Genomic DNA, 57,671 nt, shown 5'->3' on the forward strand with positions numbered 1-57,671 from the left:
TTTTCTAACGTCAAACAAAAATCGAATATTATATACATATAAACGATAAACGTTCGTGTTTGTTTTTGAGCAAAAAATAAAAGCAGCAAAAAATATTTTTTTGCTACTTTTATTTTTATTTTTATTTTTCGAATGCCTCTTCAATAATTGCTTCATCTTTTTGGATGCCATTAAAAACCAAATTCAACACAATCGCTGTAACACTACTCATAACAATTCCATTACCAGTAAACATTTGGATCGTTTCAGGGAGCTGTCCAAATAAAGACGGCATAATGTTGAAACCTAATCCAAAACCAATTGAAACAGCAACAATCAATAAATTCTTATCATTAGCAAAATCGACATCTAATAACATACGAATTCCTTGCACTGCTACCATTCCAAACATCACTAACATCCCACCACCAAGTACAGGTTCAGGAATGATTTGAGCAATAGCACCAATTTTTGGAAACAAACCTAAGATAATCAAGAATGCAGCTGAAAAGTAAATTGGCTTTCTTGTCTTGATCCCAGATAATTGAACTAACCCAACATTTTGAGAAAAACCAGTATAAGGAAATGTATTGAAGATCCCACCTAAAATGACTGCTAGTCCTTCAGCACGATAACCTTTTTTCAGCTCTTCTTCGCCAACTTTTTTGCCAGTAATATCACCAAGCGCAAAATAAACACCTGTTGATTCAACCATACTTACGATTGAGATAATAATCATTAGCAAAATCGACCAGATATCAAAGGTTGGTTTTCCAAAATAAAATGGTTGTGGTACATGGAATAACGGTGCTTGCCCAATTGCATCTAAGTCGATCATTCCCATCAAGCCAGCCAATAAGCTCCCGCCAACTAAACCAATCAATACAGCAATAGAACGAATAAATCCTTTACCAAGCATTTGGACACCAACGATCAAGCCAATCGTTACAAAGGCCAACAATAAATTGGTTTTATCACCAAAATTTGCGGCAGCAGCGCTACCGCCACCCATTTTTTCAATAGCTACAGGAATCAAAGTCAAGCCAATAACTGTAATAACAGTTCCTGTTACAAGCGGTGGAAACAACTTTTTGATTTTAGAAAAGAACCCTGCAGCTAAAACCACAAAAATTCCTGATGCGATGATCGAACCATAAATTGCGCCAACGCCTTTATCCGTACCAATTAAAATCAATGGAGCCACTGCTTGAATTGCACAACCCAAAACAACGGGTAGACCAATTCCAAAGAAACGATTGACAGTCAGTTGTAGTAAAGTAGCTAATCCACACATAAAAATGTCAATTGAAATCAAGTAAGTCATTTGTTCTTGATTAAAACCAAGACCAGTTCCTATTAGTAACGGTACAGCAACTGCACCTGCATACATTGCTAATAGATGTTGTAATCCTAAGACTGCTGCTTTTCCATTTTGCGTTTCTTTTTTCAATGTTATGCGTCCTCCTCAAGAAACTCAACTTGACCATTTGATAAGGAAGCGATTCGCGCTAAGGAAACCACACGCAAGCCCATTTGTTCAAGTAATTCTCGTCCATCTTGGAAAGATTTTTCAATGACAATTCCGATTCCTTCAACTTCTGCTCCGGCTTGTTGACACAACTCAATCAATCCTTTAGCAGCTTGACCATTTGCTAAGAAATCATCAATAATCAAAACTTTATCATTTTCTGATAAAAATTTTCGTGAAATTGAAATCGTACTTGTTACTTGTTTGGTGAAAGAATAGACAGAAGCTGTCAAGAGTTCTTCGTCCATTGTTAAACTTTTTGCTTTTCTAGCAAAAATCATTGGCACACCCAACTCTTTTGCAGCATATAAAGCAGGAGCAATCCCAGAAGCTTCAATCGTTACCACCTTAGTAATTCCTTGGTCTTTAAATACTTCTGCAAAACGTTGACCCATTTGTTCCATCAAAACTGGATCTACTTGGTGGGTCACAAAGCTATCAACTTTTAACACACCTTCACCCAATACACGCCCATCATTTTTGATGCGTTCAACTAATTCTTTCACTTTTTTTGCCCCTTTTCTTTAATTTTTTGTTCAATTAATAGCTTCTTCATCCACACTTCTATCATAAAATTCTGATATAGAAAAACACCCTTCTACTTTTTAAAATAAGCAAAAAAGGGTGTGTTGTCCACTCTTTTACTTATAGTCCAATTTTTACGGTATTGGCTAGAAACTGTCATCCATATTATGACGATATATAAGTAGGTATGTAGAACTGACAAGTCAGTAATATACAATAGCTTGATAAGATGTTTGAAGCCAGAGGATTTGTTTTTTTAAACAGTTTCCTCAAGTAAATCAACCATTTTTTCTAAAAGTTTTCCATTTAAACAAAATTTGATTGATTAAAGATTGAAAATAGTCTAACACTACTTACTGAAACTGACAATGTGCTTTCAATAAAAATTTTCTAAAATCTAATCTTTTTTCATCATTTTCATGGTTTGTTCGGTTTTTTAGTCACTTTCATCTAAAAAACAAGGAAAACAAGATGAAATTTTATTTACTTCGTGTCAGATTGTAAACAAAGTGTTATCCTTTAGATTTTGTCTTTTTTATTCGTTAAAATAAGAATATAAATAATTGATCAAGATCATCCGAATTGGAATAAATGTATTTAACTACTTAATTTTCTAAAATACGGTAAGCACAAGGAATTAAGATTGTGAAAACGAACGGTTTCTACAAGAGACGTCTGAAACTCTATAGTGCAGACGCAAAAATCCTCAACGACATTTAGTTTATGAAAATATCGTTAAGGATTTAAATGAAGGATTGTTATTTCAAAAATTGCGAAAGATTACAATGTTACTAGACAGACAGTTTATCGAATAAAACAGGATATTGTAATTTAATAGTTATCTATACCATACTGAATTTTTAACTTGATTTTTATTAAAAATAATAAAAAAACTATCAATATGAATTAAGTTAAATCACATTTCTGCTCAAAAGCAGAAATGTAACCTTTAAAAATGATAGCTTCTTGTTCAACATTCTTTTTGGAAATGCCCGTAAGTCTCTTAACATCTAAAGCTAAAAGACTACTATTCGTTTCAAGAATGCCCACCGACTCATCAAAATATATCGAATTTACTATATTTTATTCTAATAATTTAATCTGTTTTTTTTTGCGAGTGATAACTGAAACAGTTGACCACCCCCATACACTGCATTCGCATCAGTAAATAAAAAAACCACCCTTTGGAATAAGGGCGGTTTCAGGCTGTAAACAAAAAAATCGGTTTCTTAAAAAAACAACCTAATCTGTCGATTATTACATTGAAAAAAGACAAACCACATTTTTGTCTAAGATTTGTCTACAGTTTGACGCGAAGAAAATTAGTTTGCTTTGCGTCAGACAAGTTCTCTTTTAATCTTGATAATTTTCTTTTTCAAGTTGACGATACTTATCCATTTTCGCACTGAATAATTCACCGTTAGTCGGTGGTGTATAAGTGATAGCATTGGCTCCAGCTTCTATTGTTTCCAAGATACTTTCCTCGGTTGGACCACCAGTTGCAATAATTGGTAGTTCTGGATACTTTTCTCGGAAATAACGAACAGTTTCTGCAGTTTCCTTACCAGCACTAATATTGATGATTGAAATGCCTGCTTCTAGCTTTTCATCAAGCTCTGTATATTTAGAAGTCACCGTGCTAACCACAGGAATATCAACGATTCGACAAACTTCTTGAACTGTTTCTAATGGTGTTGGTCCGTTTAAGACAACTCCTAAAGATCCTTGCGCTTCAGCAAACATACTCATATAAGCAGAACGAGCTCCCTGAGTTAAACCGCCTCCCACACCAGAAAATACCGGAATGTCCGCAGCTTCGATAATACTTTTTGTAATTGCTGGATGCGGTGTAAAAGGATAAACGGCGATTACTGCATTCGCATTCGTATTTCTAATAATCGCAATATCCGTTGTAAAAATAATTGATCGAATTTTTTTACCAAAAACTTTAATTCCACTTGCTTGTAAAATGACTTCTGGCACACGAACAATGTCTTTTCTTAATTCTGTCATGATTTCAGGAACAAATTCTGCCATTCTGCCACTTCCTCTCCGCGTTATCTACGATCGTATTGATCAAGGTGATAGGTTTCAATTACTTGAATAATCTTTTGTGCATATGTGGGATCTGTTGCATACCCTGCATCTTGCAGTGCTTGTGAAGCTTCTTGGTAGTTGTTTGCTGTGATCACTCTTTCGTACAAAGCTGGATTCCAGTCAACACCTTGAATAAATAGTTGAGTATGGTCATCCATGGATTCTTCCCACGAATGGTATACGCGAAAGTCACCTTGAATCGTAATCCACGCTTCATTGACATATTCTTTTGTTTCGAGACTTACTTTTTCTTGATCACCATAAGCTTTGATTCCAAACAAATTTTTATATTCACTTGCTAACGTACTTTTTCCCCAGTTTGATTCAAGAATTGCTTGTCCCAAAATAATACTTGGCAAGATACCATAAGCATTTTGTAATTCTTGTGCATGCGGAACAAGTTGTTGGATAAACTCTTGATGAGATTGTGCTTCTTGCTCTGCTGAATGATCAGCAAGTGGTGTCATCAATCCTCTTAAAGAAGCAAAAAAGGCAAATAAGATGAGAAAACTGCCAGCCAATAAAACGATGAAGCGTACTTTTTTCCGTCGACGACTTTTGAATTTTTTAATTGCCATCTATGTTCCTACTTTTCATTTAATTCGTTCAAATACTCTTCTAACGTCAACTGATTTTTCGTGATATATTCAGCACTTTCTTTCCCTACATAACGAAGGTGCCAAGGTTCATAAGTGATTTTTGTAATATCCTCACGATTTTTTGGGTATCGTACAATAAAGCCATATTTAGCACAATTTTCTGCAATCCATTTTGCTCCTGGTTGATCACCATAACTTGCTTCCAAAACGGTCGAAGGATAATTATTGTACCAGTCCTCATCCACTACATCGACAGCTAAACCTGTGTGGTGTTCACTATAGCCTGGCTCAGTAATCGTTTCTTTCGTGATTTTTGTTGCTGCTTCTTCGGTAATTCCTTGTTGTGCCATTACTTCTTGGACATGTTGTGCGAATACTTGCTCTTGTGATGTTACTGAACGAAATGCTGAAACCATAACAAGTGGATAACCAGCATCTTGAGCTGCTTGGGCAAATTCTTGATAATCAGATTCAATTCTCTTATCAATCAAATAACCATTTGATAATGCTGTCAATTGACTTGATTCATCGACTTCGGTTTCCAACTTATTTTCTGGTCCAACCAATACTAACTTCCAGTCATCTGGACTAACATCAGGTAGTTCTGCTGTCGCCTTTGTCTTTGTTTTTTGTTTACTTTTTTTTGTTGTTGATGAACTTTCAGTCGTATCGGTAATACTGGCAAGCCCTTTTTTAGGACTTTTAGCAGCTTTTTTTACTTCTGTTTGTCTTGTCGCCTCAACTTCGCCAGCATTATGGTCTGACATAAAAATGTAGCCCATCGCGCCAATCATAATAATGACTGAAGCAAAACCTAAAATTTTCTTCACTTAAAAAATCCTTTCATTCCCCTTAATACTCAGCGTTCCCTTCGTGGACGTAGGTTTCTTCCAGATTTTCATTCACCCAGTCTAAAAGTTCCACTTTCTCGCCTTCGATTTGTTGTTGAACATCCGCTGGCAATCGGAAATTCAAAATATCGTCATAGCCCCATTCATCATAGTGAATACTCACTTTCAAGTCAAGGTATCTGCTAGGATGTTGTTCATTTTTTAACGGGATCAATTCAACGTCAGCAACACCACTGTGTAACCACTTCTGGGCAATTCGTGTCTTGATTTGTTTGTACTCTGCAACAGCAATCGTTCTTTTTTCTGGAAAGATAATTGTTTGTCTTAGAATTTTTTGCGTTAACATCCATTCATAATCCGTAAAAAGATTTTTTACTTTTTGCATCGCTTCAGATGGTAAATTCTTTTCTCCATTTTTCCATGCGTCCCATTCTTTTTTATCGATTAGTAGGTACTCGTCTAAGAAAAATTGCTCTGATTCAAATTGTTCTAATAATACACTTATAATAAGGTCAATATATACTTGATGCATCCGAATCCCCTCCTCTTTTTATTTTACTTAAATTCAGAAAAAAAATCATCTTTTTCACTGCACCTTCAACTTTTTTTATCGATTAGACACTTTTTTTTAACATCAAAGCAAACTTTGCTATACTTGATAAGTAGGCTGTACCTATTTAAATTTCAAAAAAGGAGATATCTCTCATGAAAAAATATCAATGGGGAATTATCGGCTTAGGAACGATTGCGAAGGAATTCGCTGAAAATTTCAATCAAAATTCAAGCAAATTAACTGCAGTTGCTTCTCGTTCACTAACCAAAGCTCAAGCGTTTGCAACAGATTATGGGATTGAAAAAGCTTATGGAAGTTATCAAGATCTTCTGGCAGATGACGAGATTGATATCATTTATATAGCGGTGCCAAATCGTCAACACATTTCACATATTTTAGCAGCATTAGAAGCAGGAAAACATGTTTTATGCGAAAAAGCAATTACAATGAATACTGCAGAGTTAGTTGAAGCAATGAAGCTAGCAGAGGAAAAAGGGTTGATTCTTGCCGAAGCAATGACCATTTTTAACATGCCTCTTTATCAACGTCTTCGTTCGCTAGTAGATAGCAAAAAATTAGGTAAGTTAAAAATGATCCAGGCTCCTTTTGGTAGTGCAAAAGAACCAGATCCTACTAATCGTTTTTTCAATCCAGATCTAGCCGGAGGCGCTTTGCTTGATATTGGCACTTACGCGGTTTCGTTTGCACGCTTCTTTTTAACCGCTCAACCAGAAGTAATTGCTTCGACGATGATTCCGTTTGAAACAGGCGTTGATGAACAATCCGTTACGATTTTACAAAATGATCAGGACGAATTAGCAACTGTTAGCTTAACGTTCAGAGCAAAAATGCCTAAAGTCGGTATCGTTGCTTATGAAAATGGCTATATTACCATTACTGATTATCCACGTGCAGATCGTGCCGAAATCACTTATGTCGATGGTACAAAAGAATTGATCGAAAGTGGGAGTACTTCACAAGCTTTAAATTATGAAATTGCGAACATGATACAGATGATTGAAGGTGAATTACCTAACCGCTCACTTTATTTAACCAAAGATGTCATTGACATTTTGGATCAAATGCAAGTGCATTGGCAAAAAGCTTAACCTTAACAATTTATAAAAAAGGTCGAGACAAAATTGTCTCGACCTTTTTTATATGTTACTTTGTTGTTTTTGCTGGGCAAATTCTGCTTTGATTTCAATAAAACTTTTAAATGATTGCAAAAACTGAAACAATTCTGCACGGTTCTCAAACTCAGATCGTTTTTGTGGTAAAGGCATTTGCCGATATTCAGCATAGACTTCGTGGATTCTTTTCATAATGAGCGTACCATCGTTTTCTTCAGCGAATGTTTCAGCTGTGTAAATAAGTAGGCCATAAATTTGCTCACTATATGGATTAGGTGACTCAATTCGCTCTAAATTTTGAATCATATTATTTAGCACATTTAATTGTGCTCGTCTCATCGAAAAATACGTTTCATAATACCCTTCTTGTCTAACCCAATCGTTTTCATGATGATTTCGAGCCTCTAACTGACTTGTTCGAATAAATGTTAATAATTGTTGGCAATCTTCTTCGATATGCCGCTCTTTCTTTTCTTTTAATAATGAATCAGCCATTTCTTGTAACAACTGGCGAAACTCAACCTCAATCACTAATTGATTTTCTTGGAGCCGCTTTTCGGTATTAGGCATGTAAATATTTGCTATTAAAGCTAAGCCTACACCTATTACCATCAATCCTAATGCATTTAAAATCAGCGATATCGCCATGCTTTGCTCAACTAAATACTGTGTAACTAAAACAGAGTTCACTACGATTCCCTCAGTTAACTTGAATTGAACCGCTAGTGGAATAAAAAGAAGCAAAAATAAACCGAAGCCAATTGGAGAAAACCCAAGGAACGTAAAGCTAAAAAAAGCAACGACCGTCGCTAAAATAAAAGCAATAAAACGATCGACACCCGTCATTATCGTCGACCTTCTCGTATTGCCAACACTCAAAACAGCAATAATCCCAGCTGAAGGCCAATAAAGTAAAGGCAAGCTGCTTGCAATCAGCATGGCGAGTGTTGCACTAATTACCGTTTTTATTGTTCGCATACCAATTCGCATACATTTCCTCCTTTTTTCATCCAATTATACTAAACCTCTACGCTAAAAACTAGCAAACACACTAAAGATTCGTTATGATTAAAAAAAGGGATTAAAGGAGAAAAAGTTATGCAAGTCGGTCGTTTCCGCCTCGGTATGCGGACTATAAAAAGTGCACTAGCTGTTTTCATCTGTATGTTAGTTTTCCACTTCTTTCAGCGAGGTAATCCTTTGATTGCTGCGCTGTCAGCCGTTTTTTCTTTACGCCAAGATTTAACATCTACGGTTTCATTTGGTCGCTCTCGAGTCATCGGAAATTCTATTGGCGGCGTTTTAGCCATCATCTTCTTCTTCATTAAACACTACTTTCACAATGATTTTTTAGTTGAATTATTTTTACTACCTGTATTGGTTATCGTAACCATCGTGGTTTCAGATGGTATTGACAACAATTCTGGAATCATTTCGGCTATTTCTACTTTGCTAATGATTTCTTTAAGTATTCCACAAGGCGAATCCACGCTCTACGCATTACAACGAGTATTCGATACCTTTATCGGAACCTTCATCGCTCTAGGAATCAATTTTATTCTACGGCCACCAGAAGATGAGAAGAAACAGGAATTAGCTGAGGACTTAGTCGAGTTACAAAAAAAAGAGCGCACTTTACGCAAAAATTTAGCAGAAATTGAAAAACAAATCGAGAAACAAAAAAAATAAGTAATTACCCACAAAAAGACCACTGCAAAATGTTCAATCATTTTACAGTGGTCTTTTGATTAATTAACTATATTTCGTCATTATTTGTCGGTTTTGAGTCGGCTTCATACAAATTTACTTGACTTGAAGTCCCTTTTGTTGAAAGGTTTTCAATAATTTCTTTTAAGTCCAAACCCGTTGTTGCTTTCAATGTTTCTTGCGTGGATGCTAATAGATTTGTTGCATATCCTGTTACTCGATTTGCTCCACCATTTTCACCAGATCCACTTCCTGTGTCAACAACAGAAATTTTTTCAATATTTCCTAGTGGTTGTGCTGCTTCACGCATCAATTGTGGTAACATTTCGATCACCATGCTTAACACAGCAGCCTCACCGTATTCTTTAAAGGCATCAGCAATTTTTTGTTTTGCTTCGGCTTCAGCTTTTCCTTTTGCTAAGATTGCTTCAGCTTCGGCTTGCCCAGCCAAACGTGTTTGACTCGCTTGCGCCTCTGCTAAAGCTTCCACTCTAAAGCGTTCCGCCTCTGCTTCCGTTACTTCTTTTACTTTCTGTGCTTGTGCTTCTTGTTCTTTCGCATAACGATCTGCATCTGCTTTTTTCTTCACTTCAGAATCGTATTGTTTTTCTCGACGTATGATTTCTTTTTCTTCTAATTCAATTTGTTTTTGTCTTTCAACGACTTTCATTTGCATTTCTTGCTCAATAACTTGTTGTTGTGCACGGGCACTTTCTAAGTTATATGCTTGGTCTGCTTTCGCTTTAGCAACATCTTGTTCTTGTTTGTAGGTTGCTAATTTTAATTCTTTTTCTTTTACTGATTCAGCGATTTCTGTTTGTCGTTGTAATTCTGCAGCTTGTGATTCTTTTTCAGCTTGCGCTTTTTTGATTCGTGTTTCTTTCAACGCTTCGGCTTCAGCGATCTCTGCATCTCGCTTCACTTGAGCAATTCTTGGTTTCCCTAATGAATCAAGATACCCGTTCTTGTCGCGAACTTCTTTGATCGTAAACGACACAATGATCAGACCCATTTTTGCTAAATCAACAGAAGCAACTTCTTGAACACTTTGACTGAATTTATCCCGATTTTGATAAATTTCTTCCACTGTCATCGAACCCAAGATTGAACGTAAATGACCTTCAAGAACTTCTCTCGCTTCATTTTCTAGTTCATCGGTTGTTTTTCCTAAAAATTGTTCTGCTGCCGTGGCAATTTCCTCCACGGATGAACCGATTTTTATGATCGATGTCCCATCACACATAACGGGTACACCTTGTTCTGTGTAAACTTCTGGTGTAGAGACATCCAACTTACTAGAAAGTAAACTAATCCGGTTAGAACGTTGAAAAACGGGTAGAACAAATGCCCCACCACCCCGGACTATTTTGATTTTATTATTACTTTCGTCAGTATGGACATTTTTCTTGCCTAAATAACTACCACTGATAATTAACGCTTCATCTGGTTTTGCTGTTTGATACTTTGATACGAAAACGATTAAAAGCATCAATAGAATAAAGATAACAATTGCAACTGATAAAAAAGCTCCTGATATAACCATTCAACACACTCCCTTAAGATTTTAGCATTCCGTCATAAGGTATGACGTAGCATACTCTGTCTTTCACTTCGATAATCAACACTTTTGTTCCTCTTTGAGCCATTGTTTCTTGTTCTGTATAAAAACAAGCTGGCCGATTGATTGACCCTGTTACACTTTGAAGTTGGATTTCGCCCATTCCTGTGATTGGAATCGGTGTAACCACTTGTGCAACTTGTCCCTCTAATGTTTTTTCGGACGAAGATAGTGTTGCTTCTGCATTCTTCATTGGCATCAAAATATAAAAATTGAGTAAAAATACCAACACGCTTGAAATGGCAGCACTAATCACAAAGATCAAAACTGATGACCATTCAGTTAAGCTTTCACCTAAATAGCCGAATAGGCTGGTAAATGCTAACCAAGGTACTAACAGCATTGGATCTAGTGGGCCATCAAAATCAAAAATATCGCCAAAAACAACTAAAAGAACTGCGATCCCGGCACAAATAAGTAGCGTATACCAATAAATCGTTTCTAATGCAATCCCCCCAAACATAAAGCGCCTCCTTTTATCTCCTATCATACCAATTATCAATAACTGTGTACACCATATTTTATGACTGAAAAGCGGTACTTTATGACTTCAAGACAGCCCTTTACATTTTTTACTGTCACTAGTAATAAATTTTACTGTTCTAAACAATCTATTTCACCTATACTGAAAAGCGAGGTGAAAAAATGAAAAATATGAACAAACTTTTAGGTACACTACTTACCTTATTGATCGTAGGAGTTGCTAGCTGGCTGGGATTGGATTTAACTTCTGCCAATGATCCATCAGCACCTTCTTCTACTACGCAAGAACAGGTAACCCAACAGCATACACAAAACGGATTACCAACTAAAGAAGATCTAGCCCCTACTGGAAATAATTCTGGTCCAAAAGAATTCGGTCATGCGACTTTTTCAGCAGATGAGTTAAAAGACAACCAGAATGGTTGGATCACCTACCATTCTCTTGATCATCTTAATCGTCCTACAGGTGCGGACGCACTAATCAAGAAAAAAATGATCAATACTGGTACTAGTGCCAATCGAGAAATTCGTCCACCGGGTTTTGTTTCTGGTCCAAAATATGATCATTCGAGAGGACACTTGATTGCTAAACAATTTGGTGGAAGTGGTGATGAAAAAAAGAACTTAGTCACCCTTTATCAATTTCCCGTTAATGATCCGTACATGAATTATTATGAATTAGAAATTCGACAAGCACTTAACAAAGGAGAAACCGTTCGCTATCGTGTCACACCAAACTACACAAAAAATGAATTGATTCCAGAAAGTATAACACTTGAAGCCCAAGGACTAAGTCCAAATACAACGATCAACTTCAAAGTTGAAATTCCAAATCAGAAGTAGGTGATTCTATGTTTGAAATTCTGCACGATCAAACGTTAACTAAAACGATCGCATGGCTTCAAGAAGAAAAAGTCGAAACGATTGGTGAATTAGTGCTTTTCCCATCGACGGACTATCTGAAAAAAAGTCTAGCTGCAACACCATCTGCTTTAACGATAACTCCCACTGAATATCAGCAGATGCTCGACCATTACGAATTAGTTGCTCGCACAATTGATGGTGATTATCTCTTAGCAAGTGAGCAAGAAGTAATCATGATTCCACATTCTCATATCAAAGAAGATATTTCGTATTACTACAATACATTTTCTTCTCTCATAATAAAGTATGCGCATTCTAAAAATTCGATCGAAACTTTTTTCAAAAAATAAATGTTCCAAATGAAAACTACACAAAAAAAGGTGAAGCAAAACGTAAATACGCTTTGTTTCACCTTTTGATTTTTCTTAAAAGATTTTATGCGTGGTAACGTTCCACACCATCTAAATAAGTTGCTTCAAGTGACATATCAGGATTCAATACGATAAAGTCTGCATCGCGTCCTTGAGCGATTTTCCCACAAGAATCATCAATCTTACAGCTGATTGCTGGTACTAAACTAGCCATCATAACTGCTTGTTCTGGTGTTGCGATTCCCCAGTCAACAACGTTTTTGATTGCTTCTTTTAGCTGTAAAATACTACCAGCTAAGTTGCCTGATTCTAAACGAGCTGTCCCTTCTGCTACAACTACGGGGAATTCTCCTAGATTGTAATTTCCATCTGGCATTCCGCCTGCCATCATACAGTCAGTAATCAACGCAACGTGGTCGTGACCTGCTTTTTCCATCAAAATTTCAGCAGCATTTGGATGAACATGATGTCCATCACAAATTAGTTCTGAGAAGACATGTTCTAAGGATAACAATGCACCCACCATACCCGGTTCACGGTGATTCAATCCGCGCATTCCGTTGTAAGCATGAACGAAAACACTAGCTCCTGCTTCTACTGCTTTTTGAGCCTCATCAATTGTTGCGTTACTGTGGCCTAACGAAACAACAACCCCTTCATCTGTTACTTGTTTAACAAAATCTTCTACACCATGGCGTTCAGGTGCTAAAGCGATTTTTTTAATTAATCCACCTGAAGCTTCTTGCCATTCATGGAAAGTATTCAAGTCTGGATCACCAAAGTAGCTAGGGTTTTGGGCACCTTTATGTTCTTCTGTGAAGAAAGGACCTTCAAAATAAATTCCTTTGATTTTGGCTCCTGGCGCTTCTTGGTACATTTTTCCGATTGTTTCTGCTACATCTTTCAAGCGTTCTTTACTTGAAGTCAAGGTTGTTGGTAAGAAAGAAGTTACTCCACAAGATAATAATCCCTCAGACATAACTTTGATACCTTCAGCATCATTATCCATTACGTCGTGATTCATGTAACCATGAATGTGTGTATCAACTAAACCAGGTGCAATCCATTTACCACTTTGATCAATTACTTTTGCTTCTCCATCTGGCAATTCTTGTGAATATACACCAAATAGTCCATCCGTAATTTCTAGGTAACCGGCATTTTTTACACCTGACGATAAAAAGAATTTGTCAGCATAAATAAAAGTTCTCATTCTAACTCGCTCCTTTGATTTTCTACCCTTAAGGTACTCTTATTTCTATCAAAAGTCAATAATGGTCTACACCATTTATGAGTTTTTTGAAATCTTCCGGACAGCTTGCGCCAGTTCTTCATAAAAAGCTGCTTTTTGTGGTTCATTTTTCTTTTTATAAATCAAACTTTTTAGTGCAAACAAATCATTTAAAAAGTAATAACTGTTTTTTTCTTGGGTCCAACGAATGCCTCGATTAACATGCTCAAGTGCCGCATCAATTTCTCCTTGCTGAAATAAAAATGTGCCATAGTTATAAAAGATTTGTGACAGTTCACTTTTGACACGTGTCTCAATTGATTGTTGAAAAAGTTGGATACTTTTACTCAAATAATAGCGTGCTTCCGTTGGCCTTCCTGCAACTCCATAGATTTTACCAATTGCACTAATCAACTGAACTTCCGTATCAGAAACATACACACGGTCACTATGACTTGAATAAGTCAATGCTTCTTTTAGGTAGCAGACTGCTTGGGAAATATTTTTTGCTAAATAAAATTCACATACACCTAAATAGTAATAGTAACGTTGGTAATCAGCATCTGAATAAAGGTTGCTTTTGACTTCATCATTTTTCAAAAGCTGTGCTAATTTGCGATAGTCACGCCTTTGAAAGTAAAAATCTAATAAGTCTAACTGTTGTAAATTTTTACGAATATCTCCATGGGACAATGTCATCACATGATCAATGGTCACACCCAGCCGTTGACAAATTTGTGCCATTACCAGAACATTTGGCAATTCTTCATTATTTTCAATTCTGCTTAAAACACTTTGAGAACAAATACCTTGAGAAAGCATTTTTTGTGTCATGTTTCGTTCTTTTCTTATTGTCTTGATAATTGTCCCAAAGGAATCGACAAACGTTTCCATTATGTATCCTCCCAAAAATATGCGCGTTCGCATGATATCAGTATTTTACTTTACGAATGAGTAAACTTCAAGAAAAGGGCTGTTTCATCTTTTCTTGGGAAAGAAAATTACTCACCCATCTTTTGCTAACTTTTTTCACAACAAAGAAAAAGCTGCGACATTTTCAATGCCACAGACTTTTCTATACTGTTTGGCTAGCAAAACAATTTACTAAGAATTGTCATTATTTTTGTTGATAAGTCGTCAAAAATTCTCGCATTTTCCCAGCCATGACCTTCAAATCATCTAATTTTGGTAAATAAACGATTCGGAAATGGTCTGGTTGGTGCCAATTGAATCCGCCACCGTGAACAAGCAAAATATGGTGTTCATGCAAGAAATCAAGTACAAACTTTTCATCATCAAAAATATTAAAACGTTTTGTATCAATTTTTGGAAAAATATAAAATGCTGCTTTAGGCTTCACTGCTGATAAGCCCGGAATATCATTGATTGCATTGTAGACATATTCTCTTTGTTCGTAAATTCGACCACCAGGTAGCAATAATTCATCTACGCTTTGATAACCACCCAAAGCAGTTTGAACGATTTGCTGAGACAAGACATTGGAACACAAGCGCATTGAAGATAGCATATTTAAGCCTTCAATATACCCTTGAACTCGCGATTTGTCTCCACTAAGTACCATCCATCCTACGCGAAAACCTGCTACTCGATGGGATTTTGAAAGACCATTTAACGTCACAACAAATAAATCTGGCGCTAAAGTCGCAATGGGGATATGTTCTAATCCATCCATCACTAAACGATCGTAAATTTCATCTGAATAAATGATTAAATCATTTTGACGAGCAATCTCGACAATCTCTTCTAACAGCTCTTTGGGATAAAGAGCGCCAGTTGGGTTATTTGGATTGATAATCACGATTGCTTTCGTGCGGCTAGTGATTTTGGCTTTGATGTCTGCAATATCCGGATACCATTCCGCTTCTTCATCACAAATATAGTGCACTGGATTTCCTCCTGCAAGTGCAATGGATGCTGTCCATAAAGGATAATCTGGCATTGGTACTAACACTTCATCACCATTATCTAACAATCCTTGCATACACATAGAAATCAATTCACTGACACCATTACCTGTATAAATGTCATTAATCGTGACATTAGGAAATTTTTTTAATTGACAATATTGTTGAATCGCTTTTCTTGCAGAAAAAATTCCTTTTGAATCAGAATACCCCTCTGACTCACGCACATTCATAATCAAGTCACGAATTACTTCATTGGGTGCTTCAAAACCAAATGGTGCAGGATTTCCTGTGTTCAATTTCAAGATGCTGATTCCTTCTTCTTGCATGCGGTCTGCTTCTTCAAGAACTGGGCCACGTACATCATAGCTGACACCTTCTAATTTGTTGGACTTTTCAAATTCTCTCATCTTCTTCGATCCCTCATTTCAAAAAGTTAGAAACTTCTGACTATATCATCGATAGTTATTTACCAAGTTATCCAATATCATACTCTATCACGTATAAATATACCAGCAAATTTCAAGAAATCCACTTTATAAACTTTGATCTTTTTAGTCATTCTTCTTTTTATTTTGTCGATAATCATTCCACAAATTAGCGCCCCAATCCATTGCCACACCGCAAATAACTCCAAGCATTAAGCCAAATAAAAGATTTCCTTTTGCTAGCCCAATTAAAAGTCCGGCTATCATTCCTAGTCCAGAAAACTCACCATCATATTTTTCCATTTGCTTTCCACTACTTTCTATCTTGACATCTGATGCAATCATCGCTATGATTATTTTGTTATTTATTTTGCAGACGTGATGGAACGGCAGACATGCAAGATTGAGGGTCTTGTGAGCATTTGCTCGTGTGGGTTCAAATCCCATCGTCTGCATCACTGAGAGATGGATCTTTGTGGATCCGTCTTTTTTATTATATAGCAAAAGCAACAAGAAAAGGTCGCGCCAGCATATTGGTGCGTTCTTTTCTTGTTGCTTTTTTCAACTATTTTCTTTAGCTTCGTAATCCTCGACCCTTTTCGATTAAATACCAGCAGACACTATAAAGGACAGCAATAAACACAATCAAAATGAAAATTGAAAAGATGATCGGCACGTCAATCGTTCCAAGAAATCCGTAACGAAACCCTGATATCATATACACAATCGGATTGATTTTTGAAACAGCTTGCCAAACAGGTGGTAACATCGAAATTGAATAAAAGACACCACCGAGATAAGTCAAGGGTTGCAGCACAAACGTCGGCACGATTGAAACATCATCATAAGACTTAGCAAAAATACCATTAAGTAAACCTGCCAATGAAAATAAAATAGCTGTCATCAGTAACGTGAGTACGACCATGGTCCATGAATAAACATGTAGTGGAACAAAAAAGAGCGAAATAATTGTTACCAATGTCCCAACTAAGACACTACGACCCAAACCACCAATGACAAATCCCCATATAATCACATGTGTAGGCACAGGTGCTACTAATAATTCCTCAATATTTTTTTGGAACTTTTGCGAAAAGAAAGAAGAAGAAACATTCGCATAAGAACTAGTGATTGCAGACATCATGATCAGACCTGGCACAATGAATTCCATGTAAGAAAATCCACCCATCTCACCAATTCGTCCACCAATCATTTTCCCAAAAATAATAAAATATAAAGAAGTCGTGATAACTGGTGGTACCAACGTCTGAACCCAGATACGCAAATAGCGATTTGTCTCTTTGACTGCTAAACTTTTAAGCGCAGTTAAATATAAATTAAACATTTTTTTCCTCCACATGACCATTTTCTTCTGTAATTTTCAAGAACAATTCTTCTAGACGATTGGATTTATTCCGCATTGAGAGTACCTTGATACCATTTTTTGTCAATTGTTCAAAGATTCCATTCACCCCTTGATTACGCTCGACCTCAACTGCAAGTGTTTGATCATCTTCCCAAAAATGCTTGTAGCCTAACAATTCAAATGAATTGGTATGTGGTTCTAAATCAAAAATAAAAGTTTCATATTGTAATTTTGATAACAAATTTTTCATACTAGTATTTTCAATCAATTCTCCTGCTTGAATGATTCCAATATTTCGGCAAAGCATTTCTGCTTCTTCCAGATAGTGGGTCGTCAAGATAATTGTCGTTCCATGTTCATTTAATTCTCGCAAAAATGTCCACATTTCTCGTCTTAGTTCAATGTCAACTCCGGCTGTTGGCTCATCAAGAATAAGTAAACGAGGTTCATGCATCAACGCGCGCGCAATCATTAATCGTCGTTTCATTCCTCCAGAAAGCATCCGCGCACGAACATTTCGTTTTTCCCATAAGTTTGATTGTTTTAAATATTTTTCACTTCGTTTCAAGGCTTCTTGCCTCGAAACACCATAGTATCCTGCTTGATTGACAACGATTTGTTGCACTGTTTCAAACGGATTGAAATTAAACTCTTGAGGGACTAATCCTATTTGTTGTTTGGCGCGCACTAAGTCAGTATCAAGGTCATAACCAAAAACACTTACTTTTCCAGAAGTTTTATTGACTAATGAAGTAATAATACCAATCGTCGTAGACTTACCGGCACCATTTGGCCCTAGTAGGGCATAAAAATCTCCTTCTTCTACAGCTAGGTCAATACCTCTTAAGGCTTCAACACCTGTTGCATATACTTTTTTTAATTTGTTTATTTCTAACGCATAAGTCATGAATTTTCTCCCTGTAAATTGAATTTTCTTCTCTCAAAAGAAGTGCATGTGATTCAGTGATCGTTTTGTTTAGTTGGATCAAACGAGTACAATCAACGAACAAAATAATTTTAGCTTGCTATGATTACGCATCTATTTATGTGTTAGTTAGGAAAGAGGTCCTGCATTGCTTTTAATAACTCTGAAGTCTCTTCTTTTTTCAAAAAATAATAATGCCACTTACGATCCTTCTCAACTGAAACGATTCCTACAGACTCTAAAACTTTCATGTGGTGTGAAAGAGTTGGTTGTGTAAAATCAAAATGATCTAGAACTTCACATGCGCACATTGGCCCCATTGAAAGTAGTTCAATAATTTTAATTCGATTAGGTTCAGCTAATGCTTTAAACATTTTTGACATTTGCTCATGATTCATTTCCTTTTCTCCTTTGCTAACAACTACTTTAACCAAACATCGCTAAATCATATACATTGATAACCATCTATGTATTATCTCTGTTTTTTTCTTTTACGTCAATCTCATTGATTCAAAAAGAACTAAAAAAGTTACAAGAAACATCGAAATGTTTCTTGTAACTTCTTAATCAAACTTATTTTGTTTCGCGGTGCAAAGTAACTTTGCGTTCGCGTGGGCAATATTTTTGTTTTTCCAAACGATCTGGATTGTTACGTTTGTTTTTGCTTGTTAGGTAGTTACGTTCTTTACAAGAAGTACATTCTAATGTGATGTTTACGCGCATGATTTTCCCTCCCATACTACTAGAATCCTCTAAGATGACTCTCAGACTTGATAATTTTACCATGATTGTTATGAGAAATCTACCCTTTTATGTCAATTTGTTAAGTAGTTTTACTTGACGTTTTTTCATTTCAACTATTATTTATTGATTAAATCCAGTTTATTTTAGTCATTTTTTTATTTTGACAAGTAGTTTCACTTGAAAAAACTATTTCAAAAGAAACAGCCAAACCAGTTTAAAACTGATTTGACTGTTTCCAAAATAAGTTATTTTGCTAGATACATATCATAATATGCGTCTGTGATTTCTTTAGCTATTGTTAAATTCATGTGGTCCTTTTCATCTGTTAAGTTTGGTAAAACCACGCTGATTGCGATTTCCGGATTATCCGTTGGGCCATAAGCTACGATATTACTATTGACGGTAGTGATGTCAGGATGCCCTTCTGCAATCGTTTCTGCCGTACCAGTCTTTGCTGATAGATCCATTTTTGCACCAGCTAATGGTTTTGCAGTGGTGTAACCATCTGTTCCATGAACTACTTGATGGAAACCTTCGCGAAGAATTGCCATATTTTCTGGTGAAATAGTGACTTCATTTTTAACAGTTGTTTCGATTTTTTTCTTTTGTTCACCTAAGTTCCCATTCTCATCATTTCCGTAAATCCCAGAAACGATATGCGGTTGGATTCTTTTCCCACCGTTGGCAACAGTTGAAGCATATTGTGCTAATTGGATTGGTGTATACGTATCAAACTGACCAAATGCTAAATCGGTAAAGTTACCAGATGTGTACCACTCACCATCATTATCTTTGTTGAATTTTTTCATGAAGTCAACTGAACGAGAAATCCCAGCTGATTCATTTGGCAAATCAATCCCTGTCGTTGTTCCCAATCCGAATTCTTTAAATGAAGTTCGTAATTCATCGTAAGCTTTTGCTTCTTCGTCAAGACCAGGAAGCCCCATATTTGGTGTGTATTCCAATCCTAACATTTTTAAAGCTACTTTGATCATATACGTATTTGATGACAACTCTAGTGCTTTTACTGCATTTAGTGCAACTTGACCACTTCTATTAAAGACAGAACTTTTTTCAGCCGAACCTTGTAATTGAATTGGTTCGTCGATTAAGACTTGGTTTCCACTAATTACACCTGTCTTCCAGCCAGCTGCTAATGTTCCTGCTTTGACTACAGATCCTGGAGTAAACGCGTTGGTGATCGTTCCCAGTGCATTCTCAGTGATTTCTCCTGAATTTTCTTCATGGCTAAAGCCAGCCAATGCTAATACTTCCCCAGTTTGTGGATTCATTGCAACGGCATATGCACCTGGAGAATATTTGGCTTTGCCATTATCAACTAAAGCTTGGAAGTTTCGTTTTAAAATTTCATCGACTTTATTCTGAAATTCTGCATCAATCGATAATTTTAAATTAGAGCCTTTTTCGCCTGCAAAAATTTCTTTTTGACTTGAAACATTTCCTTCGTTATCTAATTTTACTTCATATTGTGTTTTTGTTCCTTGTAGCACATCTTCATATTGTTTTTCTAAATAACTTTGACCAACACGATCATTTCGTGAATAGCCTTTTGCTAAATAAGCATCGATTTCGTCGGCAGGGAGTCCTTGTTTCTCTGTTGTTACACTACCCAAGATACTTTTCATTGAATCGGCAGCTAAGTATTCACGCGTCCAATCGACACCCGTTGAAACTCCAGGCAATTCTGAAGCATTTTCGGCAACTACCGCTAATTCACGATCTGTTACACCAGAATTTTTGATATACACTGTATTTAACTCGTACGCGCTGTTCATCCGTTTAAAGATGGTTGCCATCTTCAATTGTTCTTCATCGAAATTGATTTCTTCATCGGTTACTTTCTCCACTGTTGCTGCATATTGTTTGCTATTATCTAGTTGCTTTTCAGCAGAAGAAAGACGCTTCGTTGCTTCCGCTAAATGATCAGCGTCTGCTAACCAAAAGTCTTTTTTGTCACGAGCCGTCAGGGAGTCATCAACTGGAACATCAATTAGTTCATTCAATTTTTTCGTTAATTTCAATAAGTCCGTGGACGTCATCTGTGAACCTCGAGTAAAGGTAATTGCCTGATTTGCTTGATTTTTGACTAAGGCTTTGCCAGTAGCATCATAAATCATGCCACGAGGTGAACTTTCTTGAACAGTAATTGTGGAAGAAGATTTAACTTTAGCTTCCATCGTTTCACCATCAACGATTTGTAAATAACCCAATCTAGCAATCAATGCTACGAATAACGTAAATATAATAAAGAAAAGAACATTTAAACGAAAAGGGACATGGGAACGCCGATAAGGTTTATTCCTCGGTTCTTGTGTTCCCTTTTTTAACTTGTCAAACCAAGAATTATTTTTTATTTTTTTCATAAAATCTTTCATTATTTCCTATCCTTCCCGCATACTTACATTCACGAAAAATTATAACCAAAAAAGTATGAATAACAAAGAAAAAATCATCAGTTGATGAAATTCTTTAACGAAATTCAAGATACCAGAATTCTTTTGTTTCACAACAGGCGAAACATAGTCAAGAAACCTTGACTAAAAACTCATAATTTTAAGTGTTTTTTTGAAAACAACGTTTCCTATCCTTGTGAAACATCTTCAAAAAAATCAACACTGTGGAAAACTTTCTCCACACAAATTTCCTTCTTCACAAAAAAAATCAATTTTTTTACATCACCTATTTAAAATACTGCTGAATAGCTTCACGTGTTTGAGCCACTTTTTCGCTTAAATATTCATTTTTTGCCATGTAAAAATAAAAAATGATATCAACTGTCGCAAACTGTGCCAACAGCGAGTTTGTAGCCGCACTTCGATTCGTGATTTCTTTAGGTCGAGAAGTTTGAACAGTCACATCTGCTAATTTACTTAATGGATTGTTTCCAAATTGAGTTAATACGATTACTTCGATGTTCAATGATTTGGCTAATTCCCCCAGAGCGACAACATCCGCACTTTTTCCCGAATTTGAAACGAGCCAAAGGACTTTTTTTTGTTCGTTGCTGACTAATTGAGGTAGTAACACATGGATATCTTTTTCAAAGATAATTGGTTTACCCACTCGCGACCACTTTTGTAAAATGTCTTCGACAACCAAAGAAGAAGCGCCCACGCCATAAAGAAAAACGGTTTCTGCTTCTTCTAAGCTCTGGACAACTGTTCGAATGGTCTCTTCTTCCAAAATGTCGACTGTTTCTTTGATCGCCACTTGTGCATTGTTTCCCAGTTTATTTTTGATCGAATAAAAAGATTCATTTGGTTCAATGTCACTAAAGCCTTCAACTAGTCCTGTTTGTAATTCTGTCGAAACAGTGATTTTGAAATCTGTTAGACTTTGAAAGCCAATTTTTTTCGAAAAACGGACAACTGTCGGTGCACTTGATCCAGCTGCTTCTGCTAAATCATTTGCAGTCATTGTTGGAACTTTTTCTACATGATCGATAATATAATTTGCCAGTTTCCTTTCCGCAGAGGAATATTCTTCCATCATACTTTCGATACGACTAATTACACTCATAAGTCACCATCCATTTAATTAGAGTCACTTTAGTATAACATACGAAAATTTTTTTCATTTGATTCTATCAATAAAAAATTAGTTAATTTATTCGTAAAATTCAAAATAAAAAAGCTAGGACACTTACGCATCCTAGCCTACCTTTGCAAAATATTTAGCCTTCGCGACTGTAGTTTTTCACTTCAGCAGCCATTGCATCAATAAAGATATTTAAGTCTTCGACAGAAGTTTCTTTACTTCCATAACGACGAACGTTAACAGTTGCGTCATCCATTTCTTTGTCTCCAACAACTAATTGATAAGGAATTTTTTGTGTTTGTGAAGCACGAATTTTGTAACCCATTTTTTCATTACGATCATCAACTTCCACGCGTAAGCCTTTCATTTGAAGACGTTCTTTGATTTCATACGCATAATCCCCATGTGCTTCGACAGAAACAGGGATAATTGTTGCTTGAATTGGTGCTAGCCAAGTTGGAAATGCACCTTTGTAAACTTCTGTTAGATAAGCAACAAAACGTTCCATCGTTGAAACGATTCCACGGTGAATAACTACGGGACGATGTGTATTTTCACCATCTTCACCTACATAAGTTAAATCAAAACGTTCTGGCAACAAGAAATCTAATTGAATAGTTGACAATGTTTCTTCTGTTCCCAAAGCTGTTTTTACTTGAACATCTAGTTTTGGTCCGTAGAATGCTGCTTCGCCTTCTGCTTCAAAATATTCAAGTTCTAATTCATCCATTGCAGCTTTCAACATTTCTTGTGCCTTTTCCCACATTGCATCGTCATCAAAATATTTATCTGTATTATTTGGATCGCGATAACTTAGACGGAAACGATAGTCCGTGATGTTAAAGTCCGCATAGACAGCTACCATCAATTCAAGCGTGCGTTTGAATTCATCTTTGATTTGATCTGGACGTACAAAAGTATGACCATCATTCAATGTCATTTCACGTACACGTTGTAATCCTGAAAGTGCCCCAGATTTTTCATAGCGGTGCATCATCCCTAATTCAGCAATACGAATTGGTAATTCGCGATAAGAATGGATATTGTTTTTATAAACCATCATGTGGTGAGGACAGTTCATCGGACGTAATACTAGCATTTCGCCATCGCCCATATCCATTGGTGGGAACATGTCTTCTTGATAGTGATCCCAGTGTCCAGATGTTTTATAAAGTTCTACATCACCCATAATCGGTGTGTACACATGTTGGTAACCTAAACTAATTTCTTTGTCTACGATGTAACGTTCAATCGTACGTCTGATTGTTGCACCTTTTGGTAACCAGAATGGTAACCCTGAACCAACTTCAGGTGAAACCATAAATAAACCAAGTTCTTTCCCTAATTTACGGTGATCTCTTTCTTTTGCTTCTTCACGCAAGCGAATAAATTCTTTCAATTCTTTTTTGTCAAAGAATGCAGTTCCATAGACACGTTGCATCATATGATTATCTGAATTTCCGCGCCAGTAAGCACCTGCTACTGATAATAACTTGAATACTTGGATACGTCCTGTTGACGGAATGTGTGGGCCACGGCATAAATCAATGAATTCTCCTTGTTGATAAGCAGTAATCACTTCATCATCTGGCAATTCAGTGATCAATTCTACTTTATAAGGATCACTTGCAAAAATTTCTAGTGCTTCTTGTTTGGATAGCACACGGCGTTCGATTGGTAAGTTTTCTTTAACGATTTTCATCATTTCAGCTTCAATTGCTGGTAAATCTTCCGCTGTAACCGGGTTTTCACCATTGTCAGTATCGTAGTAAAATCCTGATTCGATCGCTGGTCCCACACCAAAATGGATAGTAGGATATAAACGGCGCATTGCTTGAGCCATCAAATGAGCAGCAGAATGACGAACTAATCCAAGTGCGTCTTCGTGATCAGGGGTCACAATTTCAATTGTTGCATCTTCTTCGATTGGACGGTCTAAGTCAACTAATTGACCGTTCACTTTACCTGCTAATGCTTTTTTAGCTAAACTTTTTGAGATGCTTTCAGCAATTGCCAAGGTTGTAATTCCAGCCTCGAACTCTTTGACTGCGCCATCTGGAAAAGTAATTTTTAACATAGAAATTCCTCCTTTGAATTTTGATTGACTCGATTCGACAAAAAAAGTCCTAGTATCTAAACAGATACTAGGACGAAAATTTCGTGGTTCCACCTAATTTTGAACACAAAAATGTGTTCCTCGAGCGTGTTAACGGTTCGACCGCCTTTGTTTCAACAAAGGTTTCGAAAGTGGTCATCCTTTGGTTTTCTTCTGGAAAAGTTTCAGCCTAGCTTTTCCTCTCTAATAGAAGACTCTCAAATTCAGTTGTCTTTCTCATCAATCAATTATGTGTTTATTTAACCACTAATATTTAGAAAAAGCAAGTGTGAAATCAGACTTATTTTTTCCATTCTCCATTTACACCATAAGTACCTTTTTTCATTTCATTGATAATGACATGGATATGCTCTTTTGGTGCATCTGTATTTTTATGAACTGCTTCAGTAATATCTTTCATCATATTTTCTAGTTGTTCTGGGCTACGACCTTCGACTAATTCAACATGAACAAACGGCATCTCCTTCACCCCCCTTCACAATAGTTCATTTCTTTCTTAAGATAAAAACAAAAATAGACATCATACAGCTTATGAACCTTCTACATTTGATTTTCAATGTAAATATCAATTTTTTAACTAGCTGACGTTGTTCTTTTCGTACTTTATATTAGCACAAAAACAAGATAGATTTTAATTGTTTCGATACATTTCTACGTAACAGATAAAACTTTCTAAATATAAAAAACAAGCAAGGTATATTGAATTTCAGTTTCACTTTTCGGAATAAACATATGTTGAAAACTAAAAATACAGCCGTACTTGATGGTCATCCATTTTTACTGATCTTTTGAAAAAAGTAAAATGGACTAGCTATCATACCAAAATTGAAAGCAAAAAAATAATGAGTTGTATACAAACAAAGCAACATCAGTAAAACAAAAATGAGTTAAGATAAAGCTTTTTCTTTACCTTACTTTTAGCTTCTATCGTATTCAACTACTTTTTAGCACGTAGCGCACTTAAAATCGAAACGGTATCAACCACTTCTTGTAACATAGCTCCTAATAGCGCAGGAATTACGCCAAAGCTTGCAATCAGCATTAGTGCAATACAAATAAAAATACCAATCAAGACTGATTGACGTGCAATGCGCATCGTTTCTTTGGCAATCAGGACAGCTTCAGGAACCCGCGTCAAATCATCTTTTAAAATGACCACATCTGCACTTTCACTAGCTGCAGTTGCTCCATGTGCCCCCATTGCAATACCAACATCTGCTGCACTTAGCGCAGGTGCATCATTAACACCGTCGCCAACCATCGTCACTGGTCTTTGTTTCTCAGGAACATCCGCTAAAATTTGCCATTTGTCTTGAGGTAAACATTGCGAATGGACTGTCGTGATTCCGACTTTTTCGGCAATTGTTTGCGCCACCGTTTGGTTATCGCCGGTTAGCATCATCACCTGTTCCAAATGAAAATCTTTCAATTGATTAATGGCGTTCGTTGCCTCGGGACGAATCACATCTGCAAAGTGGATCGTACCAACAAATTCTCGATCAAAAGCAACATAAATAATGGTTTCTGCAGAAGCAATTTCTGTTACACCCAACCATTTTGCTCTGCCCACTTGGATAAAGTGATTATCAATCATTGCTTCAATTCCTTGGCCAACAATTTCTTTTAATTCTGAAGTTGGCAACAGTTTTTGATTTTTTGCGTAACTAACTAATGAACGGGCTAAAATGTGGCTTGATTCTTGTTCTGCACTAGCTGCATACACTAATAGTTCTTCTTTTGTCCATTTCCCAGTTGGTCGAACTGCTGTCACTTCCAGTTGTCCTTTGGTTATCGTGCCAGTTTTATCAAAAGCAATCGTTTTAGTCACTGCTAGCTTTTCAAGCGTAGTACCATTTTTAACAACGATCCCATTTTTACTCGAACGACTCATTCCGGCAACAAGTGCGACTGGAGCAGCCAAAATCAACGGACAAGGCGAAGCAACAACTAAGACTTCTACAAATCGATGCGGATCACCTGAGAGCCACCAAGCAATTCCGCCAATGAGATAAGCTACCAATGTAAATGGGACTGCATAGCGATCTGCCATTCGGACAAATTTTGCTGGTTTTTCTTTTGATTCTTGAACCAGATTAAGGATCAATTGATATTGGCTATCTGCTGCACGTTTTTCGACCCTCATTTCTAGCGAACGATCACCATTGATTGAACCAGACAATAACGTATCGCCAATCGTTTTAGTGATTGGTTGTGATTCACCTGTTAATGAAGATTCGTCTATTTCTGAACTTCCTTTGATCACTCGGCCATCCACAGGGACTGTTTCTCCTGGCTTAACAACTAATTTGTCGTTGATTTCAATTTGATCAACTGGGAATTCTTGCCAGTTTCCATTGATCCACTTATGTGCTATTTGAGGTGTATTGTCAAGCAGTGCTTGTAACTCTTTACTTGCCTTTTGATTGGCGTAATCCTCTAGACTATCCCCACCAGTTAACATGATTAAAATCATCAAGCTCGCCCAGTATTCTCTCACTATTAGTGTTGCTACAATCGCTGTAATTGCTAGAATATCCACACCATATTTCCCAGAGCGTAACGTTTTGATCATTTCAAGAAACATCAAAAAGGCTAGAATACCACCAGTAATTGCGATCAAAAAGAATGCTAGTTGAGACTGATGAAAAACAAACTCGCTGATCAACGCTACTCCACCAATCAATAATGTGAAAAGAAATTTTTTTAAATGTGTCATTTTTTCCAACCTTCTTTCACTTTCAAGCATAGGCGTTCTTTTCTCCTTTTTAAACTGATACGTGCTAAATGAAAACAACTATCATTCTTGTTTATCCTTCCACTTTTTTTAAGTTATTTTGACTAACCTATCGTCAAACTTTTTACTAACTTTTAAAAAATACCTTTTTTCCCATAATTGTGCTATACTTTTAGTTCGTTATTTAAGGCGGAAGGAGCAAATAAGCCATGAATGAAAGACAAATGGAACAAGCACATGTGGACGAAACCGTTCAATTGATCCAGCTTGAACAAAAATTATTAAACAGTAAGCAACACGAATTGACCCAAGAAATGAATACCTCGACAAAAGAAACAGCGAATCATCGCATCCGAGCTGGTTCTAACGAGGCATTTTACGAGTCTGCTGTTGAATACCGCCAACATGAACAAGAATTACTATTAAAATATCATACTCTCGATGCACAACAACATCGTTTGCAAACGCTAGATGTCATGCAAGGAAATCCTTATTTTGCCCGTATTGATTTTAAAGAAGAAAATGAAGCAGAAACTCTTTATTTAGGGATTGCTTCTTTACGTGATTTGACCGAAGAAACAATTGTCATCGATTGGCGTGCACCAATCGCCAATCTTTATTATGAAGGCGAAATCGGACCTGCCTACTACGAAACGGATGTCGAACGCATGACCGTTGAGTTATTACTTAAACGACAATTTAAAATCCAAGACGGCGAACTTCTCTCAATGGTAGACACTTCTGAAGTAATCAATGATGACTTCTTACTTGAAATTTTAGATGAAGCATCAAGTACTCATATGAAGAACATCGTTTCAACGATCCAAAAAGCACAAAATGCAATCATTCGTGATACTACTAGCAAGGTAATGCTGATTGAAGGAATCGCAGGAAGTGGAAAAACCTCTGCGTTACTTCAACGAATTGCGTTTTTACTTTACCATAATCGGAAGTGGTTAGATGCGGAACACGTATTGCTATTTTCACCCAATCATTTATTCTCTGACTATATTTCAACTGTCTTACCTTCTCTTGGTGAAAGCGGCGTTCCAACCAAAACATTTAGAAACTATATGCAAGAACTGCTACAAGACTATTCACTAGTTGAAGAAGACCAACAAGAACATGGATTTTTATATGGAAAGAACGATCCAATCCATGACTTAAAGAACGGTTTGACACTAGTTGAACACATCCACACCTATGTAAAAGCAATCACAAATTATGGACCTTTATTCCGTGATATGAAAATCAATGGACGAACGATTCTTGCAAAAGATGCTATTCGAAAATGGTACCAAGAAACGAATAATTTGTTACCATTACACCAACGTCTTTCTTTACTTCAAACAAAACTACTTAAAAAATTAGGTGGTTTGCAAAAGGACGAAACACGTCAGCAATGGGTCAAAGATTTAGCTGAGGAACAATTACAAGAATTATACGCAACTGATCCCAACCTTGAGTACACAGAACAAAAAGAGAAATCCTTACGCAAAAAACTGGCGAACCAAATCGTACGTAAAAAATTTCGTCGTGTTCATCGCGGTATCACAAACTATCAATTTGTGAATATGCCTAAACAATACCTGCATTTTTTACAAAGTGTTCCGGAAAACACACTTGTTTCTCATGGTATTTCTAACGAACAATGGACACAGCAAATTGCAGGGATTCGTCTGAATTTCCGTCAAAAACAAATGAAACAAGAAGATGCTGTTTTATTCTTCTTGCTTATGCGTCGCACATTCCCAGTTACAATCACTCAAAAAGCACGCTATGTTTTTATTGATGAAATGCAAGATTTTGCACCATCTCAGGTTGCTCTACTTCAAGCACTTTATCCAAAAGCAAACTTAACTTTTTGTGGCGATCTCAATCAAAATGTCTTTGGTAACGAGACTATTGTCGGTTCTCTCCCACAACTTTTTGAAAATCAAGAGGTCACACGCTTCCAATTAACAACTAGTTACCGTTCGACTAAAGAAATCACTGATTTTGCGAACCATTTCTTATCAAAAGAAGATCGTGTCGAAACAACTGCTCGAAAAGGTGATAAGCCCGTCATCATTGAAGCGTCAACTGCTGAAAAACAACTTCATTGGTTTGAGGAAACACTTGAACAAACTCAAGTCAAAGCGAAACATTGGCGGACGGCAATCATTGCTAAAACACAAGAGGAATGTCAACAGTTATATGAGCAATTCCCTGAAAGCTTGAAGCAACAAGTTCAATTGATTCTTGATGAGGAAGACTTCATGAAACGTTCAATTATTTTGCTACCTGCCTTCTTGGCAAAAGGACTTGAATTTGATCGCGTCTTCTTATGGAATATCACCGAAGAACAATTCCACACAGAACAAGACAAACTCATCTTATATACGATGTGTACACGCGCAATGCATGAATTGACACTGGTTACTTCATTCAATAAGAGTCCATTATTGAATACGATTGAGCCGCTGACTTATAGCAATGAAGTGATATAATTTATTTTATAAAAAAGAGGTGTGACCAATTGGTCACACCTCTTTTTTGGCACTAAATGTTTTGCACCATAACCGCTTTTATGCTGTACAGATTACCTCTACACATAGTATTCTGCAACGAAAATTTTTGTATTTATTCAGGTATCTGCAAATCTGTTTCCGGATACTTTAAACTAACTAAAGACACGATCATTCGTAATTCTTCAATGTTTTCTGGAAATTCAGGATCAAATACTTTACTATGACGTCCCACTCCACCATTATCAATCAAACGATAAATCCGATTCCAGTCAATAAATTGTTCAATTGTTTGAAAATGACTGATTGGATATCCTCCGCTGTCCAAAATTTCGGTCAAACGAAACACGAGATAGGCACTGTCGATGATTTTCTTTTTAGATGAAGTAACAGTCGGATCTTGTTCAATCAAAATTTTTTCTGGTTGATGTTTCAAACTCCATTCTAACAACAAAAAGAAAGCTTCCATGCGGTACGCATCGTTAAACAGCTGGAAAGATGTTTCAGTATTTTTAAACAATAGTGGAATCAAATAATTCTTTTGATAAATGAGCATAGGTACTCGATCAATCGAACATTCCAAATAACGATTCAAATAACCTATCCCAGTATAGTTTCCTAAACGATAGCCTTCTACACCAAATCGTGCATACTTATGTGCAATAGCTGAACAATCAGCAATATTTACCGCTAGTTCTTCTACTTTTTCGTAACCGCTTAATATTCTATCGAAAGGTTCCAAAATTATTTTTGCTTCCATCATTATTCCTCGCCCAAGTTCCAATATACTCTGTATCATTCCAAAATAATACCTGTAACCCTATGATACCACAGGTGAAATGGAATAAAAAACAAAAATAAACTAGTAAAATCTTTCTTTTATCAAAAAAGAAGCATGGCATCAACTCGCCATACTTCTTTGATTTGAAGAAGTTTAAACAAACTAGAAAAACTCCTAGTCGTCCAACTCCACATTATGGAAAATATTTTGAACATCTTCAAGTTCATCTAACGCATCGATCATTTTTTCAAATTGTACTAAATCATCACCCGTTAAAGTAATTTCAGTTTGTGGTAACATTTGAATTTCTGCAATAGAAAACTCTGTAATGCCTTTTTCTTTCAATGCTTCTTGGATAGCGTGGAAATCAGGCACTTCACCATAAACGATAATTTGTCCTTCTTCTTCGATGACATCACGAACATCGATATCTTTTTCCATTAAATATTCAAGAATTTCATCCGCATCCTCGCCAGCAAAACCAAAAATAGCTGTGTTATCAAACATATAAGAAACGGCACCAGAGACACCCATGTTTCCACCGTTCTTACCAAAAGCTGCACGAACATCTGCAGCAGTTCGGTTTACATTGTTTGTCAATGTATCAACAATCACCATTGAGCCATTTGGTCCAAATCCTTCATAGCGCAATTCAGAATATGTTTCATCTCCTGAACCTTTTGCTTTTTCAATGGCGCGGTCAATAATATGTTTAGGCACATTATAGGTTTTCGCACGATCAATAACGAAATGTAACTTTTGGTTAGCGTGTGGGTCAGGTTCACCTGATTTCGCTGCCGCATAAATTTCAATCCCGAATTTTGCATAAATTCGACTGTTGTTTGCATCTTTAGCAGTTTTCTTTGCCACAATATTAGCCCATTTACGACCCATATTTTCACTTCGCTTTCTCTTTTTCTAGTTCCGTAACGCAAAAACGTCCTGTTTCATTATACTTGTGAATCCAAGTTCTGTGAAGCTTTTTTTCATTATTCCCAATTTATCAAACGATCAACAAATTGTTTTCACTTCTTCTTCGTCTGAATTGGCATTCGCCCAAAATTTTGTTCAGTCAACTGACTGTTCGCTAAGCAATAAATTTGATCGCTACGAATTAATAGTTTTGCTTCTGTCGCTTCTTTTCTGCCTATTCGTGAATATATAGGAGTCGTTTCTTGTTTTGTTTCTTTCAGAAACTGTCTTCCCACTTCAGTAAATCCCAATACGTGAAGATAATTTTTTTCTTGCTGCGCTAAAATTTCAGACTCTGTTATGTTTAATAACACGTAGCAAGCCAATCGTTGGATTCTTGTCCAAGTATAACGCTTTGTTTTAACCAAAGACACAAAAGAATGAAAATTCGTCGCCTGCTTTGCGGCTTCTTGTAATCGAATCTCTAACCCTTCCGTCATTTGATAAATTTCCTTCAGTTTTGTTCCATTCGTCGATAATAATTTATAACGTAGATACGGCCAAAGTTCATCCCAAGTTTGCGTTGATTTCGTTAGTAAATCTTGAGCTGTTACTTCTGGGACAACATGTTGAATTTCAGCTTTCTTAGCAACAGCTTCCCGAATGGCAGTTGCACTTGCAATCGTCTCATCAGAAATTTCTTTTTCGTGATACTCAGCACTTTTTCTTTTGATTGGATGAAGTGCCATCGGTCGTTCATACCTTGCATTTTCCTTGGCATAGCTCAAACCTAAAATATGGTTGGGCGAAGAAAAATCAAGTTGCGCATCTTGCAGTAGGGTGCGAAAAACCTCTGTCATTTTTTGCGGATAGCTGATTTTTTGATCGGCTAAATTTTGAAATGCCTGATCAATTTCATGTTGGTTGTTCCAAACAAATTTTCCAAATGACTCGTAGTCAAACTGCGTCGTGTTTTCTGTTCCAAAACATAAGGAGTCACAGCCTACATCTTGTAACAACCTCACTGCACCTTTTGCAAAATAATCGGCTGATTGAACTGCCCATTCAACAGGTAATTCAATAACTAGATCAACACCATTTTGTAATGCTTCATTTGCACGCTGCCATTTGTCAAGAATAGCTGGTTCGCCTCGCTGCAAAAAATTGCCACTCATCACCGCAATGACGACCTCTGCACCTGTCTGTTTTCTTGCCATTTCTGCATGATAGCGATGACCGTTGTGAAATGGATTATACTCTACGATCAAGCCACAACTTTTCATTAGATTCCTCCTTCTTCTTTTAGTAGAAAAATGAGAAAAAAGAGCAGCGACAATTTGTCACGGCTCCTTTTCAGTTCATTCTTTATAGGCTACAAAGAACCAGCGTTTTGTTTCTTCGTTTGGTGTTTCATCTGTAAAATCACCATAGGCCTCAACTTTTGAAAAACCACTATTTTCTAACATCCGTAAATAGCTTTCCATTGAATACGTGCGTTCTTGATGAAGCTCGTCTTCGCGGATAAATTTTTCAGGCTGATCCAAATCCTCTACAAAAAAGGTTAAGAAATGTTCAATACTATGTGGTTCTTTTCCTGGATAACTGTCCCATAAAAAAGCAAATTTTTCACTTTGATAGTGGTAGCTATATTCTGGAAAAACCGTATCTACTTGATAAACAGAATGTACATCAAATAAAAAGCGTCCGTTTTCTTCCAAAGCTTGATAGACTTCATCAAAAACTTGTTGAACTTCTTGCCCATTTTCCATATAACATAATGAATCTGAATAACAAGTAATCGCTTCGTATTGTCCTACTTCTGAAAGATCTAACATGTTTCCTTCAACAAATTGGATTGCTGTTTCTTGCTCAAAAGCGCGTTGACTTGCCATCATCAACATATCTTCTGACAGATCCAGTCCAGTCACATTGTAACCAGCTTTAGCAAATTCAACAGCTAATGCACCCGTACCACAAGCAAGCTCTAAAATATTCTTTGTTTGCTCAGGTAAGTGTCTCTTTGAAAATGCCAGCCATTGTTGATAGAGCGTTTCATCCATTACTTCATCATAAATAAAAGCGAATGTTTCATAAGCCATATTAATCCAACCATTCAGAAATGTTTACAAGTGGGGCATCTGACCATAATTTTTCTAAATTATAAAATTCTCTTTCAGGTGCGTGGAAGACATGGACAATCAAATCACCTAGGTCAATCAGAATCCATTTTCCGCCTTCTTTTCCTTCAATGCGTTTCACTTCGTAGTTATTTTCTTCTTCTTTATCAATAATTTCTTCTGTGATTGCGTTCATTTGACGTTCACTATTTGCTGAGCAAATCATGAAATAATCTGCCAATAAAGAAACTTCTCTCACATCAAGTGCTAGAATATCTTCTGCACGTTTTGAATCTGCTGCTTTTACCGCAATTTGTAATTGTTCTTTGCTATCTATGATAATTTCCTCCTTAACATTTGATGACAAATTTATTTTTTCGCCACCCAATGATTGTATGTTTCGATTGTTTTTGGATAAATTTGTTGTTCTTGTTCAATTAAATGAGCTAATGTGTGCTTGGTCTCAAAAGCAACTGCTTCATCTAAGTCAACTAATGCGATTTCTCGCGCGTCTTCTACCCCAGGGAATTTTCTACCTGGTTCGATGTAATCAGCGACGTAAATGATTTTATCCAGTAAGGTCATTTTTGCTGCCCCAGTTGTATGCACTCGAATAGCATTTAGAATCTCGGGATCTGTAATGCCCAATTCACGTTCAACAAATGAAGCACCCACAAGTCCATGCCAAATCGCATTGCCATAATTTAACAAATCAGGATCAAATCCATCACGTTTGATAACTAGTACAAACTCATCATCTGGACGTTCTTTTGCATAATCATGGGTCAATGCTGCAATACTTGCTTTTTCTGGCGAACAACCATACTTTTCAGCCAATGCTATTGCCATTTTCTCTACACCCAAAACATGTTGAAAACGACGTTCACTCATTCGCATTTGGACTTTTTGCATCAATGTTTCGCGAGTATCCGCAGTATAATGACTACTATAATCCATATTGATACAAGCCTTCTTTCTGAATGTAATCAACTACTTTGTCAGGAACTAAGTAGCGAATCGAGCAACCTTGACGAACTTTTTGACGAATCTTGGTCGAACTAATGTCAATTTCAGGCACGTCGACCCAAATCACAGGATACGGCGTTTCGACTCCATAACCAGCACGCTTGATCCCCACAAAGTGGACGAGCTGAACTAATTCATCGATTTTGTACCATTTTGGTAGATACTCAACCATATCTCCGCCAATGATGAAATAATAATCTGTATCTGGATTATTCTGCGTCAAGGCTTTCATTGTGTCATAAGTATAACTTTTACCACCACGACTTAATTCAACGGTTTCAATTGCCAAAAACGGATTGTCTTCGATTGCTAGCTCAAGCATGTTCAATCGATGTGTTGCCGAAATCGTTTTTTTCTCATCAATATGTGGTGGTTGATAGGAAGGCATTAAAAATACGCGATCCAGTCCTAAATTCTGTCCAACTTGTTCAGCCATAACTAGATGTGCCAGATGGACAGGGTTAAATGTTCCACCCAAGATTCCAACTTGCCGTTTTTTCTCAAAGACTTGTGGCATTTCTTTTGGAAAAACTTGTGAACGAACAAATAGATTAGCCTGCGTACTCATTAACGACCACTCCTTAGATTGCTTTTACTTCTCGTGAAATGCGTTGATATTTTTCTTTACTTGATGGTTTGTACAGTACCAATACGCGTCCAATGATTTGAACAATCTCACATTGAACTTCTTCTTCTAAAATTCGCGCAACATCTTCAGCGATTTCATCCGTGTTTTGTAACAAAGTAACTTTGATTAGTTCACGTTTTTCTAATGCTTCATTGATTTGAACAAGCATTGCTGAGTTGATTCCGCCTTTTCCAATTTGAAAAATAGGCTGTAGGTGATGTGCTTGACTACGTAAAAAACGTTTTTGTTTTCCTCTTAATTCCATTTTTTTCCTTCTTCCTTAAATTAAAGCTTTACGCTTGATTACATCGACACCTTTAGGCGCCCATCCAGCAACAACAGCTGGCTGTGACACAGTGATCCATCCAAGTCCAGCAAAAACGATATCTGTTTTTTCTTTCACTGAAAATTCAAAACGAACGAGTTCAGGAAATTCTTCTACCTCGTCAGGACGTGGAGGCTGTAAAAGTCCACCCACATGTTTTGCGTAAAATTCATCTGCTTTTTCGAGTTTTGTTCGATGGATATTCACATCATTTGAAACATACGCAATAAATGAGCCACGATCACCATTTACAAAATCAAAACGTGCCAAACCACCTAAAAAGAGCGTTTGACCATCATTCAATTGATAAACTTTCGGTTTGATTTCTTTTGTTGGTGCAATGATGCGTAAGTCTTTTTTGCCTAAATAATGCGCCATTTGATGACGATGAATAATTCCCGGCGTGTCAATTAGCGCTTGACCGTCATCTAAAGGAATTTCAATTTTATCTAAAGTCGTCCCGGGAAATTGTGAAGTAGTAATCACGTCTTGAACACCCACCGTATTCTTGATGATTTGATTGATCAGTGTTGATTTACCGACATTCGTTACACCAACGACATAGACATCTCTACCTTCACGATATTCTTCGATTTTGGCCAGTAAATCTTCCATTTCATGTGCTTTTTTTGCACTCGTTAGCAGTACTTCGGCAGGTCTGAGCCCTACTTCGTGCGCACGTTCCGTCATCCATTGGATCATTTTAGGTTTCTTCAGTGATTTTGGTAAGATATCGACTTTATTACCTACTAATAACACTGGGTTATCACCAACAAAACGATGTAATCCCGGAATCAATGAACCATTGAAATCAAAAATATCGACAACGTTAACGATCAATGCATCCTTTTGACCTAATTCATTTAACAAACGTAAAAAATCATCATCTGTTAAAGAAACATCTTGGATTTCATTGTAGTGTCGTAATCTGAAACAACGTTGGCAATAAACTTCGCCTGATTCCAACCCTTTTTCTAAGGCAGATTGCGGTGTATATCCTAGTTCTCCTGGTCTATCTGTTTGAATAATCGAGCCGCACCCGATACAGTGTAATTCTTCACTCATTCAATTCCACCTCGCCAGCCCATATCAGGATTATTTACTAATAAATGAGCCATGATTCTTTTTTCAAAAAAACGATTGATTTGTGTTTTCCAGCTATCCGTCTCGATAATTGGTTTGACCAAAATACTACGAATCCCGGCGCGATTTGCACCACGGATATCCGTCATGATTTGATCGCCAATCATCACGAGTTCTTCATCAGCAAGGTTCAACTTTTTCTTTGCTTGATTGATTCCTACAGCAAATGGTTTCATTGCACGAGCAATATAAAGCAAATCAAACTTTTCGATAGCTCGTTCAATTCGCTTCGAGTTATTATTTGAAACAACTACCACAGGAATGCCAGCATTCTTCATCTCTAAAATCCAATTTAACAATTCTTCTGTTCCATCTGGATTATTCCAAGCAATCAATGTGTTATCCAAATCAGTTAACACGGCTTTGATACCTAAATTTTTCAACTGTGCAGGGGTAATTTGATAGATGGCTTCTACCATCCATGTTGGTTTATAGTTTGAAAACATCTTGTCTCCTCATTTGCAAAAAATGAAGGAGCACACCAGGTACTCCTCAGCCCCTAATTATACTGCATAATCTAAAAAAAAACTACCTTTACCATCCAATCCACTCCACACATTTTTGTATCCGTTCTCAACTGCTTGTTTTATTTTCTTTTGTGTTTTACTCTTTTGCAAAAAGAAAAACGATCACCACATGGCAATCGTTTTTCCTTTATAAAACTTTTTCAAGAAACTGCCGTGTTCTCTCTTTCTTCGTTTCCTCGAAAAGTTCTTTTGGCGTCCCTTCTTCAATCATCCTTCCATCATCCATGAATAAAACACGATCGCCAACTTCTCGCGCAAAGCCAATTTCATGGGTCACGATTACCATGGTCATACCTTCCTTTGCTAATTCCTGCATAACTGATAGAACTTCTCCAACCATTTCTGGATCTAATGCAGACGTTGGTTCATCAAACAACATTACTTTAGGTTCCATCGCAAGAGCTCTGGCGATTGCGATTCTTTGTTGTTGTCCGCCTGATAATGCTTGCGGATATTCATGTGCTTTTGCTACCAAACCAACTTTGTCAAGAAGGACTAACGCTTTTTCTTCTGCCTCTGCGCGACTGATTTTTTTTACTTTCGTCGGTGCCAGCAAAATATTTTCTAACACTGTTAAATTTGGAAATAAATTGAATTGTTGAAAAACCATTCCCATCTGTTCCCTCATTTGGTAAATATCTATTTTTTTGTTGGTGATTTCTTGACCATCAAACAAGATTATTCCACTGGTTGGCTCTTCTAACAGATTCAAGCAGCGTAAGAACGTACTTTTTCCAGAGCCAGACGGGCCAATCACTACCACGACCTCTCCTTGAGTGATTTCTAATGTGATGCCTTTTAAAATTTCTTTTTGTCCAAATGTTTTGGTTAAGTGATTCACTTGAATAAGTGCTTCCATTGACGTCCTTCCTTTCATCGGTATCCTTTACCTAATTTGATTTCCCAAACATGCAGCAATCTCGACATCAAAAAGGTTAGAACAAAATAAATAATTGCGGCTACGTAGAGAGGTTCTAAAGGAAGATACGAATTCGAGATAACGATTTGAGCACTATTTAATAACTCGTAGATTCCAATTGTCGAAAGTAGGGAAGAATCTTTGATCAACGTGATAAATTCATTACCCATTGGAGGTAAGATATTTCTTAATGCTTGTGGTAAAATCACATATTGCATTGTTTGCATTGGTCTAAGTCCCAACGAGCTAGCGGCCTCGTCTTGCCCAAAATTGACAGCCATGATTCCACCACGAACAATTTCAGCGACATAAGCACCCGAATTCATTGATAAGACAATCATTCCCGGTATTAACCGACTAAAGTCAACATCTAGCACACCTAGAGTCAATGTTGGTGCATGAACCACGCCTTGTAACAATCCGAAACCAATTAAAATTTGGATCAGCATTGGTGTCCCACGTAATACTTCGATATAAGCATTGGCAAACCATCGTAAAGGACGAATCTTTGAAAGCTTAAATAATGCCATGACAACACCAATTACTGTTCCAAAAACAATCGTAATAACGGAGATAATTAATGTAATTAATGCACCTGACAGGAAATAGGGATAGTATATCGATAGAAATGAAAAATTCACGTAATCAAACTCCTTTATTTTTCCGCTTTTTTAGCTAACTCTGTATTTTTTTTAATAAATTCATCCATTTTTCCTGAGCTTTGTAATTCTTTGATAACTTGATTAACTTTCTTTTGTAATTCTTCTTCACCTTTTGGTAATGCAATTGCGTAGGCTTCTTCATCGCTCGAAACTAAATCAACATCTGCTAACATCAATTCTGGATTGTTTTCAATATAAGAATTTGCAACGGTTTCCTCTAACACCAATCCATCAATTGATCCTTGTTTTAATTCAATGATTAGATTAGGCACTTTAGCTACAGAAACTAGTTGTGCGTCTGCCACTTGTTCTTTCACAACATCTTCTTGAACTGATCCTTTTTGCGCGCCCACTTTTTTCTTTGCAAAACTTTTTAGACTAGTTAATTCATTTACGTTTTCTTTATTAATCACCATTTTTTGAGGTGGAGCAAAATAATTATCTGAGAAGTCAAATGTTTGTTGACGTTCTTCTGTTGCCGAAATACCAGAAATCGCTAAATTGACTTTTCCTTGTTGTAAGGCTGCTAATACCGCATTGAATTCCATATCCATCACCTCGACTTTGACACCCAATTCTTTCGCGATTTCATTCGCCAAATCAATATCCACACCGACGATTTTATCTTTTCCATCAATCATCGTATGAAATTCAAATGGAGCAAAATCTGCAGAAGTTCCCACCACTAATTTCCCAGAGTCTTGGATGCTTTGAATCACTTCTTTTTTTGAATCATTACTTGTTTCTTTTCCTCCTGAGCTACATGCACCTAAAAGGATCACCATTGAAACCATCGCAAACCAAATTATTTTTTTCATCTATACTCTCCTCTAATATTTATACACACAACATTAAGTTAATGAGTTATTATACATAATATCAGATTTTTTATTCATTTCAAGAGTAATTTTTGAAAAAATATGCGAAAATTTCATTTATCATGAGTTTTTCCTTGTTTTTGACTAAAAATCATTCGCCTCTAACTTCATTCCAAATGATTCCAAGCAAATTCAAAATCAGATCGAAGCGAAGAAAAACAAATTGCTTTGTTTTTTTCAATACAACAAAAAGAGGCTGGGAGAAATCCCAACCTCTTATCATCAGTCGTTTAGTACTTACGGAATCTTTCATAACGGTTTTCAAGTAAAGTAGTTACATCCGTTTGCGATAATTCAGTTAACTTTTCAATTATTGCTTTTTTCATTATGTGTGCTACTTTAGGCCAAGGAAGTGGTTCCCCATTAAAAGTTTCTGGAATCACCTTGTCCACAATTCCTAATTCATGTAATTCAGGCGCAGTGATTTTCATCAGCTCAGCCGCTTCAGCCGCTCGGCTTCCATCTTTCCACAAAATAGATGCAAATCCTTCTGGTGAAAGAATCGCATAAATCGTTTGCTCAAGCATCCAAACTTCATCAGCAACACCAAGAGCAAGCGCTCCACCACTGCCGCCTTCACCAATGATGATTGCTAGAACTGGTACTTTCAAATCAGACATTTCTAAAAGATTTTTGGCGATGGCTTCACCTTCGCCACGTTCTTCCGCTCCTACCCCACAATAAGCTCCAGCAGTATTAATCAGCGTGATGACTGGACGTTTAAATTTTTCTGCCTGTTTCATCAATCTCAACGCTTTGCGGTACCCTTCTGGATGTGGTGAACCGAAGTTTCGTTGGATATTTTCTTGTAGATCTCGCCCCTTTTGGATGCCAATCACTGTGATTGGTTTGCCAGCTAAACGAGCAATCCCCCCAACGATTGCTTCATCATCACCAAACAAACGATCACCATGAAACTCCTGAAATCCATCAAAAATTTCTTCAAAAAAATCTAAACTCGTCCAACGTTCTTTTGCTCTAGCTAGTTGAACAACCTCATGAGCTGTTTTATTCATGATCCAACCAACCTTTCTGTGTATGCAACTCAAGCAACTGATGAATGGTTTGCTTCAATTCTGTTCGTGGAACGATCTGATCAACAAAACCATGGGCTAACAAAAATTCTGCCTTTTGAAAATCTTCCGGTAATTCCTGTTTAATCGTTTGTTCAATTACCCGACGACCAGCAAAACCAATCAAGCTTTGCGGCTCAGCTAAAATCACATCACCCTCCATCGCAAAACTAGCGGTTACACCACCAGTTGTTGGATCAGTCAAAATCGTTAGATAAAAAAGCCCTGCATTACTGTGACGTTTCACCGCTGCGGAAATTTTTGCCATTTGCATTAAAGAGAAAATACCTTCTTGCATTCTGGCACCGCCAGAGGCAGTAAACAAGACCACAGGTAAATTTGCTGTTAACGCCCGTTCAAATAATCTAGTTATTTTTTCGCCAACAATCGTTCCCATGCTTCCCATGATAAAGTTTGAATCCATCACGCCAATTGCCAAAGGAATGTCATTGATCGTTGCTTTACCAGTCAAAATGGCTTCATGCAATCCAGTTTTTTCTTGCATCACTTCGATTTTTTCCTGGTACCCAGGAAAATTCAAAGGATCTTCTGTTGCTAATTCAGTATCCCATTCTTCAAAGCTTTTTTCATCAATCGTTAATGCTAATCGTTGCCAAGCACTGATACGAAACGTGTAACCACAATTCGGACAAACACGTTCTTCACCAATATCTTTTGTGTAAATGATGTGTTTACAATTTGGACACTTTGCCCACATGTTGTCAGGAACAGTTGGTGGACTTGTAGGCTGAGCTCCACGATTTGGGTTAATGCGAATATATTTTTTCTTCTTAAACAGAGCCATCTACTCGCCTCCAATCTCCGTTTCAGGTGTCCAATTTGGTAAAAATTCTTCTTGTAAAAATGCTGTCGTGTAATCACCAGCAATCACTGCTGGATGACTAATCAAGTCCATTTGAAATTCGGCATTTGTCACAACACCATCTGTCACGATTTCACTTAACGCACGTTGCATTTTCATCAACGCCTCAAAGCGTGTATCGCCATGAACAATGACTTTAGCAATCATTGAATCATAGTATGGAGGTATTTTATAGCCTGAATAAACTGCACTATCGACACGTAAACCCATTCCTCCAGCAGGAAGTAATAAGTTTTCAATGGTTCCAGGTGAAGGGGCAAAATGAAAAGCTGGATTTTCTGCATTGATTCGACATTCAATCGCATGACCTTGAAACTTGATGTCGCTTTGTTCTAACCCCAATGGTTCGCCTGCTGCGATTTCAATTTGCTTTTTCACTAAGTCAACATTCGTTACCATTTCTGTCACTGGATGTTCTACTTGAATTCGCGTATTCATTTCCATAAAGTAAAAGGCACCAGATTCATCCATCAGAAATTCAATGGTTCCAGCATTTTCGTAATTTACAGCTTTCGCTGCACGAACAGCCGCAGCGCCTAAATCTGCACGTTTTGCAGCAGAAATCACAACAGATGGTGATTCTTCAAGAACTTTTTGATTATTTCTTTGTAACGAACAATCACGCTCACCCAAATGAATGACATTTCCATAATGATCACCCAATATTTGAACTTCAATGTGTCTTGCTGGATAAATAATTTTTTCCAAATACATTTCGTCATTTCCAAACGCAGCAGCAGCTTCTTGTTGCGCAGAAGCAAAGTGTTGTGGTAGGTCTTCTTTGGTCATTACCTTCCGAATTCCTTTACCACCGCCACCAGCAGCGGCCTTTAGCATAACTGGGTAACCAATCTTATCCGCAACAGACAAAGCTTCTTCCACAGTAGAAAGTACACCTTCGCTTCCCGGGATCACCGGGACTTTCGCTTCTTGCATCAAGCGACGGGCATTAATCTTATTCCCCATCGCATCAATTGTTTCACTTTTAGGCCCAATAAAAACAATATTGCACTCTTCACACATTGATGCAAAACGACTATTTTCAGATAAAAAACCAAAACCTGGGTGAATCGCTTCGGCCTTAGTAACGATTGCCGCACTCAAAACCTGTTGAACATTCAAATAAGAATCAACAGCTTTCGCTGGTCCAATGCAAATCGCTTCATCTGCTAATTGGGTATGCAATGCGTCAGCATCTGCTTCTGAATATACAGCAACGGTTTGAATACCTAATTCACGACAGGCACGAATAATCCGCACGGCAATTTCACCGCGGTTAGCTATCAAAACTTTTGAAAACATATTTCACCTATCCAATCATAAAGGTTAATTCAGCTTCGGCAACTTTTTTGCCATCCACTTTTGCGACACCCTTCCCGATTCCTGCGGAAGATTTTACTTTGATAATTTCAACTTCCAAATATAAAGTATCTCCTGGTGTCACTTTGCGACGGAATTTTGCTTTATCCAATCCGCCAAAATAAGCTGTCTTTCCTTTAAATTGTTCTAAAGACAATAAGGCAACCGCTCCAGCTTGTGCCATTGCTTCAACAATCAGCACACCTGGCATAACTGGTTCTTCCGGAAAATGCCCTTGAAAAAAAGGTTCATTGATTGTGACATTTTTCTTAGCGATAACTCTTTCGCCTGCAACCATTTCTTCCACTCGATCAATCAGCAACATTGGGTAACGATGTGGAATGATTTCTTTGATTTCTTGAATATTCATCTTCTACCTCTTTCTTATTTTGGCTGAATTTTAACGAGTGGTTGACCAAATTCAACAACTTCTTCATTTTCAACCAGAATTTCAACAATTTCTCCGTCAAATTCACTGGTAATCTCATTCATTAGTTTCATTGCTTCAATAATACAGATGATTTCACCTTTTGCTACTTGGTCACCAACTTTTTTGTAAGCTGGTTTGTCCGGTGAAGGTTGTAAATATACAACACCAACAATGGGTGATTTTACTTCGATACCTTCAATTTCTTGCTTCGTGTCCGCTACGACAGACTGTTCCTTGAACGGTTCATCTGGTTTGATTTCTGGTTTAGCTGATACAGATTGGACTGCAGGTGCTTCCATTGTTTGAGGCGCTGTTGCTGCTCCACGATTCGTATTGTTTTTATTCATATAAAGTTCAAATTGACCTTCGCGCAAATCAAATTCAGTCAAAGAAGATTGATCAAATTGCGTTACTAATTCTTTAATTTCACTGATATTCAAACTTATTCCTCCCAGCGTTTCATACAAAGGACCGCATTATGCCCACCGAAACCTAGTGAGTTACTCATTGCATAAGTAATTTCAGCAGGTTTACTATCATTTTTTACGACTGTTAAATCAATCTCTGGATCTTGATTCACTACGTTGATAGTTGGTGGTATAAATTGGTGCTCTAACGCTAACAACGTTGCTAATGCTTCGATTCCCCCTGCAGCGCCTAGTAAATGACCTGTCATTGATTTCGTGCTGCTAACATAGGTTTCTCGGAAGTTTTCACCAAGTGCTAGCTGAATTGCTTTTGCTTCTGCTTGGTCATTTGCGGGTGTACTTGTTCCATGGGCGTTGACATAGCCCACTTCTTCTGGCTGGATTCCTGCTTCGTCCATTGCCAATTTCATTGCTTTTGAAGCGCCTGATCCGTCTGGTGTTGGTGCTGTCATATGATAGGCATCACAATTTGAACCGTAACCAACGATTTCACCATAGATTTTTGCACCACGTGCTTTTGCATGTTCCAAGGACTCGATCACTAAGATTCCAGCACCTTCTCCCATAACAAAACCATTACGCTCTTCATCAAATGGAATGGAACCACGTGTTGGATCCGTAGCAGTTGATAAAGCAGTCAACGCAGCAAAACCTGCGATTCCCATTTCACAGATTGTCGCTTCTGTTCCGCCAGCTAAGATAACGTCTGAGTATCCATGTTTGATGTTACGGTAAGCTTCACCAATTGAGTTTGTCCCACTAGCACAAGCTGTAACGATTGATGTACAAATTCCCTTAGCGCCTACTCGTAAGGCAATATTTCCAGCAGCCATGTTAGCGATCGACATAGGAACAAACATTGGGGATACGCGCTTAGCACCTTTTTCATGCAAACGAATTACTTGATTTTCAATTGTTGGTAAACCACCAATTCCAGAGCCAACGATAACGCCGAAACGGTCCTGATTGATTTTTTCTTTTTCTAATCCACTCATTTCAATCGCTTCAAGAGCGGCATAGATTCCATAAATCGAAAACATGTCCATACGTTTGCTGTCTTTTTTAATAAAGTATTTATCATAAGGGAAATCTTTTACTTCACCAGCTAAAGTAATTCCTGTTTCAGTTGCATCAAATTTTGTAATTGGTGCAATTCCATTCGTTCCGTTTTTTAAACTATCTAAAAAGCTATCGGCATCGTTTCCGATTGGCGAAGTAACACCATAGCCTGTAATTACAACTCGATTCATCAATCATCTTCCTTTCTATTATCCGTGCATGACCAAACCGCCATCAACATTGATCACTTGACCTGTGATGTACGCATTTTCTGCTAAGAAAACTGCAGCTTTGGCAATATCTTCCACATGACCAAAGCGTTGCAGTGGAATTTGTTTTGTGACTTGTTCTTTCACCTTTTCTGATAGAACATCCGTCATGTCCGTTGCAATAAAGCCCGGCGCAATGGCGTTGCATGTGATTCCACGCGTCGCTACTTCTCTTGCAACTGATTTTGTTAAGCCAACAACTCCAGCTTTACTAGCTGCATAGTTTGCTTGTCCGACATTTCCGATTAAACCAGAAACACTTGCCAAATTGATGATTGCACCTTCACGTTTCTTCATCATTTGTTTTAAAACATGTTGGGTCATGTTGAATGTACCAGTCAAATTGATATCCAAACATTTTTTGAAATCTTCAGCGTCCATACGAAGTAATAATTTGTCATTCGTGATTCCGGCGTTATTGACCAAAATGTCAACAGAACCCAGCTTCTCTTGTGCTTCCTTGATCATCTCACCTGCTTTAGTAAAATCAGAGATATCACCAGATACCCCAATACAGGTAACACCTAAAGCTGAAATTTCAGCCAATTTTTCTGAAGAAATCGCGCTGCGACCATTTAAGACAACATTGGCACCCGCTTTAGCAAACGCAATTGCGATTGCTTCCCCGATACCTCTTGTACTTCCTGTGACAAAAACGTTTTTTCCTCTAACGTTCATAATTACCTCCCTGATAATCGTTGATAAGTTTCTTCAAATGTTTGTTGATTCTCAACACGGTAAACAGGAATCGTTTTATCGATTTTTTTCATAAAACCACTCAAGACTTTCCCTGGTCCGACTTCAATCATTTGGTCAATTCCCAATGATTTTAATTTTTCAATACTTTCATAAAAGCGAACAGGAGACATCACTTGACGCTCTAACAAGTTTGGAATTGTCTCTTTTGTCATGATCTCAGTGGTGGTATTACTAATCACTGGGATCTTTGGTTCGTTAACCGAGATCGTTTTTAATTCCTTCGCTAGTTTTTGCGCTGCTGGCGCTAGAATGCCTGTATGAAAGGGTCCACTAACATTTAACGGAATCATTCGTTTAGCGCCTTGTTCTTGTAACAAATCCATCGCTGCATCAACAGCCACTACTTCTCCACCAATAACGATTTGTTGTGGTGTATTATAATTTGCAGGTGAAACAATCCCATACTGACTTGCTTCTTGGCAACAATCTTCAATTACTTCAATCGGTGTATTCATCACAGCGACCATTTTACCGCTGCCGGTTGGCGCCGCCTCCGTCATATAAGCACCGCGTTTAGCCACTAATGCCACGGCTTCCTCAAACGATAGCGCTTCACTCGCAACCAATGCGGAATACTCTCCTAAGCTAAGCCCTAATGCCGCATCTGGAGTGATTCCTTGTTCTTGTAATAAACGATGATAGGCAACACTTACCGTTAAAATCGCCGGCTGTGTGTAAGTTGTTTGATTTAGCTGCTGATTCTCAGTAAAACACAAATCTGCCATGTCATAACCAAGAATTTGACTTGCTTCATCAAATGTTTGCTTTACTACAGGTTCATGATATAAATCTTGACCCATGCCTTGATATTGAGCGCCTTGCCCACTAAATAAAAATGCTGTCTTCATTATATTCTCCAATAATTTAGGATAGACGATTAAGTATCCATTTATTCAAAAAGGCCAAGACATTTCATATCGGAAATGTCCCAGCCCCCAACCTTATTACATGATTATGCAGTTTGTTTTTCAACGTAAGTAACTAAATCTTGTACAGTTTTAATGCCATCTTCTGTTTCAATTTTCACATCAAATTCATCTTCAATTTCGTTGATGATTTGGAATAAGTCCAAGCTATCAGCTTCTAAATCTTCTTGAATATCTGTCGTTAATTTAATTTCTTCTGTTTCTTTCCCTAATTCTTCTGCAATAATTTCTTGAATTTTTTCGAATACCATACGATATATTCCTCCGATATTGTTTACAATTTTATAGTTTTATTTTTATCATTTATCAGTTTATAGCTCCATGAGGATACTTCCCCATGTTAAACCTCCGCCATAACCTGTAAATACCACTTTCTGATTACTGCCTAATTGAAGCGTCCCAGCGGAAACTGCCTCATCTAATAAAATAGGAATACTTGCAGCAGAAGTATTACCATACTTGTCCATATTTGCTAGAAACTGCTCTTGTGGAATTTTGACTTTCCGAGCGATTTTCTCAATGATTCGTTGATTTGCTTGATGCAAAAGTAGATAATCAACTGAATTTTCTTGCGTTATTTCTTTTAGATTCTTCGCGACATCACGAACTGCAAAGTCAAAAATATCACGTCCAACCATCTGTAAGTAGTAAGAACCTTCTGACTTTTCAGAATAAAATGGACTTTGATTTTTATGATATCCTGCTGTTAATGAAGAACCTCTTGTGCCATCTGTTGCTAGATGCTCCACTAATAATTTTTGTGTGGCGCCAGCTTCTAATAACACACCACCTGCTCCATCACCGAATAATACAGCTGTCGAGCGGTCTGTCCAGTCAAGTAACTTAGACAACGTTTCTCCACCAATCACAAGCCCTTTTTTTGAGCCACAGCGAATCATTTTTTCAGCAATACTTAGCGCATACACAAAACCAGTACAAGCAGCACTCAAATCAAAAGCAATTGCTTTGGTTGCTCCCAATCGTCCTTGGACTTGTGCAGCCACTGAAGGCATTGCATAATCGGGAGAAATCGTAGCAACTACGATGAAATCTAATTCTTCTGGCTGCGTTTTTTGCTTTTCTAGTAATTTTTGCGCAACTAGGAAACAAAGATCTGATGTTGTTTGATTTGTTACACAACGTCTTTCTCTAATCCCAGTTCGTGAACTGATCCATTCGTCTGATGTCTCCATCATTTGTGAAAGTTCATCGTTTGTCACGATTCTTTCAGGAAGTGCACTTGCAGTTACCGTAATTGTTCCAAATTGTTCCATTAGCGTTCCTCACTTATACTCTCGCAAGAAATCATGCAAGTTTTTCAGTGCATTTAACAAAGCATGCTGTTCTTGGTCACCCATTCCGTCCAGAATATTTTTGACCATCTCTCGATGAAAATGTTGGTGCACGCGATATAATAGCTTACCCTTTTTCGTTAAGCCTAGTTTTACCACACGCCGATCATCTTCACTGCGAATACGCTCAACATACCCTTTTTTCACTAATTTGTTGATGGCAGTGGTCAAGGTTCCAACAGTGATCGATAACTCCTTTGCTACTTCTGAAGTTGTTTTTTTCTTATACATACCGATTGCCTCGATTGTATGCATCTCAGTAATCGATAGATCGTTGAATTGTGATTTTTTCAACTCAGACTCTTCGATCGTCAAGATATCATTGAACACACTTACGAGATAATCATTAACTGTTTTCAAATCTGGTTCCATGTTCCACCATCCACTAATTAGTTTGATTATCAAATCTTTTGATGTTCAAACTATATCTTAACTTTTTTCAAAAATCAACCGTATTCAGTGATTTTTTTTGATTCTCAGTTTATTTTAAGGAAAAACTCATTTACAAATATTGATAAAATAGATATTCAACAACGATAGATTAAAAAAACATTTCAAAAAAATATTTTGATTATCAAAGCTTTTTCTTCTGTTCATTTTCCAAAAAAGAAGTTTTCTTGTTTGTTTTTTTCAAATTTGTTATAGTTTTTTTGATTGAAAGACAAAAGGAGTAATTATGCTTAAAGAAAAAGTCAAAAATCTACCTCTTCTTCCTGGCGTTTATTTAATGAAAGATAAACACGGTTCAGTGATTTATGTAGGTAAAGCTAAACAGTTAAAAAAACGTGTAAGTAGTTACTTTCAACAAAACAAGCAACATTCAAATAAGGTACTAAGAATGATACATACCATTGTCGATTTTGATTTTGTCGTCGTAGATACTGAACTAGATGCGTTACTCTTAGAATGCGAACTAATTCAACACTATCATCCCATCTATAATCGACAAATGAACTATTTTACTAATTATAATTATCTGCAATTAACTGACACTGGTTTTGTTTTGTCGGATGATCCCACTTCTCAAAGTTTTGGTCCTTTTCGTTCCTATAAAAAAATACCTACTATCTTACGTATTTTAGAAGAAACTTACCAAATGCCTTGGCTGAAAGAAATTAGTTTGCTCGCTTTGCGAACACAGCTACCAACAATCAGTCAACTATCCTTTCAACAAAAGAAAAGAGAAATCCAAGGACTTCTACAAGGTAAAAATAAAAAAATTTTGTCTTATCTTAAACAACGACAAGAACATTTTATTGAACTTCTCAATTTCGAACGTGCAAGTAATATTCAAAATGAGATTGAACTAATGACTTCCTTCATCCGACAAATCAGAAACCAAAAAACATTTTTGCAGACATCTCGTCTTACTTTGGCTTTACCCGTTGCGGCAAATCCACAGCTAACAAAATATTATTTGATTTCCTACGGTCAATTAATAACGACGTCTAAAATGGCTAGTGACATCCTGCCAGATTTTCGTTTCACCGCTGGAAGTGATACTTTAGCAAAAAAACAACAATTGACAAAGGCGGAAGTTGATCCTGTTCAAATTTTGCTCAGCTACCAGCGTAAGATTAGCAAAGAACAGCCGAAAATAAATAATCAATGAGTATCTAGCAGCCACTCAAAAGCACAACATAAAAAGACCGAGACGAATAATCATCCCGGTCTTTTTATGTTGTGTACAAGCTTACGCTAAATTAGCAAAACTATTGGATTAAGTCGTAGATTTCCATCGCAACGATATCAATATTATCAAACTCGTATTGTTGATGTGTATCTGTTTCAGTTAATTCAAATGTAGCAGTTGCTTTATCATAAGTTACTGTACATTTTTCAACGCCTTCTTTTTCAAAGCGACGAACTTGCAACTCGTTGTCTGCTGATTCGACCATAGCCTCCAGTCGTTTAATAATTGCGACTAATTGTGAATGTGTCATAGGAGGTCCTCCTTTTCTTATTTCTGTTATATTGTAACAAAGTCATGGCTGTCTTGCATTGATTTTCGCGAAAAAAACAAGTTTTTTACGATTTTTTTTCTGGGACATTTCCATTCGGCCACCAAAGTTTAATCAACGCTTGTGTCCCATCGTTTTCAAACCCTTTACCAGCCAACTGTTCGTACAAAATGAGTGCTTGTTTAGTAGCAGGTAATTCAAGTGATTGATTTTCTGCTTCATCTAAAGCAATTTTTAAATCTTTGATAAAATGTTTAACAAAAAATCCAGGAGAATAGTCTTCACGTAAAATACGTGGTGCATAATTGCTCAAAGACCAGTTTGCTGCACTACCACCAGAAAGCGTTTCAATCACTTTTTTCAAATCAAGTTGATTTTTCTCTGCGTAAGCTAACATTTCGGTCATACCTGTCATTGTACCAGCAATCATGATTTGGTTAGCCATTTTTGTATGCTGACCTTTTCCTGCATCACCATGTAACGTGAAAGTTGAGCCAAACTCTCTAAAAATCGGCAAAACTTTTTCATAAATATCTTCTCGTCCACCAACCATAATTGTTAACGTAGCATTTTTTGCCCCCAAATCGCCACCTGAGACGGGAGCATCTAATGCAGCTGCTCCCTTTTCAGAAGCTGTCTGAGCAATTTTCTCTGCCAAAGTTGGTGTACTAGTTGTTAAATCAACCACAATTTTTTCTGAAACATTTGCTGAAAAAATGCCATTTTGTCCGTAATAAATTTCCTCAACATCCGTTGGATAACCAACCATTGTAAAAATCATTTGACCTTGTTCAGCCACTAACTGTGGTGTATCTGCCCAAACAGCTCCCTTAGCCACTAAAGGATCTGCTTTTGCTTTCGTTCGATTATAAACGACCACTTCATATCCCGCTCGTAATAAGTGTTCAACAATAGAACTACCCATCACACCTGTTCCAATAAATCCGAGTTTCATGTTCTAACCTCCTAAAAAAAACCTTGACTCTAGTATACGCTAGAATCAAGGTTTGTTAAGAATAAATTGCTTTATTTATCGTTTAAATGAATTTAATTTAATTTTGATTCGCTCGATGGAAGCTTCTTCTTCTTTTCGACGCATTTCTTCTTCATGATAAATAATCATGTCTTGGTAAAATTCAATCATGGCTTCACCAAAATGCGTAGATGAAATTTCATAAAGTTTTGCAGCTAAAACCGCTTCATCACCAGGAATATCATCTATTATATATTGAATAAGTGCTTGTGCAAAATCTTCGTCTGTTTCAAAGGTCTTCCCTAGTGATGCGTGATCGAACAGGCGGTTCAAATAAGCGTTACCTTCGACCACACACGGTGTACCAGCAGCCATAGCTTCTGTATACGTGAGTCCTTGTGTTTCCGAGGTGGACGCACTGACAAAATAATCTGCTGCTTTATAATAAAGAGCCACTGCATTGTTATCGACTTCACCGGTAAACTGAACGACTTCTTGTAAATCTAATTCTTCTATTAAATCCTGTAATTCTTCCATATAAGGACCTTTTCCCACAATCACTAAGCGCGCATTTGGATAAGACGCAATGACTTCTGGAAAGCCTTGAATAATTGCTTGAATGTTTTTCTCATAAGAGAGTCGACTAAGCGAAAGCACCATCAATTGGTCATCAGTTAATCCTAATGACGATCGTAATGCGCTGACCTCCTGAGCGGTAATATCTGCTCGCTTAAATTTTTCGATATCAATCCCTGTTGGAATCACTCGTAAAGGTGCAACTACACCATACCCACGCAATGTATCGATCACTCGTTCGCTTGGACAAACAACGCCTGTCGTATGGTTAGCAAAAATACGCGAAAAATATTTGACGTGTGACTGTCTGATCACTTTACCATTTGCAATATAATGAAGATAATCTTCATACATTGTATGGTATGTATGAATAACTGGAATTTTCAATCTTTTTGCTACCATTTTCCCCAAAATTCCCGCTCCAAATTCAGTATGCGTATGGATCAAATCTAGTTCCAACTCCTTGGCAACTAAATAAGCATACCACATGCCTCTCACAACGATTCGCCGATCTTTGAAAGAAACAAACGGAACACTGGGCATTCTAATAACATCTTTTTCTAATTTATCCGCATTCGGATCTGTTGTAGTGAAAATATAGACTTCATGACCATTTTTTTCAAGCTCATCTTTTAATGTCTTGATTGACGTAGAAACTCCGCTAACTTGCGGAAAATAGGTATCGGTAAAAAAGCCAACTTTCATGTTTTTTTGCCTCCAAACTACCTTTTCATTGATTTACTTTTTTTAACCTCTAAAGGTGTTCCTTGTTCCTCCAACACCGTTTCATAAACTTTTTGAAGTTCTTGGCCAATTCGCTCGATGCTTCGCTCCTCAGCTGTTTTATAGCCAGCTTGCACTAAACTTGGAATCTCTTTTTCAGTTATTTGTCTGATTTTCTCAATAAATTCTTGATTCGTTCGTCCCATATAACAGTTTTTACCATCTTGTAACCAGCCTTCATAAACTGGAATATCTCTAACTAAAACATTTTGTTGACTTGCTAACGCCTCTAAAACAACGATTCCTTCCGTTTCTTCATAGGAAGGAAAGAAAAACAAATCTGCACCAGAATAAGCACCTTCAATGACATCTCCACGAATATAACCAGGAAATATAACATTTTTTGGATGATCTTCTTTGACGATTTTTCGAATATTTTTAGGGATCGAGTACATCGGTACATGACCAAACCAAATAAATGTGTACTCAGGTATTTCTCTCGCAATTTCAACGAAGTCAATGATTCCCTTTCGTTCAAAAAATAAGCCAACACAAATCACTACTTTTTGATTTGGAGATAAATCGAAATATTCTCTAAATTTTTGTTCTTTCGTAAGATCCGGTTGATATTTATCTAAATCAATCCCATTGGAAATCGCACGAATGGGAACTTCAATTCCGTAGCTTTCCAATAACCTTTTAGAATATGGCGTAGGCGTAATCAAATAGTCTGCCTTTTGGTACAAACTCACTAGATATTTTTTGACGACAGGAGATAATTGGTTAGACCCAATAAACGAATTGCGAAAGTCTTCTTCTGTCGAATGTGCATGATAAACAACCTTTTTGCCATCTCTTCGTGCTTTGTTAACCATATTATGACTATTGATACCATAAGTATTAATGTGCAAAATGTCATAGTCGTCATTGGTATCTAAGGTATAGGGAATCCCTACATCTGACAAAGCACGCTTTTGATGATCAAGCGCACGTCCAATCCCAGATTTTGCAAGTATTTTTTCACTTTCAAAATATAATAATACTTTCACCTTACGTCCCCCTTCTCCTCTATAGTATAACATAGCCATGAAACTGTCACTCAAACTTAAGCCCTATTTTTCAACAACTTTAAAAGTAAGCGATTCAATTGAAAAAACTAATTCGATTTTGAGAAAACAAAAAAGTGTTAGAAATCTCACTAAATTAGCAAAATTTCTAACACTTAACAATCAAACTTATTTTACGTATTCATTTACAAGCTCAACGACTTCTTCCATTGTATCGCAGTCTTTCAACGCGCGATCAGCAAGTTCAGCCATTTTCGTTGTATCTAAACGTTTCATCAAGCTACGTGTTTTGAGGATAGATGTTGCACTCATTGAGAACTCATCTAAGCCCATACCAACTAATAGAGGCACGGCTGTTTGATCTCCAGCCATTTCTCCACACATTCCAGCCCATTTGCCTTCAGCATGTGCTGCGTCAATTACGTTTTTAATTAAACGTAAGATTGATGGATTGTAAGGTTGATATAGATATGAAACACGTTCGTTCATGCGGTCAGCAGCCATAGTGTATTGGATCAAGTCATTTGTACCTACTGAGAAGAAGTCAACTTCCTTAGCAAACTTGTCAGCAATAACAGCTGCGGCAGGAATTTCAATCATAATTCCGACTTGGATCGTATCAGATACTTCCACGCCTTCATTGATTAATTTTTGTTTTTCATCTTCAAAGATTCCTTTTGCTGCACGGAATTCTTTCAAAGTAGCTACCATTGGGAACATGATACGCAAGTTACCATGAACAGAGGCGCGTAATAATGCACGCATTTGTGTGCGGAACATATCGTCACCTTGTTCAGACAAGCTGATACGTAGTGCACGATACCCTAAGAATGGGTTCATTTCGTGTGGTAATTGTAAGTAAGGCAGTTCTTTGTCCCCACCGATGTCCATTGTACGAACAACAACAGGTTTACCTTCCATACCTTCTAAGACAGCTTTATAAGCTTCATATTGGTCATCTTCTGTAGGGAAGTCTGGAGAATCCATGTATAAGAATTCTGTACGATAAAGACCAACAGCTTCTCCGCCGTTGTTATGAACACCAACTAAATCTTTTGGCGTTCCGATATTTGCAGCCAATTCAAAATGCTTGCCATCAGCTGTAACTGTTTCAGCATTTTTTAATTTTTCCCATTCTGCTTTTTGTGCAGCATAAGATTCGCCTGCTTTAGTAAATTCAGCCTTTTGTTCGTCTGTTGGTTCGATGATAACGTCACCTTCGATACCATTAACAGCCAACATTTGGCCTTCTTTTACTTTAGCAGTGATTTCTTTTGTTCCAACGATTGCTGGAATTTCTAAAGAACGAGCCATAATCGCAGAGTGAGAAGTACGTCCACCAATATCAGTCACAAAAGCTTTAACGAATGTACGATCTAATTGAGCTGTGTCACTTGGTGTCAAATCATGGGCAACAACGACAACTTCTTCATTGATCATTGAAGGATTTGGCAAGTTCACACCTAATAGATGCGCTAAAATACGTTTTGCAACGTCACGAATATCAGCAGCACGTTCTTGCATATAAGCGTTGTCATCCATAGCTTCAAACATGCCAATATACATATCAGTTACTTCTTTAAGAGCTGATTCAGCATTCACACTGTTATCTTTAATATTTTGCTTGATTTGACCAATCATTTCTGGGTCTGATAGAACCATCAAATGAGCATCAAATACTTGCGCTTCTGCTTCACCTAAGCTTTGCGCTGCTTTTTCACGAATTTGTTGCAATTCTTCAGTAGATTTTGATAATGCAGCATCTAAACGAGTTTCTTCAGCATCTGTATCTTCTACTGTTGTCTTACTGAATGATAAATCCGGTTGAACTAGCAGGTAAGCTTTTGCAACGGCTACACCGTCACTAGCGGCAATCCCTTTTAGCATTTCAACCATTATTCAGATAAGCCTTCTTTCTTCATTGTTTCTACGATAGCTGCCATAGCGTCTGCTTCGTCAGCACCTTCAGCTGTAATTGTAACGTCAGAACCTTGACCTACACCTAAAGACATAACGCCCATGATAGATTTCAAGTTTACTGATTTACCTTTATACTCTAAGTTTACATCAGAGTTAAATTTGCTTGCTGTTTGTACTAATAATGTAGCTGGACGTGCGTGGATCCCAGTTTCTGCTACTACGTGAAATTCTTTCTTTTCCATATTGATCGGTCTCCTTTAAGTGAGTGTTGTTTTTATGTGAGGGTTTTCTTTTTTAGCAATCCAGAAGATTTCTAATAAAGCTTTACCCTTTCATTTGTAAAGATTACCATTTTTTGTCGACAGATACAACAGTTTTCATTCAAATTCAGCGAAAAGTATTTTATTTAAACTTCTTTTCTTTTCGTTATTGGATTTACTCTTTCGCATTCGTCCATTGATTGCGTTTCCAACAATTACCAAGTATTTTATCTTCTTTTTTTTGACAAATCACACAAATTTTTTACTCCCTACCTTCTTAATAAAAAGAACAAAACTTGTTATGTAGCTTCAAACATCCTTTCTACTAGACATGCCTTTATTACGCTAATTTAAATACAGAATTGATTCGAGTAAAAATAGTTGATTCTCTTCTTTTTTTTAGTATAATAAATTCAAAGGTCAAAAATGGTCAATAGACTTTCTTTACCTTCTCAACTAACTAATAATTGGAAAAAAGATAAGTGTTTTCTTTTTACCTCTTGAAATATGCGTTGTAAAATAAAGATGCAACCCATTTTGTGAAAGGACGTGAACAACACATGCTTTGTCAAAATTGTGGCAAAAATGAAGCAACGATTCATTTATACGCAACAGTTAACGGACATCGTGCGCAATTAGATTATTGCCAGAGCTGTTATCAAAAAATCAAAAATCAAAAAAATGGAGGTCTGACAAACATGGCCCAAAACGATCCATTTGGATTTGGTAGTCTTGACGATCTATTCCGTTCAATGTCTAATCAAATGCAACAACAAGGAAATAGTTATGAACAAACACCACCTACTCAATTCGGTGGCGGAAATAATTTCAACGGTGGACAACCCCCACAAGGAAATCCTGAAGGTTTACTTGGAGAGTATGGCATTAATATTACCGAGCAAGCTCGCCAAGGTGACATCGATCCAGTCATCGGTCGTGATGAAGAAATTAAACGCGTGGTTGAGATCCTCAACCGCCGAACAAAAAATAATCCTGTTTTAATTGGTGAACCCGGTGTTGGTAAAACAGCAGTTGTTGAGGGATTAGCGCAAAAAATCGTTGATGGTGATGTTCCTCAAAAACTGATGGACAAAGAAGTCATTCGTCTGGATGTCGTTTCTTTAGTTCAAGGAACTGGCATTCGCGGTCAATTTGAAGAACGCATGCAAAAATTGATTGAAGAGATCACACAAGCAGAAAATGTCATCTTATTTATTGATGAAGTTCATGAGATCGTCGGTGCAGGTGCTGCTGGCGATGGAAACATGGATGCTGGAAATATTTTAAAACCTGCTTTGGCTCGTGGCGAGCTTCAAATGGTGGGTGCTACGACTTTGAATGAATATCGAATTATTGAAAAAGATGCTGCACTCGAACGTCGGATGCAACCTGTCCGCGTCGATGAACCAACTGTTGATGAAACAATCAGTATTTTAAAAGGTTTACAAAAACGTTATGAAGACTATCATCATGTAAAATATACTGATGAAGCAATCAAAGCTGCTGCTGTTTTATCTAATCGTTACGTGCAAGATCGCTTTCTACCTGATAAAGCAATTGATTTATTAGATGAAACTGGTTCAAAGAAAAACTTAACTATTCAAATCGTTGATCCAAAAACGATTGATAAAAAATTACAAGAAGCTGAAAAACAAAAAACACAGGCTTCTAATGAAGAGGACTTTGAAAAAGCAGCTTATTACCGTGATCAAATCAATAAACTGCAAAAAATGAAAGAAAAACAAATCACTGATGAAGAAACACCAGTCATCACAGAAAAAGATATGGAAAAAATCGTTGAACAACGCACAGGCATTCCCGTTGGCGAATTAAAAGAAAAAGAACAAACACAGCTTAAAAATCTTGCAACGGATTTGAAAGCACACGTTATCG

At 37.1% G+C, this 57,671-nt stretch carries 59 protein-coding genes, 1 tRNA gene, 1 pseudogene, 1 riboswitch and 1 other annotated feature (1 of these 63 running past the window's edge); of the genes and pseudogenes, 9 read left to right on the forward strand and 52 right to left on the reverse strand.

All coding sequences use genetic code 11. The annotated features are described in order from the left end of the window. Positions 1-121: 121 nt before the first annotated feature. Positions 122-1,429: a nucleobase:cation symporter-2 family protein gene (locus tag AC4BC3_RS07825; protein WP_490466211.1), complete on the reverse strand. Its 1,308-nt coding sequence runs from the start codon at positions 1,427-1,429 to the stop codon at positions 122-124. 2 nt (positions 1,430-1,431) lie between these two features. Next, on the reverse strand, positions 1,432-2,013 hold the full coding sequence (locus AC4BC3_RS07830; protein WP_206909213.1) for a xanthine phosphoribosyltransferase: 582 nt from the start codon (positions 2,011-2,013) through the stop codon (positions 1,432-1,434). Between the two features lie 122 nt (positions 2,014-2,135). After that, a riboswitch (purine riboswitch) is annotated at positions 2,136-2,233 on the reverse strand. Positions 2,234-2,659: 426 nt separating this feature from the next. Here AC4BC3_RS07830 and AC4BC3_RS07835 point away from each other — a divergent pair. Next, positions 2,660-2,867 (forward strand): annotated as a pseudogene (locus AC4BC3_RS07835) (helix-turn-helix domain-containing protein); the annotation flags it as partial. A 518-nt stretch (positions 2,868-3,385) separates the two neighbouring features. On the opposite strand, the gene AC4BC3_RS07840 reads toward AC4BC3_RS07835, so the two are convergent. The 4 genes from AC4BC3_RS07840 to AC4BC3_RS07855 are packed head-to-tail and all read right to left on the reverse strand — an operon-like array spanning position 3,386 to position 6,111. Next, complete coding sequence (locus AC4BC3_RS07840; RefSeq protein ID WP_206909212.1) at positions 3,386-4,069, reverse strand: beta/alpha barrel domain-containing protein; 684 nt, start codon at positions 4,067-4,069, stop codon at positions 3,386-3,388. Between the two features lie 20 nt (positions 4,070-4,089). Continuing rightward, the gene (locus tag AC4BC3_RS07845) at positions 4,090-4,707 is read right to left on the reverse strand and encodes a glycoside hydrolase family 73 protein (protein WP_206909210.1); all 618 of its coding nucleotides are present in this window, start codon (positions 4,705-4,707) and stop codon (positions 4,090-4,092) included. Between the two features lie 8 nt (positions 4,708-4,715). After that, positions 4,716-5,558 (reverse strand): M15 family metallopeptidase, encoded by an 843-nt coding sequence (locus AC4BC3_RS07850; protein ID WP_490466212.1) that lies wholly within the window; start codon positions 5,556-5,558, stop codon positions 4,716-4,718. Positions 5,559-5,580: 22 nt separating this feature from the next. Then, positions 5,581-6,111 carry a hypothetical protein gene (locus AC4BC3_RS07855; protein ID WP_206909207.1) on the reverse strand — a complete coding sequence of 177 codons (531 nt, stop codon included), beginning with the start codon at positions 6,109-6,111 and terminating at the stop codon, positions 5,581-5,583. Between the two features lie 149 nt (positions 6,112-6,260). Here AC4BC3_RS07855 and AC4BC3_RS07860 point away from each other — a divergent pair, with 149 nt between their 5' ends. After that, the gene (locus AC4BC3_RS07860; protein WP_490467306.1) at positions 6,261-7,241 is read left to right on the forward strand and encodes a Gfo/Idh/MocA family protein; all 981 of its coding nucleotides are present in this window, start codon (positions 6,261-6,263) and stop codon (positions 7,239-7,241) included. A gap of 48 nt (positions 7,242-7,289) precedes the next feature. Here the strand turns inward: AC4BC3_RS07860 and AC4BC3_RS07865 are convergent, their stop codons facing one another. After that, positions 7,290-8,255, reverse strand: a complete 966-nt coding sequence (locus AC4BC3_RS07865; protein ID WP_206909203.1) for an aromatic acid exporter family protein — start codon at positions 8,253-8,255, stop codon at positions 7,290-7,292. 108 nt (positions 8,256-8,363) lie between these two features. On the opposite strand from AC4BC3_RS07865, the gene AC4BC3_RS07870 reads away from it, so the two are divergent. Beyond that, positions 8,364-8,954, forward strand: a complete 591-nt coding sequence (locus AC4BC3_RS07870; protein ID WP_206909201.1) for an FUSC family protein — start codon at positions 8,364-8,366, stop codon at positions 8,952-8,954. 67 nt (positions 8,955-9,021) lie between these two features. Here AC4BC3_RS07870 and floT read toward each other — a convergent pair whose 3' ends face one another. After that, positions 9,022-10,515 carry a flotillin lipid rafts scaffold protein FloT gene (gene floT / locus AC4BC3_RS07875; protein WP_490466213.1) on the reverse strand — a complete coding sequence of 498 codons (1,494 nt, stop codon included), beginning with the start codon at positions 10,513-10,515 and terminating at the stop codon, positions 9,022-9,024. A 13-nt stretch (positions 10,516-10,528) separates the two neighbouring features. Next, positions 10,529-11,053: an NfeD family membrane protein gene (locus AC4BC3_RS07880; protein ID WP_490466214.1), complete on the reverse strand. Its 525-nt coding sequence runs from the start codon at positions 11,051-11,053 to the stop codon at positions 10,529-10,531. Positions 11,054-11,235: 182 nt separating this feature from the next. Between AC4BC3_RS07880 and AC4BC3_RS07885 the strand changes: the two genes are divergently transcribed. Beyond that, the gene (locus tag AC4BC3_RS07885; RefSeq protein ID WP_206909195.1) at positions 11,236-11,916 is read left to right on the forward strand and encodes a DNA/RNA non-specific endonuclease; all 681 of its coding nucleotides are present in this window, start codon (positions 11,236-11,238) and stop codon (positions 11,914-11,916) included. Positions 11,917-11,924: 8 nt separating this feature from the next. Next, positions 11,925-12,287: a hypothetical protein gene (locus AC4BC3_RS07890; protein WP_206909194.1), complete on the forward strand. Its 363-nt coding sequence runs from the start codon at positions 11,925-11,927 to the stop codon at positions 12,285-12,287. Positions 12,288-12,372: 85 nt separating this feature from the next. Here the strand turns inward: AC4BC3_RS07890 and nagA are convergent, their stop codons facing one another. The 4 genes from nagA to AC4BC3_RS07910 all read right to left on the reverse strand — a co-directional run bounded on the left by nagA (position 12,373) and on the right by AC4BC3_RS07910 (position 16,195). Next, on the reverse strand, positions 12,373-13,521 hold the full coding sequence (gene nagA, locus AC4BC3_RS07895) for an N-acetylglucosamine-6-phosphate deacetylase (protein ID WP_490466215.1): 1,149 nt from the start codon (positions 13,519-13,521) through the stop codon (positions 12,373-12,375). 75 nt (positions 13,522-13,596) lie between these two features. Beyond that, positions 13,597-14,433 (reverse strand): helix-turn-helix domain-containing protein, encoded by an 837-nt coding sequence (locus tag AC4BC3_RS07900; protein ID WP_206909189.1) that lies wholly within the window; start codon positions 14,431-14,433, stop codon positions 13,597-13,599. A 223-nt stretch (positions 14,434-14,656) separates the two neighbouring features. Continuing rightward, a complete protein-coding gene (locus AC4BC3_RS07905; protein ID WP_206909187.1) occupies positions 14,657-15,874 on the reverse strand; it encodes a pyridoxal phosphate-dependent aminotransferase in 1,218 nt (405 codons plus the stop codon). Positions 15,875-16,018: 144 nt separating this feature from the next. After that, complete coding sequence (locus AC4BC3_RS07910) at positions 16,019-16,195, reverse strand: hypothetical protein (RefSeq protein ID WP_490466216.1); 177 nt, start codon at positions 16,193-16,195, stop codon at positions 16,019-16,021. A 69-nt stretch (positions 16,196-16,264) separates the two neighbouring features. On the opposite strand from AC4BC3_RS07910, the gene AC4BC3_RS07915 reads away from it, so the two are divergent. After that, positions 16,265-16,347 (forward strand) — tRNA-Leu (locus AC4BC3_RS07915). A 119-nt stretch (positions 16,348-16,466) separates the two neighbouring features. Here the strand turns inward: AC4BC3_RS07915 and AC4BC3_RS07920 are convergent. The 9 genes from AC4BC3_RS07920 to AC4BC3_RS07960 form a co-directional block, all read right to left on the reverse strand. Further along, entirely contained in the window at positions 16,467-17,237 is a 771-nt protein-coding gene (locus tag AC4BC3_RS07920) for an ABC transporter permease (RefSeq protein ID WP_206909183.1), read from the reverse strand. Then, on the reverse strand, positions 17,230-18,165 hold the full coding sequence (locus AC4BC3_RS07925; protein ID WP_206909181.1) for an ABC transporter ATP-binding protein: 936 nt from the start codon (positions 18,163-18,165) through the stop codon (positions 17,230-17,232). The genes AC4BC3_RS07920 and AC4BC3_RS07925 overlap by 8 nt, the downstream gene beginning before the upstream one ends. Positions 18,166-18,308: 143 nt before the next feature. Next, positions 18,309-18,581 (reverse strand): ArsR/SmtB family transcription factor, encoded by a 273-nt coding sequence (locus tag AC4BC3_RS07930; protein WP_490466217.1) that lies wholly within the window; start codon positions 18,579-18,581, stop codon positions 18,309-18,311. Between the two features lie 175 nt (positions 18,582-18,756). Next, complete coding sequence (rpmG, locus tag AC4BC3_RS07935) at positions 18,757-18,921, reverse strand: 50S ribosomal protein L33 (RefSeq protein WP_002293909.1); 165 nt, start codon at positions 18,919-18,921, stop codon at positions 18,757-18,759. A gap of 251 nt (positions 18,922-19,172) precedes the next feature. Next, a complete protein-coding gene (locus AC4BC3_RS07940; RefSeq protein WP_206909304.1) occupies positions 19,173-21,326 on the reverse strand; it encodes a penicillin-binding transpeptidase domain-containing protein in 2,154 nt (717 codons plus the stop codon). Positions 21,327-21,627: 301 nt separating this feature from the next. After that, positions 21,628-22,467 carry a MurR/RpiR family transcriptional regulator gene (locus tag AC4BC3_RS07945; RefSeq protein ID WP_206899160.1) on the reverse strand — a complete coding sequence of 280 codons (840 nt, stop codon included), beginning with the start codon at positions 22,465-22,467 and terminating at the stop codon, positions 21,628-21,630. Between the two features lie 154 nt (positions 22,468-22,621). Further along, the gene (thrS, locus tag AC4BC3_RS07950) at positions 22,622-24,562 is read right to left on the reverse strand and encodes a threonine--tRNA ligase (RefSeq protein WP_490466218.1); all 1,941 of its coding nucleotides are present in this window, start codon (positions 24,560-24,562) and stop codon (positions 22,622-22,624) included. A gap of 65 nt (positions 24,563-24,627) precedes the next feature. Next, positions 24,628-24,830: a binding site (T-box leader), on the reverse strand. Positions 24,831-24,881: 51 nt separating this feature from the next. Further along, entirely contained in the window at positions 24,882-25,061 is a 180-nt protein-coding gene (gene thmT, locus AC4BC3_RS07955; protein ID WP_067480942.1) for a 2-hydroxymuconate tautomerase, read from the reverse strand. Between the two features lie 477 nt (positions 25,062-25,538). Beyond that, positions 25,539-27,317: a heavy metal translocating P-type ATPase gene (locus AC4BC3_RS07960; RefSeq protein ID WP_490466219.1), complete on the reverse strand. Its 1,779-nt coding sequence runs from the start codon at positions 27,315-27,317 to the stop codon at positions 25,539-25,541. Between the two features lie 227 nt (positions 27,318-27,544). On the opposite strand from AC4BC3_RS07960, the gene helD reads away from it, so the two are divergent. After that, on the forward strand, positions 27,545-29,824 hold the full coding sequence (gene helD, locus AC4BC3_RS07965; RefSeq protein ID WP_490466220.1) for an RNA polymerase recycling motor HelD: 2,280 nt from the start codon (positions 27,545-27,547) through the stop codon (positions 29,822-29,824). A 133-nt stretch (positions 29,825-29,957) separates the two neighbouring features. Here helD and AC4BC3_RS07970 read toward each other — a convergent pair whose 3' ends face one another. The 24 genes from AC4BC3_RS07970 to fabT all read right to left on the reverse strand — a co-directional run bounded on the left by AC4BC3_RS07970 (position 29,958) and on the right by fabT (position 48,670). Further along, positions 29,958-30,602, reverse strand: a complete 645-nt coding sequence (locus AC4BC3_RS07970) for a hypothetical protein (protein WP_206909170.1) — start codon at positions 30,600-30,602, stop codon at positions 29,958-29,960. A 195-nt stretch (positions 30,603-30,797) separates the two neighbouring features. Then, a complete protein-coding gene (locus tag AC4BC3_RS07975; protein ID WP_206909168.1) occupies positions 30,798-31,517 on the reverse strand; it encodes a YebC/PmpR family DNA-binding transcriptional regulator in 720 nt (239 codons plus the stop codon). A gap of 131 nt (positions 31,518-31,648) precedes the next feature. Continuing rightward, positions 31,649-32,818 carry a nucleotidyltransferase gene (locus tag AC4BC3_RS07980; RefSeq protein ID WP_490466221.1) on the reverse strand — a complete coding sequence of 390 codons (1,170 nt, stop codon included), beginning with the start codon at positions 32,816-32,818 and terminating at the stop codon, positions 31,649-31,651. A 75-nt stretch (positions 32,819-32,893) separates the two neighbouring features. Then, positions 32,894-33,634, reverse strand: a complete 741-nt coding sequence (locus tag AC4BC3_RS07985; RefSeq protein ID WP_206909165.1) for a class I SAM-dependent DNA methyltransferase — start codon at positions 33,632-33,634, stop codon at positions 32,894-32,896. Between the two features lies 1 nt (position 33,635). Further along, positions 33,636-34,019, reverse strand: coding sequence for a ribosome silencing factor (gene rsfS / locus AC4BC3_RS07990; RefSeq protein ID WP_242589912.1), 384 nt, complete (start codon positions 34,017-34,019; stop codon positions 33,636-33,638). Between the two features lie 2 nt (positions 34,020-34,021). Beyond that, the gene (yqeK, locus tag AC4BC3_RS07995; RefSeq protein ID WP_206909163.1) at positions 34,022-34,609 is read right to left on the reverse strand and encodes a bis(5'-nucleosyl)-tetraphosphatase (symmetrical) YqeK; all 588 of its coding nucleotides are present in this window, start codon (positions 34,607-34,609) and stop codon (positions 34,022-34,024) included. Then, on the reverse strand, positions 34,599-35,246 hold the full coding sequence (locus tag AC4BC3_RS08000) for a nicotinate-nucleotide adenylyltransferase (RefSeq protein WP_206909161.1): 648 nt from the start codon (positions 35,244-35,246) through the stop codon (positions 34,599-34,601). Before AC4BC3_RS08000 ends, yqeK begins: the two co-directional genes overlap by 11 nt. Before the next feature lie 13 nt (positions 35,247-35,259). Beyond that, complete coding sequence (yhbY, locus tag AC4BC3_RS08005) at positions 35,260-35,571, reverse strand: ribosome assembly RNA-binding protein YhbY (RefSeq protein ID WP_067480904.1); 312 nt, start codon at positions 35,569-35,571, stop codon at positions 35,260-35,262. A 15-nt stretch (positions 35,572-35,586) separates the two neighbouring features. After that, positions 35,587-36,696 carry a ribosome biogenesis GTPase YqeH gene (gene yqeH, locus AC4BC3_RS08010; protein ID WP_206909159.1) on the reverse strand — a complete coding sequence of 370 codons (1,110 nt, stop codon included), beginning with the start codon at positions 36,694-36,696 and terminating at the stop codon, positions 35,587-35,589. After that, positions 36,693-37,220 carry a YqeG family HAD IIIA-type phosphatase gene (locus AC4BC3_RS08015; protein WP_067480898.1) on the reverse strand — a complete coding sequence of 176 codons (528 nt, stop codon included), beginning with the start codon at positions 37,218-37,220 and terminating at the stop codon, positions 36,693-36,695. The genes yqeH and AC4BC3_RS08015 overlap by 4 nt, the downstream gene beginning before the upstream one ends. Positions 37,221-37,428: 208 nt before the next feature. Continuing rightward, complete coding sequence (locus tag AC4BC3_RS08020; RefSeq protein ID WP_490466222.1) at positions 37,429-38,160, reverse strand: amino acid ABC transporter ATP-binding protein; 732 nt, start codon at positions 38,158-38,160, stop codon at positions 37,429-37,431. A gap of 14 nt (positions 38,161-38,174) precedes the next feature. Next, on the reverse strand, positions 38,175-38,861 hold the full coding sequence (locus AC4BC3_RS08025) for an ABC transporter permease subunit (RefSeq protein ID WP_206909156.1): 687 nt from the start codon (positions 38,859-38,861) through the stop codon (positions 38,175-38,177). 14 nt (positions 38,862-38,875) lie between these two features. Beyond that, complete coding sequence (locus tag AC4BC3_RS08030; protein WP_490466223.1) at positions 38,876-39,700, reverse strand: transporter substrate-binding domain-containing protein; 825 nt, start codon at positions 39,698-39,700, stop codon at positions 38,876-38,878. A gap of 290 nt (positions 39,701-39,990) precedes the next feature. Beyond that, positions 39,991-40,776 carry an acetyl-CoA carboxylase carboxyl transferase subunit alpha gene (locus tag AC4BC3_RS08035; protein ID WP_206909153.1) on the reverse strand — a complete coding sequence of 262 codons (786 nt, stop codon included), beginning with the start codon at positions 40,774-40,776 and terminating at the stop codon, positions 39,991-39,993. Beyond that, positions 40,769-41,638, reverse strand: a complete 870-nt coding sequence (gene accD / locus AC4BC3_RS08040; RefSeq protein ID WP_490466224.1) for an acetyl-CoA carboxylase, carboxyltransferase subunit beta — start codon at positions 41,636-41,638, stop codon at positions 40,769-40,771. Before accD ends, AC4BC3_RS08035 begins: the two co-directional genes overlap by 8 nt. After that, the gene (locus AC4BC3_RS08045) at positions 41,639-43,018 is read right to left on the reverse strand and encodes an acetyl-CoA carboxylase biotin carboxylase subunit (RefSeq protein WP_206909149.1); all 1,380 of its coding nucleotides are present in this window, start codon (positions 43,016-43,018) and stop codon (positions 41,639-41,641) included. 7 nt (positions 43,019-43,025) lie between these two features. Then, the gene (fabZ, locus tag AC4BC3_RS08050; RefSeq protein WP_206899138.1) at positions 43,026-43,445 is read right to left on the reverse strand and encodes a 3-hydroxyacyl-ACP dehydratase FabZ; all 420 of its coding nucleotides are present in this window, start codon (positions 43,443-43,445) and stop codon (positions 43,026-43,028) included. A gap of 14 nt (positions 43,446-43,459) precedes the next feature. After that, positions 43,460-43,945 (reverse strand): acetyl-CoA carboxylase biotin carboxyl carrier protein, encoded by a 486-nt coding sequence (gene accB / locus AC4BC3_RS08055; protein WP_490466225.1) that lies wholly within the window; start codon positions 43,943-43,945, stop codon positions 43,460-43,462. A gap of 2 nt (positions 43,946-43,947) precedes the next feature. Continuing rightward, positions 43,948-45,183: a beta-ketoacyl-ACP synthase II gene (fabF, locus tag AC4BC3_RS08060; RefSeq protein ID WP_490466226.1), complete on the reverse strand. Its 1,236-nt coding sequence runs from the start codon at positions 45,181-45,183 to the stop codon at positions 43,948-43,950. Positions 45,184-45,201: 18 nt separating this feature from the next. Continuing rightward, positions 45,202-45,939 carry a 3-oxoacyl-[acyl-carrier-protein] reductase gene (gene fabG, locus AC4BC3_RS08065; protein WP_206909142.1) on the reverse strand — a complete coding sequence of 246 codons (738 nt, stop codon included), beginning with the start codon at positions 45,937-45,939 and terminating at the stop codon, positions 45,202-45,204. 2 nt (positions 45,940-45,941) lie between these two features. Beyond that, positions 45,942-46,868: an ACP S-malonyltransferase gene (gene fabD / locus AC4BC3_RS08070; protein WP_490466227.1), complete on the reverse strand. Its 927-nt coding sequence runs from the start codon at positions 46,866-46,868 to the stop codon at positions 45,942-45,944. A 104-nt stretch (positions 46,869-46,972) separates the two neighbouring features. After that, positions 46,973-47,197, reverse strand: coding sequence for an acyl carrier protein (locus AC4BC3_RS08075; protein ID WP_002287614.1), 225 nt, complete (start codon positions 47,195-47,197; stop codon positions 46,973-46,975). A 60-nt stretch (positions 47,198-47,257) separates the two neighbouring features. Further along, positions 47,258-48,220, reverse strand: coding sequence for a beta-ketoacyl-ACP synthase III (locus AC4BC3_RS08080; RefSeq protein WP_490466228.1), 963 nt, complete (start codon positions 48,218-48,220; stop codon positions 47,258-47,260). 9 nt (positions 48,221-48,229) lie between these two features. Then, positions 48,230-48,670, reverse strand: a complete 441-nt coding sequence (fabT, locus tag AC4BC3_RS08085) for a fatty acid biosynthesis transcriptional regulator FabT (RefSeq protein ID WP_067480856.1) — start codon at positions 48,668-48,670, stop codon at positions 48,230-48,232. A gap of 304 nt (positions 48,671-48,974) precedes the next feature. Between fabT and AC4BC3_RS08090 the strand changes: the two genes are divergently transcribed. Beyond that, positions 48,975-49,910 carry a GIY-YIG nuclease family protein gene (locus AC4BC3_RS08090; RefSeq protein ID WP_490466229.1) on the forward strand — a complete coding sequence of 312 codons (936 nt, stop codon included), beginning with the start codon at positions 48,975-48,977 and terminating at the stop codon, positions 49,908-49,910. Positions 49,911-50,010: 100 nt separating this feature from the next. On the opposite strand, the gene AC4BC3_RS08095 is transcribed toward AC4BC3_RS08090, so the two are convergent. The 6 genes from AC4BC3_RS08095 to AC4BC3_RS08120 form a co-directional block, all read right to left on the reverse strand. After that, positions 50,011-50,241, reverse strand: a complete 231-nt coding sequence (locus tag AC4BC3_RS08095) for a YkuJ family protein (RefSeq protein ID WP_206899131.1) — start codon at positions 50,239-50,241, stop codon at positions 50,011-50,013. Positions 50,242-50,326: 85 nt separating this feature from the next. Next, positions 50,327-51,214: an NAD(P)-dependent oxidoreductase gene (locus AC4BC3_RS08100; protein ID WP_490466230.1), complete on the reverse strand. Its 888-nt coding sequence runs from the start codon at positions 51,212-51,214 to the stop codon at positions 50,327-50,329. A gap of 75 nt (positions 51,215-51,289) precedes the next feature. Further along, entirely contained in the window at positions 51,290-52,513 is a 1,224-nt protein-coding gene (locus AC4BC3_RS08105; protein ID WP_206909132.1) for a glycosyltransferase family 4 protein, read from the reverse strand. Between the two features lie 17 nt (positions 52,514-52,530). Beyond that, the gene (locus AC4BC3_RS08110) at positions 52,531-53,580 is read right to left on the reverse strand and encodes an LTA glycolipid anchor biosynthesis glycosyltransferase, IagA/BgsA family (RefSeq protein ID WP_490466231.1); all 1,050 of its coding nucleotides are present in this window, start codon (positions 53,578-53,580) and stop codon (positions 52,531-52,533) included. A 186-nt stretch (positions 53,581-53,766) separates the two neighbouring features. Beyond that, the gene (gene ptsP / locus AC4BC3_RS08115) at positions 53,767-55,494 is read right to left on the reverse strand and encodes a phosphoenolpyruvate--protein phosphotransferase (protein ID WP_490466232.1); all 1,728 of its coding nucleotides are present in this window, start codon (positions 55,492-55,494) and stop codon (positions 53,767-53,769) included. After that, complete coding sequence (locus tag AC4BC3_RS08120; RefSeq protein WP_002287602.1) at positions 55,494-55,760, reverse strand: phosphocarrier protein HPr; 267 nt, start codon at positions 55,758-55,760, stop codon at positions 55,494-55,496. The genes ptsP and AC4BC3_RS08120 overlap by 1 nt, the downstream gene beginning before the upstream one ends. A gap of 578 nt (positions 55,761-56,338) precedes the next feature. Here AC4BC3_RS08120 and AC4BC3_RS08125 point away from each other — a divergent pair. After that, positions 56,339-57,671: the 5' portion of an ATP-dependent Clp protease ATP-binding subunit gene (locus AC4BC3_RS08125; RefSeq protein WP_206909303.1), read on the forward strand. It continues 905 nt past the right edge of the window; the window shows 1,333 of its 2,238 coding nt (coding positions 1-1,333); the start codon lies at positions 56,339-56,341; the stop codon falls past the right edge of the window.

Source organism: Enterococcus sp. AAFC-DPL-6103 (genome assembly GCF_058216595.1).

Coding starts and splice junctions, on each gene's coding strand:
- AC4BC3_RS07840 (WP_206909212.1), bottom strand. CDS start 4,069: ATGGCAGAATTTGTTCCTGAAATCATGACAGAATTAAGAAAAGACATT.
- AC4BC3_RS07845 (WP_206909210.1), bottom strand. CDS start 4,707: ATGGCAATTAAAAAATTCAAAAGTCGTCGACGGAAAAAAGTACGCTTC.
- AC4BC3_RS07855 (WP_206909207.1), bottom strand. CDS start 6,111: ATGCATCAAGTATATATTGACCTTATTATAAGTGTATTATTAGAACAA.
- AC4BC3_RS07865 (WP_206909203.1), bottom strand. CDS start 8,255: ATGCGAATTGGTATGCGAACAATAAAAACGGTAATTAGTGCAACACTC.
- AC4BC3_RS07870 (WP_206909201.1), top strand. CDS start 8,364: ATGCAAGTCGGTCGTTTCCGCCTCGGTATGCGGACTATAAAAAGTGCA.
- floT (WP_490466213.1), bottom strand. CDS start 10,515: ATGGTTATATCAGGAGCTTTTTTATCAGTTGCAATTGTTATCTTTATT.
- AC4BC3_RS07880 (WP_490466214.1), bottom strand. CDS start 11,053: ATGTTTGGGGGGATTGCATTAGAAACGATTTATTGGTATACGCTACTT.
- AC4BC3_RS07885 (WP_206909195.1), top strand. CDS start 11,236: ATGAAAAATATGAACAAACTTTTAGGTACACTACTTACCTTATTGATC.
- AC4BC3_RS07890 (WP_206909194.1), top strand. CDS start 11,925: ATGTTTGAAATTCTGCACGATCAAACGTTAACTAAAACGATCGCATGG.
- nagA (WP_490466215.1), bottom strand. CDS start 13,521: ATGAGAACTTTTATTTATGCTGACAAATTCTTTTTATCGTCAGGTGTA.
- AC4BC3_RS07900 (WP_206909189.1), bottom strand. CDS start 14,433: ATGGAAACGTTTGTCGATTCCTTTGGGACAATTATCAAGACAATAAGA.
- AC4BC3_RS07905 (WP_206909187.1), bottom strand. CDS start 15,874: ATGAGAGAATTTGAAAAGTCCAACAAATTAGAAGGTGTCAGCTATGAT.
- AC4BC3_RS07910 (WP_490466216.1), bottom strand. CDS start 16,195: ATGGAAAAATATGATGGTGAGTTTTCTGGACTAGGAATGATAGCCGGA.
- AC4BC3_RS07920 (WP_206909183.1), bottom strand. CDS start 17,237: ATGTTTAATTTATATTTAACTGCGCTTAAAAGTTTAGCAGTCAAAGAG.
- AC4BC3_RS07925 (WP_206909181.1), bottom strand. CDS start 18,165: ATGACTTATGCGTTAGAAATAAACAAATTAAAAAAAGTATATGCAACA.
- AC4BC3_RS07930 (WP_490466217.1), bottom strand. CDS start 18,581: ATGAATCATGAGCAAATGTCAAAAATGTTTAAAGCATTAGCTGAACCT.
- rpmG (WP_002293909.1), bottom strand. CDS start 18,921: ATGGGAGGGAAAATCATGCGCGTAAACATCACATTAGAATGTACTTCT.
- AC4BC3_RS07945 (WP_206899160.1), bottom strand. CDS start 22,467: ATGAGTGTAATTAGTCGTATCGAAAGTATGATGGAAGAATATTCCTCT.
- thrS (WP_490466218.1), bottom strand. CDS start 24,562: ATGTTAAAAATTACTTTTCCAGATGGCGCAGTCAAAGAGTTCGAGGCT.
- thmT (WP_067480942.1), bottom strand. CDS start 25,061: ATGCCGTTTGTTCATGTTGAATTAGTCGAAGGTCGTAGCCCAGAACAA.
- AC4BC3_RS07960 (WP_490466219.1), bottom strand. CDS start 27,317: ATGACACATTTAAAAAAATTTCTTTTCACATTATTGATTGGTGGAGTA.
- helD (WP_490466220.1), top strand. CDS start 27,545: ATGAATGAAAGACAAATGGAACAAGCACATGTGGACGAAACCGTTCAA.
- AC4BC3_RS07970 (WP_206909170.1), bottom strand. CDS start 30,602: ATGGAAGCAAAAATAATTTTGGAACCTTTCGATAGAATATTAAGCGGT.
- AC4BC3_RS07975 (WP_206909168.1), bottom strand. CDS start 31,517: ATGGGTCGTAAATGGGCTAATATTGTGGCAAAGAAAACTGCTAAAGAT.
- AC4BC3_RS07980 (WP_490466221.1), bottom strand. CDS start 32,818: ATGAAAAGTTGTGGCTTGATCGTAGAGTATAATCCATTTCACAACGGT.
- AC4BC3_RS07985 (WP_206909165.1), bottom strand. CDS start 33,634: ATGGCTTATGAAACATTCGCTTTTATTTATGATGAAGTAATGGATGAA.
- yqeK (WP_206909163.1), bottom strand. CDS start 34,609: ATGGATTATAGTAGTCATTATACTGCGGATACTCGCGAAACATTGATG.
- AC4BC3_RS08000 (WP_206909161.1), bottom strand. CDS start 35,246: ATGAGTACGCAGGCTAATCTATTTGTTCGTTCACAAGTTTTTCCAAAA.
- yhbY (WP_067480904.1), bottom strand. CDS start 35,571: ATGGAATTAAGAGGAAAACAAAAACGTTTTTTACGTAGTCAAGCACAT.
- yqeH (WP_206909159.1), bottom strand. CDS start 36,696: ATGAGTGAAGAATTACACTGTATCGGGTGCGGCTCGATTATTCAAACA.
- AC4BC3_RS08015 (WP_067480898.1), bottom strand. CDS start 37,220: ATGTTTTCAAACTATAAACCAACATGGATGGTAGAAGCCATCTATCAA.
- AC4BC3_RS08020 (WP_490466222.1), bottom strand. CDS start 38,160: ATGGAAGCACTTATTCAAGTGAATCACTTAACCAAAACATTTGGACAA.
- AC4BC3_RS08030 (WP_490466223.1), bottom strand. CDS start 39,700: ATGAAAAAAATAATTTGGTTTGCGATGGTTTCAATGGTGATCCTTTTA.
- AC4BC3_RS08035 (WP_206909153.1), bottom strand. CDS start 40,776: ATGAATAAAACAGCTCATGAGGTTGTTCAACTAGCTAGAGCAAAAGAA.
- accD (WP_490466224.1), bottom strand. CDS start 41,638: ATGGCTCTGTTTAAGAAGAAAAAATATATTCGCATTAACCCAAATCGT.
- AC4BC3_RS08045 (WP_206909149.1), bottom strand. CDS start 43,018: ATGTTTTCAAAAGTTTTGATAGCTAACCGCGGTGAAATTGCCGTGCGG.
- fabZ (WP_206899138.1), bottom strand. CDS start 43,445: ATGAATATTCAAGAAATCAAAGAAATCATTCCACATCGTTACCCAATG.
- fabF (WP_490466226.1), bottom strand. CDS start 45,183: ATGAATCGAGTTGTAATTACAGGCTATGGTGTTACTTCGCCAATCGGA.
- fabG (WP_206909142.1), bottom strand. CDS start 45,939: ATGAACGTTAGAGGAAAAAACGTTTTTGTCACAGGAAGTACAAGAGGT.
- fabD (WP_490466227.1), bottom strand. CDS start 46,868: ATGAAGACAGCATTTTTATTTAGTGGGCAAGGCGCTCAATATCAAGGC.
- AC4BC3_RS08075 (WP_002287614.1), bottom strand. CDS start 47,197: ATGGTATTCGAAAAAATTCAAGAAATTATTGCAGAAGAATTAGGGAAA.
- AC4BC3_RS08080 (WP_490466228.1), bottom strand. CDS start 48,220: ATGGAACAATTTGGAACAATTACGGTAACTGCAAGTGCACTTCCTGAA.
- fabT (WP_067480856.1), bottom strand. CDS start 48,670: ATGGAACCAGATTTGAAAACAGTTAATGATTATCTCGTAAGTGTGTTC.
- AC4BC3_RS08090 (WP_490466229.1), top strand. CDS start 48,975: ATGCTTAAAGAAAAAGTCAAAAATCTACCTCTTCTTCCTGGCGTTTAT.
- AC4BC3_RS08095 (WP_206899131.1), bottom strand. CDS start 50,241: ATGACACATTCACAATTAGTCGCAATTATTAAACGACTGGAGGCTATG.
- AC4BC3_RS08100 (WP_490466230.1), bottom strand. CDS start 51,214: ATGAAACTCGGATTTATTGGAACAGGTGTGATGGGTAGTTCTATTGTT.
- AC4BC3_RS08105 (WP_206909132.1), bottom strand. CDS start 52,513: ATGAAAGTTGGCTTTTTTACCGATACCTATTTTCCGCAAGTTAGCGGA.
- ptsP (WP_490466232.1), bottom strand. CDS start 55,494: ATGGTTGAAATGCTAAAAGGGATTGCCGCTAGTGACGGTGTAGCCGTT.
- AC4BC3_RS08120 (WP_002287602.1), bottom strand. CDS start 55,760: ATGGAAAAGAAAGAATTTCACGTAGTAGCAGAAACTGGGATCCACGCA.